This is a genomic window from Ralstonia sp. 22111, from assembly GCF_052045895.1.
GTDB classification, from domain to species: Bacteria; Pseudomonadota; Gammaproteobacteria; order Burkholderiales; family Burkholderiaceae; genus Ralstonia; species Ralstonia wenshanensis.
This window is the reverse complement of the sequence record NZ_JBQEPR010000002.1, coordinates 395,148-450,996: the sequence shown is the minus strand read 5'-3', so window position 1 is coordinate 450,996 and position 55,849 is coordinate 395,148. Positions and strand designations below refer to the sequence as shown.

Annotated in this window: 53 protein-coding genes (1 of these 53 running past the window's edge); 19 read left to right on the top strand and 34 right to left on the bottom strand. The window is 64.1% G+C overall.

Features of this window, described 5'->3' with window-relative positions; translation table 11 throughout:
* Positions 1-71: 71 nt before the first annotated feature.
* Positions 72-1,181 carry an endo alpha-1,4 polygalactosaminidase gene (locus ACTJK4_RS08380; protein ID WP_440817434.1) on the top strand — a complete coding sequence of 370 codons (1,110 nt, stop codon included), beginning with the start codon at positions 72-74 and terminating at the stop codon, positions 1,179-1,181.
* Here the strand turns inward: ACTJK4_RS08380 and pobA are convergent.
* Complete coding sequence (pobA, locus tag ACTJK4_RS08375; protein ID WP_440817431.1) at positions 1,159-2,385, bottom strand: 4-hydroxybenzoate 3-monooxygenase; 1,227 nt, start codon at positions 2,383-2,385, stop codon at positions 1,159-1,161. The genes ACTJK4_RS08380 and pobA overlap by 23 nt on opposite strands.
* A gap of 119 nt (positions 2,386-2,504) precedes the next feature.
* Between pobA and ACTJK4_RS08370 the strand changes: the two genes are divergently transcribed.
* Complete coding sequence (locus tag ACTJK4_RS08370) at positions 2,505-3,482, top strand: LysR family transcriptional regulator (protein ID WP_440817428.1); 978 nt, start codon at positions 2,505-2,507, stop codon at positions 3,480-3,482.
* A 99-nt stretch (positions 3,483-3,581) separates the two neighbouring features.
* Here the strand turns inward: ACTJK4_RS08370 and pcaC are convergent, their stop codons facing one another.
* The 6 genes from pcaC to ACTJK4_RS08340 are packed head-to-tail and all read right to left on the bottom strand — an operon-like array spanning position 3,582 to position 8,762.
* The gene (gene pcaC / locus ACTJK4_RS08365; RefSeq protein ID WP_440817425.1) at positions 3,582-3,980 is read right to left on the bottom strand and encodes a 4-carboxymuconolactone decarboxylase; all 399 of its coding nucleotides are present in this window, start codon (positions 3,978-3,980) and stop codon (positions 3,582-3,584) included.
* Positions 3,973-4,785, bottom strand: coding sequence for a 3-oxoadipate enol-lactonase (pcaD, locus tag ACTJK4_RS08360; RefSeq protein ID WP_440817422.1), 813 nt, complete (start codon positions 4,783-4,785; stop codon positions 3,973-3,975). Before pcaD ends, pcaC begins: the two co-directional genes overlap by 8 nt.
* A 22-nt stretch (positions 4,786-4,807) precedes the next feature.
* A complete protein-coding gene (locus ACTJK4_RS08355; protein WP_440817420.1) occupies positions 4,808-6,169 on the bottom strand; it encodes a 3-carboxy-cis,cis-muconate cycloisomerase in 1,362 nt (453 codons plus the stop codon).
* 13 nt (positions 6,170-6,182) lie between these two features.
* Positions 6,183-7,385 carry a 3-oxoadipyl-CoA thiolase gene (gene pcaF, locus ACTJK4_RS08350; RefSeq protein ID WP_232040654.1) on the bottom strand — a complete coding sequence of 401 codons (1,203 nt, stop codon included), beginning with the start codon at positions 7,383-7,385 and terminating at the stop codon, positions 6,183-6,185.
* 22 nt (positions 7,386-7,407) lie between these two features.
* A complete protein-coding gene (locus ACTJK4_RS08345; protein WP_232040655.1) occupies positions 7,408-8,070 on the bottom strand; it encodes a CoA transferase subunit B in 663 nt (220 codons plus the stop codon).
* On the bottom strand, positions 8,067-8,762 hold the full coding sequence (locus ACTJK4_RS08340) for a 3-oxoacid CoA-transferase subunit A (RefSeq protein ID WP_394372394.1): 696 nt from the start codon (positions 8,760-8,762) through the stop codon (positions 8,067-8,069). The genes ACTJK4_RS08345 and ACTJK4_RS08340 overlap by 4 nt, the downstream gene beginning before the upstream one ends.
* A 320-nt stretch (positions 8,763-9,082) precedes the next feature.
* On the opposite strand from ACTJK4_RS08340, the gene ACTJK4_RS08335 reads away from it, so the two are divergent.
* From ACTJK4_RS08335 to ACTJK4_RS08310, 6 genes are all read left to right on the top strand, one after another.
* Positions 9,083-9,874 (top strand): IclR family transcriptional regulator, encoded by a 792-nt coding sequence (locus tag ACTJK4_RS08335; RefSeq protein ID WP_260801931.1) that lies wholly within the window; start codon positions 9,083-9,085, stop codon positions 9,872-9,874.
* Between the two features lie 90 nt (positions 9,875-9,964).
* Complete coding sequence (locus ACTJK4_RS08330; protein WP_232040658.1) at positions 9,965-10,543, top strand: hypothetical protein; 579 nt, start codon at positions 9,965-9,967, stop codon at positions 10,541-10,543.
* Positions 10,544-10,910: 367 nt separating this feature from the next.
* Positions 10,911-11,756: an ABC transporter substrate-binding protein gene (locus ACTJK4_RS08325; protein ID WP_343660877.1), complete on the top strand. Its 846-nt coding sequence runs from the start codon at positions 10,911-10,913 to the stop codon at positions 11,754-11,756.
* 48 nt (positions 11,757-11,804) lie between these two features.
* Positions 11,805-12,500 (top strand): amino acid ABC transporter permease, encoded by a 696-nt coding sequence (locus ACTJK4_RS08320; RefSeq protein WP_232040660.1) that lies wholly within the window; start codon positions 11,805-11,807, stop codon positions 12,498-12,500.
* Positions 12,501-12,502: 2 nt separating this feature from the next.
* Positions 12,503-13,195 (top strand): amino acid ABC transporter permease, encoded by a 693-nt coding sequence (locus ACTJK4_RS08315; RefSeq protein ID WP_232040661.1) that lies wholly within the window; start codon positions 12,503-12,505, stop codon positions 13,193-13,195.
* A complete protein-coding gene (locus ACTJK4_RS08310; RefSeq protein WP_024975122.1) occupies positions 13,192-13,941 on the top strand; it encodes an amino acid ABC transporter ATP-binding protein in 750 nt (249 codons plus the stop codon). Before ACTJK4_RS08315 ends, ACTJK4_RS08310 begins: the two co-directional genes overlap by 4 nt.
* A gap of 75 nt (positions 13,942-14,016) precedes the next feature.
* Here ACTJK4_RS08310 and ACTJK4_RS08305 read toward each other — a convergent pair whose 3' ends face one another.
* The 10 genes from ACTJK4_RS08305 to ACTJK4_RS08260 all read right to left on the bottom strand — a co-directional run bounded on the left by ACTJK4_RS08305 (position 14,017) and on the right by ACTJK4_RS08260 (position 24,965).
* Positions 14,017-14,940, bottom strand: a complete 924-nt coding sequence (locus tag ACTJK4_RS08305) for a glutamate/aspartate ABC transporter substrate-binding protein (protein WP_433864908.1) — start codon at positions 14,938-14,940, stop codon at positions 14,017-14,019.
* Positions 14,941-15,052: 112 nt separating this feature from the next.
* Entirely contained in the window at positions 15,053-16,321 is a 1,269-nt protein-coding gene (locus tag ACTJK4_RS08300) for a D-amino acid dehydrogenase (RefSeq protein ID WP_440817411.1), read from the bottom strand.
* A 134-nt stretch (positions 16,322-16,455) separates the two neighbouring features.
* Positions 16,456-16,653: a hypothetical protein gene (locus tag ACTJK4_RS08295; RefSeq protein ID WP_414560877.1), complete on the bottom strand. Its 198-nt coding sequence runs from the start codon at positions 16,651-16,653 to the stop codon at positions 16,456-16,458.
* 223 nt (positions 16,654-16,876) lie between these two features.
* On the bottom strand, positions 16,877-17,113 hold the full coding sequence (locus ACTJK4_RS08290) for a hypothetical protein (protein ID WP_322017359.1): 237 nt from the start codon (positions 17,111-17,113) through the stop codon (positions 16,877-16,879).
* Between the two features lie 85 nt (positions 17,114-17,198).
* The gene (locus ACTJK4_RS08285; protein ID WP_440817406.1) at positions 17,199-18,752 is read right to left on the bottom strand and encodes a methyl-accepting chemotaxis protein; all 1,554 of its coding nucleotides are present in this window, start codon (positions 18,750-18,752) and stop codon (positions 17,199-17,201) included.
* Positions 18,753-18,887: 135 nt separating this feature from the next.
* Positions 18,888-20,186, bottom strand: a complete 1,299-nt coding sequence (locus ACTJK4_RS08280) for an MFS transporter (RefSeq protein WP_440817404.1) — start codon at positions 20,184-20,186, stop codon at positions 18,888-18,890.
* On the bottom strand, positions 20,183-20,770 hold the full coding sequence (locus tag ACTJK4_RS08275) for a hypothetical protein (RefSeq protein ID WP_414560880.1): 588 nt from the start codon (positions 20,768-20,770) through the stop codon (positions 20,183-20,185). Before ACTJK4_RS08275 ends, ACTJK4_RS08280 begins: the two co-directional genes overlap by 4 nt.
* Positions 20,771-21,148: 378 nt before the next feature.
* Complete coding sequence (locus ACTJK4_RS08270; protein WP_440817402.1) at positions 21,149-22,522, bottom strand: sigma-54-dependent transcriptional regulator; 1,374 nt, start codon at positions 22,520-22,522, stop codon at positions 21,149-21,151.
* Positions 22,504-24,003 (bottom strand): sensor histidine kinase, encoded by a 1,500-nt coding sequence (locus tag ACTJK4_RS08265; protein WP_440817614.1) that lies wholly within the window; start codon positions 24,001-24,003, stop codon positions 22,504-22,506. The genes ACTJK4_RS08270 and ACTJK4_RS08265 overlap by 19 nt, the downstream gene beginning before the upstream one ends.
* A 497-nt stretch (positions 24,004-24,500) precedes the next feature.
* Positions 24,501-24,965: an Lrp/AsnC family transcriptional regulator gene (locus ACTJK4_RS08260; RefSeq protein ID WP_232040669.1), complete on the bottom strand. Its 465-nt coding sequence runs from the start codon at positions 24,963-24,965 to the stop codon at positions 24,501-24,503.
* A gap of 186 nt (positions 24,966-25,151) precedes the next feature.
* Here ACTJK4_RS08260 and ACTJK4_RS08255 point away from each other — a divergent pair, with 186 nt between their 5' ends.
* A complete protein-coding gene (locus tag ACTJK4_RS08255; RefSeq protein ID WP_316878895.1) occupies positions 25,152-25,781 on the top strand; it encodes a LysE family translocator in 630 nt (209 codons plus the stop codon).
* Positions 25,782-26,191: 410 nt separating this feature from the next.
* Here ACTJK4_RS08255 and pelG read toward each other — a convergent pair whose 3' ends face one another.
* The 7 genes from pelG to ACTJK4_RS08220 form a co-directional block, all read right to left on the bottom strand.
* Positions 26,192-27,562: an exopolysaccharide Pel transporter PelG gene (gene pelG / locus ACTJK4_RS08250; RefSeq protein ID WP_232040671.1), complete on the bottom strand. Its 1,371-nt coding sequence runs from the start codon at positions 27,560-27,562 to the stop codon at positions 26,192-26,194.
* A complete protein-coding gene (gene pelF, locus ACTJK4_RS08245; RefSeq protein WP_440817398.1) occupies positions 27,562-29,196 on the bottom strand; it encodes a GT4 family glycosyltransferase PelF in 1,635 nt (544 codons plus the stop codon). Before pelF ends, pelG begins: the two co-directional genes overlap by 1 nt.
* Entirely contained in the window at positions 29,193-30,179 is a 987-nt protein-coding gene (locus ACTJK4_RS08240; protein ID WP_440817395.1) for a tetratricopeptide repeat protein, read from the bottom strand. Before ACTJK4_RS08240 ends, pelF begins: the two co-directional genes overlap by 4 nt.
* Before the next feature lie 25 nt (positions 30,180-30,204).
* Positions 30,205-31,680 carry a PelD GGDEF domain-containing protein gene (locus ACTJK4_RS08235; RefSeq protein WP_316869954.1) on the bottom strand — a complete coding sequence of 492 codons (1,476 nt, stop codon included), beginning with the start codon at positions 31,678-31,680 and terminating at the stop codon, positions 30,205-30,207.
* Positions 31,680-32,240 carry a DUF4136 domain-containing protein gene (locus tag ACTJK4_RS08230; protein WP_232040675.1) on the bottom strand — a complete coding sequence of 187 codons (561 nt, stop codon included), beginning with the start codon at positions 32,238-32,240 and terminating at the stop codon, positions 31,680-31,682. Before ACTJK4_RS08230 ends, ACTJK4_RS08235 begins: the two co-directional genes overlap by 1 nt.
* A gap of 69 nt (positions 32,241-32,309) precedes the next feature.
* Positions 32,310-36,341, bottom strand: a complete 4,032-nt coding sequence (locus tag ACTJK4_RS08225; RefSeq protein WP_440817391.1) for a tetratricopeptide repeat protein — start codon at positions 36,339-36,341, stop codon at positions 32,310-32,312.
* A complete protein-coding gene (locus ACTJK4_RS08220) occupies positions 36,328-39,165 on the bottom strand; it encodes a bifunctional glycoside hydrolase 114/ polysaccharide deacetylase family protein (protein WP_440817388.1) in 2,838 nt (945 codons plus the stop codon). The genes ACTJK4_RS08225 and ACTJK4_RS08220 overlap by 14 nt, the downstream gene beginning before the upstream one ends.
* Before the next feature lie 485 nt (positions 39,166-39,650).
* On the opposite strand from ACTJK4_RS08220, the gene ACTJK4_RS08215 reads away from it, so the two are divergent.
* Positions 39,651-40,958, top strand: coding sequence for a hemolysin family protein (locus tag ACTJK4_RS08215; RefSeq protein WP_232040678.1), 1,308 nt, complete (start codon positions 39,651-39,653; stop codon positions 40,956-40,958).
* On the opposite strand, the gene ACTJK4_RS08210 is transcribed toward ACTJK4_RS08215, so the two are convergent.
* From ACTJK4_RS08210 to ACTJK4_RS08200, 3 genes are all read right to left on the bottom strand, one after another.
* Positions 40,955-41,383 (bottom strand): carboxymuconolactone decarboxylase family protein, encoded by a 429-nt coding sequence (locus ACTJK4_RS08210; RefSeq protein ID WP_232040679.1) that lies wholly within the window; start codon positions 41,381-41,383, stop codon positions 40,955-40,957. The two genes, ACTJK4_RS08215 and ACTJK4_RS08210, sit on opposite strands and share 4 nt — an antisense overlap.
* Complete coding sequence (locus ACTJK4_RS08205; RefSeq protein WP_440817385.1) at positions 41,286-41,843, bottom strand: MerR family transcriptional regulator; 558 nt, start codon at positions 41,841-41,843, stop codon at positions 41,286-41,288. The genes ACTJK4_RS08210 and ACTJK4_RS08205 overlap by 98 nt, the downstream gene beginning before the upstream one ends.
* A 139-nt stretch (positions 41,844-41,982) precedes the next feature.
* Positions 41,983-42,207, bottom strand: coding sequence for a signal peptidase (locus ACTJK4_RS08200; RefSeq protein WP_232040681.1), 225 nt, complete (start codon positions 42,205-42,207; stop codon positions 41,983-41,985).
* A 403-nt stretch (positions 42,208-42,610) separates the two neighbouring features.
* On the opposite strand from ACTJK4_RS08200, the gene ACTJK4_RS08195 reads away from it, so the two are divergent.
* From ACTJK4_RS08195 to ACTJK4_RS08185, 3 genes are all read left to right on the top strand, one after another.
* Positions 42,611-42,883 carry a hypothetical protein gene (locus tag ACTJK4_RS08195; RefSeq protein ID WP_004631175.1) on the top strand — a complete coding sequence of 91 codons (273 nt, stop codon included), beginning with the start codon at positions 42,611-42,613 and terminating at the stop codon, positions 42,881-42,883.
* Between the two features lie 184 nt (positions 42,884-43,067).
* On the top strand, positions 43,068-43,895 hold the full coding sequence (locus ACTJK4_RS08190; RefSeq protein ID WP_440817382.1) for a MipA/OmpV family protein: 828 nt from the start codon (positions 43,068-43,070) through the stop codon (positions 43,893-43,895).
* Positions 43,896-44,222: 327 nt separating this feature from the next.
* A complete protein-coding gene (locus ACTJK4_RS08185; RefSeq protein WP_232040683.1) occupies positions 44,223-44,663 on the top strand; it encodes a hypothetical protein in 441 nt (146 codons plus the stop codon).
* Between the two features lie 86 nt (positions 44,664-44,749).
* Here ACTJK4_RS08185 and ACTJK4_RS08180 read toward each other — a convergent pair whose 3' ends face one another.
* On the bottom strand, positions 44,750-45,631 hold the full coding sequence (locus tag ACTJK4_RS08180) for a substrate-binding periplasmic protein (RefSeq protein ID WP_232040684.1): 882 nt from the start codon (positions 45,629-45,631) through the stop codon (positions 44,750-44,752).
* A gap of 97 nt (positions 45,632-45,728) precedes the next feature.
* Positions 45,729-46,214 (bottom strand): cytochrome c-550 PedF, encoded by a 486-nt coding sequence (gene pedF / locus ACTJK4_RS08175; RefSeq protein ID WP_232040685.1) that lies wholly within the window; start codon positions 46,212-46,214, stop codon positions 45,729-45,731.
* A 265-nt stretch (positions 46,215-46,479) separates the two neighbouring features.
* Here pedF and ACTJK4_RS08170 point away from each other — a divergent pair, with 265 nt between their 5' ends.
* Positions 46,480-48,498 (top strand): sigma-54-dependent Fis family transcriptional regulator, encoded by a 2,019-nt coding sequence (locus ACTJK4_RS08170; protein WP_440817379.1) that lies wholly within the window; start codon positions 46,480-46,482, stop codon positions 48,496-48,498.
* Here ACTJK4_RS08170 and ACTJK4_RS08165 read toward each other — a convergent pair.
* Positions 48,484-49,428 carry an alpha/beta fold hydrolase gene (locus ACTJK4_RS08165; RefSeq protein WP_440817376.1) on the bottom strand — a complete coding sequence of 315 codons (945 nt, stop codon included), beginning with the start codon at positions 49,426-49,428 and terminating at the stop codon, positions 48,484-48,486. The two genes, ACTJK4_RS08170 and ACTJK4_RS08165, sit on opposite strands and share 15 nt — an antisense overlap.
* A gap of 104 nt (positions 49,429-49,532) precedes the next feature.
* Between ACTJK4_RS08165 and pqqA the strand changes: the two genes are divergently transcribed.
* The 5 genes from pqqA (at position 49,533) to pqqE (ending at position 52,805) form a co-directional block, all read left to right on the top strand.
* A complete protein-coding gene (pqqA, locus tag ACTJK4_RS08160) occupies positions 49,533-49,607 on the top strand; it encodes a pyrroloquinoline quinone precursor peptide PqqA (RefSeq protein ID WP_009277446.1) in 75 nt (24 codons plus the stop codon).
* A 146-nt stretch (positions 49,608-49,753) separates the two neighbouring features.
* Positions 49,754-50,671 (top strand): pyrroloquinoline quinone biosynthesis protein PqqB, encoded by a 918-nt coding sequence (gene pqqB, locus ACTJK4_RS08155; protein ID WP_322017373.1) that lies wholly within the window; start codon positions 49,754-49,756, stop codon positions 50,669-50,671.
* The gene (pqqC, locus tag ACTJK4_RS08150) at positions 50,668-51,378 is read left to right on the top strand and encodes a pyrroloquinoline-quinone synthase PqqC (RefSeq protein WP_232040689.1); all 711 of its coding nucleotides are present in this window, start codon (positions 50,668-50,670) and stop codon (positions 51,376-51,378) included. Before pqqB ends, pqqC begins: the two co-directional genes overlap by 4 nt.
* A complete protein-coding gene (pqqD, locus tag ACTJK4_RS08145) occupies positions 51,359-51,631 on the top strand; it encodes a pyrroloquinoline quinone biosynthesis peptide chaperone PqqD (protein WP_045206002.1) in 273 nt (90 codons plus the stop codon). Before pqqC ends, pqqD begins: the two co-directional genes overlap by 20 nt.
* Positions 51,603-52,805 (top strand): pyrroloquinoline quinone biosynthesis protein PqqE, encoded by a 1,203-nt coding sequence (gene pqqE, locus ACTJK4_RS08140; protein ID WP_440817372.1) that lies wholly within the window; start codon positions 51,603-51,605, stop codon positions 52,803-52,805. Before pqqD ends, pqqE begins: the two co-directional genes overlap by 29 nt.
* Before the next feature lie 78 nt (positions 52,806-52,883).
* Here the strand turns inward: pqqE and ACTJK4_RS08135 are convergent, their stop codons facing one another.
* The 4 genes from ACTJK4_RS08135 to ACTJK4_RS08120 all read right to left on the bottom strand — a co-directional run.
* Complete coding sequence (locus ACTJK4_RS08135; RefSeq protein ID WP_260802249.1) at positions 52,884-53,216, bottom strand: c-type cytochrome; 333 nt, start codon at positions 53,214-53,216, stop codon at positions 52,884-52,886.
* Between the two features lie 71 nt (positions 53,217-53,287).
* Positions 53,288-55,042 carry a PQQ-dependent methanol/ethanol family dehydrogenase gene (locus ACTJK4_RS08130; protein ID WP_260801945.1) on the bottom strand — a complete coding sequence of 585 codons (1,755 nt, stop codon included), beginning with the start codon at positions 55,040-55,042 and terminating at the stop codon, positions 53,288-53,290.
* Between the two features lie 214 nt (positions 55,043-55,256).
* Positions 55,257-55,832, bottom strand: coding sequence for a cytochrome b (locus ACTJK4_RS08125; protein WP_440817368.1), 576 nt, complete (start codon positions 55,830-55,832; stop codon positions 55,257-55,259).
* On the bottom strand, positions 55,819-55,849 hold the end of the coding sequence (locus ACTJK4_RS08120; protein ID WP_440817365.1) for a beta-propeller fold lactonase family protein. Its footprint extends 1,043 nt past the window's final position; the window shows 31 of its 1,074 coding nt (coding positions 1,044-1,074); its start codon lies off the right edge, out of view — the gene reads right to left on this strand; its stop codon occupies positions 55,819-55,821. The genes ACTJK4_RS08125 and ACTJK4_RS08120 overlap by 14 nt, the downstream gene beginning before the upstream one ends.

The following is a 55,849-nucleotide window of genomic DNA, read 5'->3' as shown; positions in this document are numbered from 1 at the left end:
TTGCCGTGGCATCCAAACCGATGCGCACGCTCAGAGCAAGGCACCCGCTCCCAACCCTTTCAAGAATGACAATGCGCCTGATCTGTCCGATTGCCCTGGCATGTGCCGGGCTAATGTTGTCTGCCTGTGGTGGCGGCGACGGTGGTTCGTCATCGAGCCCGCAAGCCAGGGTTGTTTCCAATGCCGCGAAACCGCAGTCGAAAACGGCAACTGCGGCAGCCGCAACCACCACTCCCGCTTGCGGTGTCAACGGCACCTCGCCGCTGGCAGGCGTGCAGACGTGGATGTACCAATTGCAGGGCATGACCACCGGCGCGCAGATCGATGCGCTGGACGCGCAGCCGTACGACATGCTGGTCATCGAGGCCAACAACACGGTCAAAGGGCTGGAGAACTTCAACACCGTCGACATGGTGGCGCGCCTGAGCACCAAGTCCGACGGCTCCGCGCGCAAGGTGCTCGCTTACATCGACATTGGCGAGGCCGAAGACTTCCGTACCTATTGGACGTCGAGCTGGAAGGCACCGACAGCTGACGGCCCCGGCACGCCCGACTTCATCATCCAGGCCGACCCCGATGGCTGGGCCGGCGATTACCCCGTCGCGTTCTGGGATCCGCGCTGGCAAGCGCTCTGGCTCGGGCCGAACGGCGCTGTCGCACAACTGGCGCGCGAAGGGTTCGATGGCGTCTATCTGGATTGGGTCGAAGCATACGCCGAGCCTTCGGTGGCGGACGCAGCCCAGGCGGCTGGCATCGATCCGGCACAGGCCATGGTCGATTTCATTGCCAGGATCCGTGCGGCGGGCCGCGCCATCAATCCGCAGTTCGCGGTGATCCAGCAAAACGCGTCCTCGTTGATTGACGACGGCGGTGGGTCAACGCTGCTGGCAACGATCGACGGCATCTCGCAGGAAGACACGTGGTTCGGCGGCAGTGCCGGCGCCGCGTGGGGCAGCGCCTCCGGCGGCGACAAGGCCGCCAGCACAGAAGACACGCAATGGACGATCGACCAACTGAAAAAATACTGCGCCGGGAACGTGCCTGTCTTCACGATCGACTACGCGTTGAAGACGGCCAACGCGCAGAAGGTCTACACAGCCTCGCGCGGGCAAGGCTTCCACCCGCTGGTCTCCCGCATTGCGCTGTCCAAGCCGACGACTACGCCGCCCTGGAATGACTGACCACACTCAACGACGCACCGGCCGGCGCATCGGCAAACGGCAGGCCGACATAGTTTTCGGCGAGCACGCGGGCCCCGGCCGGTGAGCTGGTGACGTAGTCCAGCTCGGCGCGCTGCAGCTTTTGCATGAACGGCGTGTGGTCGTCAAAGCGATGCAGCATCGACGTCATCCACCACGAGAAATGCTCGGCGCGCCACACGCGTTGCAAGCAACGTTCGGAGTAGCCTGCAAGCTGGGCGGTGTCCTCCTGCTTGTAGCGCGCGGTGAGCGCCTGAGCCAGCACGCGAACGTCAGCCACGGCCAAGTTCATGCCTTTCGCGCCGGTGGGCGGCACGATGTGCGCGGCGTCCCCCGCCAGGAACAGGCGGCCGTACTGCATCGTCTCGCACACAAAGCTGCGCATCGGCGTGACGCTCTTCTGCAGGATCGGGCCTTCCTTCAAATGCCAGCCGTCGTTGTTTTCCAGGCGCGTGTGGAGTTCATCCCAGATGCGCGCATCAGACCATTCGGCAAGATTCTCATCGGGCTTGCATTGCAGGTAGAGCCGCGTGATCTTGGGTGAGCGCATGCTGAACAGCGCAAAACCCCGATCGTGGCTCGCGTAGATCAGCTCTTCCGCCGCAGGCTCCGCTTCCGCCAGGATGCCAAGCCAGGCAAACGGATACACGCGCTCGAACACCGCTTGCCGCTGGGCCGGAATCGCTTGCCGGCAGATGCCGTGAAAGCCATCGCACCCGGCGATGTAATCGCATTGCAATGTCTGCGGCACGCCGTCGTGGACGAACTGCACCGAAGGCGTGGCCGACTCGATGTCATGCACCGACACATCGCTCACATCGAACATCAGCGGTGCGCCCTGCTCCATGCGCGCCGCAATCAGATCCTTGACCACCTCGTGCTGCCCATACACGGTGATCGAGCGGCCGCCTGACATCGCCGTCAGGTCAATGCGGTGGCGCTCGCCGCCAAACAGCAGGTCGATGCCGTGGTGCAGCAGCCCTTCGCGACGCATCCGCTCGCCCACACCCGCTTCGTTTAGCACGTCGACCGTGCCTTGCTCCAGCACGCCGGCGCGGATGCGCTCTTCAACGTACGCGCGGCTCTTGGTTTCGAGAATGACGGCGTCGATGCCGTTGCGGTGCAGAAGCTGCCCGAGCAGAAGGCCTGCCGGGCCCGCGCCAATGATGGCGACCTGGGTGCGCATGTTGGTTGTCTCCGGATGGATTTGGAATCGTTCTGGCAACCATTGTTGGCGCGCGCCTTGATATCGCACAATGCAATATTGGCGATAAACTCTATCGCCAATTCAGATAGTGCATTGCCATGTCTACCCTGCCCGACTTTGACCTGAACCTGTTGCCGATCCTGCTGGCCTTGCATGACGCGCGCAGCGTAAGCATGGCCGCGCAACAGCTCGGCATGAGCCAGCCTGGCGTGAGCACCGCGCTGGGAAAGCTGCGTGCCGCGTTTGACGACCCGTTGTTCGTACGCACCTCGCGCGGCATGGAGCCGACGCCGCGAGCGCTGGCGCTCATTCCGGCAGCGCGCGATGTGGTGGCGCGCGTGCAGCAGGGCATTCTGGAAACCGGCGCGTTCGATCCGGCCACGACCACATATACGTTTTCGATCTCGTTGTCGGACGTGGGTGAGATGGTATTTCTGCCCCGGATTGTCGAAGCGATGGCGCGGCAGGCGCCGCGGGCGTCGGTGCAATCCGTATCACTGCCGCCGGCGCAGATCGAGCGCGCGCTGGAGACTGGTTCGCTCGACCTGGCCGTCGGTTACTTCCCCGACTTGAAGAAGAACAACTTCTTCCAGCAGCGGCTGTTCACGCACTATTTCACATGCATCGTGCGCGCAGATCATCCCGTCACGCGGGGCGGCAACACGAAGCTGTCGATGGCGCAGTTTTTGGAGTACGGGCACGCCGTGGTGCGCGCGGAGGGGCGCAGCCAAGAGCTTTACGAGCGCTTTCTGGAACGCAAGCGCATCCGACGGAAGCCGACGCTGCTCACGCCACACTTCATGAGCATTCCGTTCATCCTGGCGCGCACGGACTTGATTGCGACGGTGCCGCACGCTGTGGGCCTGTCGTTCATGCAATCGCACGGCAACATCTGCGTGATGGAACCGCCCCTGGAGCTGCCGAGCTTCGATCTCAAGCAGCACTGGCATCGCAAATTCCATAACGACACGCGCAGCCAATGGTTCCGCGCGCTAGTGTCGTCGCTGTTCAACGACGAGGCGGATGAATGGCGCGAGCCCGGCCATCGGCCCGCCAAACGCAAAAACACGAAGTAACCGACTTGCCCCGAATGTTCACAATCACGCGCAGGCGACGCCGGCGGCCATCTTTCCGGTGCGTTGCATGGCGCCTACCCGAGACGGTGGATTCTGCGTCTACGTCTTGGAAGCGGCCTCGGCGTCCATCTCTGCAAACACCGTCTGCGCGAGGTGGAAGGCATGGTTGGCTGCCGGCACGCCGCAGTAGATGGCGGTCTGCAGCAGCGTTTCCTGAATCTCGTCGCGGGTGACACCGTTGTTGCCGGCAGCACGCAGGTGAAGACGCAACTCGCCGTCGCGGCCGAGGGCAACCATCATGGCGATCGTCAGCAGACTGCGCGTATGGCGCGGCAAACCGGGGCGCGTCCAGATCTCACCCCAGGCGTAGCGCGTGATGAGATCCTGGAACGGTGCGGTCAACTCAGTCTGCGCGGCGTTGGCACGGTCGACATGGGCGTCGCCCAGCACGGCGCGGCGCACTTCCATGCCCGCGGCGTAGCGTTCGCGATCATCCATGGGCGACCTCGCGTGCCACGCCGGCCGTCAAGAAGCTGACCAGCGCTTCGGTATAGCCGTCCGCCTGCTCCCAGTTGGCGAGGTGGCCGGCGGAAAGCTCGACGTATTGCGCGCCGGGCACACCGTCCGCAATGAGTTTGGTCTGCGCGGCTGGCGTAGAGATATCGTGCGTACCACCAATCACCAGCATCGGCACGCGGATGTTCGGCAGTTGCGCGCGCAAATCCGCATCGCGAATGGCTGCGCAGTTGCCGTTGTAGCCGGCGTCCGGCGTCGACAGCAGCATCGCCTTGACGATGTCGATGCGGCTTGCGTTGGCGTCGCGATAGCCCTGCGTGAACCAGCGCTCCAGCACCGTTTCAGTAATGCTGGCCATACCGCCTTGCTCGACCTGCGCGATGCGCGTGTTCCAGCTCTGCTGCGTGCCGATGAGCGCGGCGGTGTTCGTCACCACCATGCGCGGGAAGCGCTCGCCGTGATACGCGGCCAGCCACAGGCCGGTCAGCCCGCCCATCGACAGGCCGCAGAACAGCGCAAGGTCAATGTTGTAGTGGTCGAGCAACGCAAGCACATCTCCGCCAAGTTGTGCGACGCCGAACGGCGCGTCGGGCACGCTCGACTGGCCGTGCCCACGCTGGTCATAGCGCAGCAAGCGGAAGTGTTGGCGCAGCGCTTCGAGCTGCGGTTCCCACATGCCCAGATTCGTGCCCAGGGAGTTCGACAGCACCAGCACCGGCTTACTCGTGGCGGACCCATCATCGAATTCGTGATACAGACGGACATTGTCGTGTTCAAGCCAGGGCATGGTGTCTCCGTGGAATGTGTGTTCAGGGATGGCGGCGGGCGTGTTCGGCAAGCACGCGGTCGACTGCGGCACCCGCATCGCCAAGGTAATGGTTGGGATCGAGCAGCGCGCTTAGCCGTTGCGGCGTGGCCGCGCCCCAGATACGCAGGACGTCGGCGTCTTGGGCCAGCACGTCATGCAACGTTCTGCTCTCTTGTACGGCTTTGCGGCTGGCAGCTTCGACCACGTGATGCGCTTGCAGGCGACCAAGATCCGCGCCTAGCGCCAGCATCACGGCTTCACCGAGGATCAGGCCGTGCGTGAGGTCGAGATTTGCGCGCATGCGAGCGGCGTCAACATGCAAACCTTCGACAATCTCGCGCATGCGATCGAGCGCGCCGGCCGTGAGGCAGGCCATCTCACGCAACGTCGCCCACTGCGCCTGCCAACCGCCGAGCGCGCGTTCGTGCTCCTGCGGCAGCGCAGCCAGCAGCGTGCTCGCCAAGCCGGGCATGCGCGTGGCCGCAGCAAGCACCGTTGCGCAACCGACCGGGTTGCGCTTATGCGGCATGGTGGAAGATCCGCCCTTGCCCGCACCGGAAGGCTCGGCAACCTCGCCGACCTCCGTCTGCATCATCAGCGAAAGATCGCGCGCGCAGTGGCCCAGCGTACCAGTCAGCAGCGCGAGCGTCGTGCCGATGTCAGCGATTCGATCCTGCTCGCCGTGCCACGACAGCGTCGGCAGCGGCAGATCAAGTTCGTGTGCCAGCGCTTGAGCGACAGCACGTGCCTGTTCACCCAGGCTGGCAAGCGTGCCTGCCGCCCCGCCAAACTGCAGCGCGGGCACGTGCGCGCGCAACGCGGCAAAGCGATCCTGCGCGCGATGCACGGCTTCCAGCCAGCCCGCAACCTTGCGCCCGAACGTTGTCGGCAGCGCCTGCTGCAGCCACGTGCGCGCCACCATCGGCGTATTGCGATGACGCTGCGCCAGCGCGGCGAGCGCGTCGGCCAGTTTCTGCAAATCCGCATCGATCAACGCAGCCGACTGCCGCCACTGCAACATCAAACCGGTATCGATGATGTCCTGACTCGTCGCGCCCCAATGCACGTAGCGCGCGGCGTTTTCATCGTGCTGCGCGACAGCGGCAGTCAGTTGCTTGACCAGTGGAATGGCCAGGTTGCCCGCGCTGGCAGCGGCGTTACCCAGCGCGTCCAAGTCCAGCACTACGCTGGCGCACACCGCGCGAATCGGCGCCACGGCTTGCGCCGAAATCACGCCAACCGCGCCCTCGGCGTGTGCCAGCGCCGCCTCCACATCGAGCATCGCGCGCACCGTGGCCGCATCGGACCACACCGCCAACATGGCCGGTGTGGAGAAGGCGCGATCAAGCAATCCGCTGGTCATGGCCGTATCAAACTCAAACGCGTTCGATCACCAGGGCAATGCCCTGCCCCACGCCGATGCACATCGTGCACAGCGCATAGCGTCCGCCCGTGCGTTGCAGCTGATACATCGCCGTCGTCACCAGGCGCGCGCCGCTCATGCCAAGCGGGTGGCCCAGTGCGATGGCACCGCCGTTCGGGTTGACGCGCGGATCGTCGTCACGCAGGCCCAGTTGACGCGTCACCGCCAAACCCTGCGCGGCAAACGCCTCGTTCAGCTCGATCACGTCCATCTGATCGATCGTCAGTCCCAGTTGCTTGAGCAGCTTCTGCGACGCCGGTGCCGGGCCGATGCCCATCACGCGCGGCGGCACTCCGGCCGTGGCCATGCCGACGATGCGCGCACGCGGGGTCAGGCCAAAACGCTTGGCAGATTCTTCGTTGGCAAGGAGCAGCGCGCAGGCGCCATCGTTCACGCCCGACGCATTGCCGGCCGTCACCGTGCCGTCCGGACGCACCACGCCCTTGAGCTTGGCAAGCGCTTCCATGCTGGTCGCACGCGGATGCTCATCGCGATCCACCACGATGGCATCGCCCTTCTTCTGCGGAATCGTCACAGGCGTGATTTCCTGCGCGAGCGTGCCATCTTCCTGCGCACGTGCGGCGCTCGCCTGGCTGCGCAGCGCGAAGCGGTCTTGGTCTTCGCGGTTGACCTTGTAGTCGGTGGCGACGTTCTCGGCGGTTTCGGGCATCGAGTCGACACCGTATTGCGCCTTCATCAGCGGGTTGATGAAGCGCCAGCCGATGGTGGTGTCGTAGATGGCAGCATCGCGCGAGAAGGCGCTCGCCGCCTTGCCCATCACGAACGGCGCACGGCTCATGCTTTCCACACCGCCCGCGATCATCAGCGCGGTTTCACCCGAGCGGATGGCGCGCGCAGCGGTGCCGGTCGCGTCCATGCCGGAGCCGCACAGGCGGTTGATGGTCGAGCCCGGCACGCTGTCGGGCAACCCGGCCAGCAGCGACGACATGCGCGCCACGTTGCGGTTGTCTTCGCCCGCCTGGTTGGCGCAGCCGAAGATCACGTCGTCGATGGCCGTCCAGTCGACCTGCGGGTTGCGCGCCATCAGCGCCTTGAGCGGCACTGCGCCCAGATCATCCGCGCGCACGGCGGACAGGCTGCCGCCGTATCGGCCGATGGGGGTCCGGATGGCGTCGCAGATAAAGGCTTCGGTCATGATGATTGTGTCTCCAATGGTTCTAGGCACGACGCAACGGCGCCGCCGTCATCGTCTGCAGCGTATCGAAATCGAGGCCGTCCGCCATCTCGCGCACCACCAGCCCCTCGGGCGTGATGTCAATCACGGCAAGGTCGGTGTAGATGGTATCGACACAGCCGATGCCCGTCAGCGGGTACGTGCACGACGGCACGATCTTGCTGTCGCCCTGCTTGGTCTGGTGCTCCATCATGACGAAGACGCGCTTGGCGCCAATAGCGAGGTCCATCGCGCCGCCCACGGCAGGAATGGCATCGGGTGCACCGGTGTGCCAGTTGGCGAGGTCGCCCGTGGCCGACACCTGGAAGGCGCCGAGCACGCAATAGTCGAGATGGCCGCCCCGCATCATGGCAAACGAATCGGCGTGATGGAAGAACGAGGCACCGGGCTTGATGGTGACCGGCTGCTTGCCGGCGTTGATCAGGTCTTCGTCTTCTTGCCCGGGCGCGGGCGCGGGGCCCATGCCCAGCAGGCCGTTCTCGGTGTGCAGGATGATTTCGCGGTCGGCCGGCAGCTGGTTCGCCACCAGCGTCGGCAAGCCGATGCCCAGGTTGACGACGGAGCCATCGGGAATGTCACGCGCCACACGCGTAGCGATTTGATCGCGCGTCCAGCGTTGAATCTTGGCGGTGGTTTCGGCGCTCATGCGGCCTCCTTGGCGAGTTGGGCAGGGGCGACCTGGACGACACGCTTAACAAAAATGCCCGGCGTAACGATGTGCTCCGGGTCCAGCTCGCCAAGCTCCACCGTCTCACTGACCTGCGCGATGGTGCACTTGGCCGCCATCGCCATCACCGGCCCGAAGTTGCGTGCCGTCTTGCGATAAATGAGGTTGCCCCAGCGGTCTGCGCGCAGGGCCTTGATGAGGGCGTAGTCGGCAGTCAGCGGCAACTCGAACACGTACGGCTTGCCGTCGATGATGCGCGTTTCCTTGCCTTCGGCCAATTGCGTGCCATAGGCGGTCGGGCAGAAGAAGCCGCCAATGCCGGCACCTGCGGCGCGGATGCGCTCGGCCAGGTTGCCTTGCGGCACCAGTTCCAGTTCGATTTCGCCGGCGCGATACAGCGCATCGAACACATACGAATCGGCTTGGCGCGGGAACGAGCAGACGATCTTGCGCACGCGGCGCGCCTTGAGCAGCGCGGCCAGGCCCGTCTCGCCATTGCCGGCGTTGTTGTTGATGATGGTCAGCTCACGCGCGCCATGCGCGATGAGCCCGTCGATGAGTTCCGATGGCATGCCTGCGGTACCGAACCCGCCGATCATGATGGTGGCACCGTCCGGGATATCGGCCAGGGCGGCCTCCACAGACGGACAAAGCTTGTTGATCACGTGCATTCTCCGGCAAGGGCGCCCGCACATTCTCGATGGCTGGCGCGGGTCGGAGCATCGCGGGGGCCGGACATGGCCGAACCGCAACCGGGCGGCCTGCGAGTCTCCTGTTTGACGATTGGATCGACACAGGCCTTTGCTGTCCGGCCCACGCTTGCTTTCCCTCTTTTGTTCGCTATGCGAACCTACGTTCGATCCAAGAACTAATCTACGCCTCCCTTCCCGAGCGTGTCAAGGCGTACGCATGCCGATCAGACGTTCGAGTAGCGAAACCGGGGCAATGCCAGTAGTCTTGAGGCCACTGCACCGCTTTTGTCTTTCTTTGCATGTCTGCTGCCGAACTGTCCACCGAAAAACCCAGCGATTCCTATGTCCAGTCCTTTGCGCGGGGGCTGTCCGTCATTCGCGCGTTCAATGCCGAACGCCCGGAGCAGACGCTCTCCGAAGTCGCCGAGGCCACGGGCCTGACCCGCGCCGGCGCCCGCCGCATCCTGCTCACGCTGGTCAGCCTGGGTTATGTCAGCTTTGAAGGCCGCCTCTTCCGCCTCACGCCCAAGATTCTTGATCTCGGATTCGCCTACCTCACCTCGATGCCGTTCTGGAACCTGGCCGAGCCGGTGATGGAAGAGCTCGTGCAGACGGTGCACGAAAGTTGCTCTGCCTCGGTACTGGATGGGACGGAGATCGTCTACGTTCTGCGCGTGCCCACGCAAAAGATCATCGCGCTGAACCTGTCGGTCGGCAGCCGCCTGCCGGCGTTCTGTACGTCGATGGGCCGCGTGCTGCTGTCAGGCCTGCCCGAGGATGAGCTCGACATCGCACTGCGCGAATCGGACCGGCGGGCGCGCACGCAACGCACCATCACGGACGTCGACGCACTGAAGGAGGTCATAGCTGGCGTGCGCCAACAAGGTTGGGCGCTGGTCGACCAGGAACTGGAGGAAGGGCTGATTTCGCTGTCGGCGCCGATCCGCAATCGCGCAGGGGATATCATCGCCGCCATGAATATCAGCGGACAGGCCAACCGGACTTCCGGCAAACAGATGACGAAGCAGTTTCTCGGTCCGCTGCAGCAGGCGGCCGAGCGTATTTCTGCCATGGTGCGGGTACGGACCTGACCTGAGTTAAAGGCCGCAGCGCCCAGTGCGCTGCGCGCCTCGCATCCCGACAGTTTTTTCAATAAAATTGTGGCTCCGTGGGCAAAGAGGATGTCTGTGACTCAACACACCGCCATTCACACCGGTCTGGATGTGAAAGGCCGCCAACGCCGGGCGCATGCTTCGTGCGTCCTGGCGCTTGCCCTGCCGTTGCTGTCCAGCCCTGTGTGGGCCCAATCGACCACGCTGGCGACGGCCATGCAGGAATTGACGCCGCTGGCCCGCATGCTGGTGGGCGCCGCCACAGGTCGCAGCACGGCCGCCGCCGGCGTGCCGGCCCTCACGGGCCCCGCGCGCAACGCAGACCGTGCCCTCGCTCAGGCCTGCGCTGAAATCAACCGCTTCACCCCCGTCCCGCTCGACCGCGAAACCTCGCTGGCGCAATGCTCGCTGGCGCAGAAGAAGAACCTCGTCTTCGTCATCACGCTAACCAACTACGCGGCGCACTCGGCCGCATCGCAAGGCTTTCGGCTGAATTTCGTGCCGATCCTGCAGAAGAACATCTGCAACAACGGCGACGTGCGCATCCTCACGCGCCTGGGCCTGAGCCTGGTCTACCGCTATCGCGGCAACGACCACGAGACCGTCGGCGACGTGCCCATCAACGAATCGATCTGCGGCACCCTCTAAGTCCACGCTCTGCCCCGGGAATCCCCTGATGGAGCGCAGTCAGCTGCCATGTCATTAATGGCAGACAAAGTCTCATTTGATCCAACATCTGCCGGGCCCCCGCCTTGCTCCGCCAGCCTTACCCGGCTGCACGCATGCAACCCGACAACCCGAATATCCCGCCTGTGCACTGCACCCCGCCCTGCCTGCCAACCGCCATCTGCGCCGCATCGGCATGGACTATAGTTGGGCGTTCCGCTCGCCGTCATATGGTTATCCGAAGTCCGCGCATGCAAAACGCGCATACGCCGGTATGCTCGCGGGCGATCCTCGATTCGATCTCGAATCGCACACTGTTCACCACCGAAGTCGTCAAGGAGGAAATCCGATGAAAACAAACCGACGTCTGACGCAATTTGCGGGTGCCGCCGTCCTGGCCGCGGCAACCCTGGTCGCCGCCACTGCGCACGCTGATCAAGTTTCCGACATCAAGAAGAAGGGCGAGCTTGTCTGCGGCGTGCTCGGTACCGACGAGCCGTTCAGCTTCCTGAAGGACCCGATGAGCCGCGAGATCGTCGGCTACGACGTCGACATGTGCGACGCCATCGCCAAGAGTCTGGGCGTGAAGCCCGTGCTCAAGCAGCTGGCCGTGGCCGCCCGCCTGCCCGAACTGCAGCAAGGCCGCGTCGACCTGCTGGCCGCCTCGCTCACGCACAACAAGGAGCGCGAAGCGCAGATCGACTTCTCGGTGTCGACGTTCATCACCGGCCAGAAGGCCATGGTGAAGAAAAGCAGCGGCATCACGTCGCTCGCCCAGCTTGATGGCAAGAAGCTGCTGACCGTCAAGGGTTCCACCATGGAAGCCAACATCGCCAAGACCATCAAGAACGCCGATGTGGTCTCGTTCGACAACAGCCCGCAGGCACTGTTGGCCCTGCAGCAAGGCAAGGGCGTCGCCTACGTGAACGATGAAACCACCCTGATCGGCAACATGGCCAAGATGGGCCCGGCCGCCAAGGATTACGCCCTGCTGCCGCAAAACCTGTCGACCGAACACCTCGCACTGGGTATCCGCAAGGGCGAGCCGGCCTTCAAGAAGCAGGTGGATGACGTGCTGCTCGGCATGGAAAAGAGCGGCGAGGCACAGAAGCTGTTCGACAAGTGGTTCGGCCCGAACACAAAGATGGCCTTCCCGCAGCGCACCTTCAAGATCTCTACCGACAAGATCGATTAATCGTTAAAGGTCGGGCCGCCCAGACGCCGTTCTGGGCGGTGAATCTCCATGCCCCATTTTGATTTGTCGATGCTGCTCTCTGGGCAGTATCACCAGTGGCTTGTCAGCGGTTTCTTCCTGTCGATCAAGCTCTCCGTGCTGGCCTTCGTGCTGGCCCTTCCGCTTGCCATCGTGGTGGCGCTGCTGCGCCTGTCGCCCGCCGCACCGCTGCGCGGCATCGGCCAGACGTTCGTCGAAGCCATCCGCAACGTGCCGCTGCTCGCCCACATGCTGTTCTGGTATTTCGGCGCGCCGCAGATCCTGCCGGAGTTCATCCGGGATTGGCTCTACAGCATGAACTACGAGGCCGCGAGCGCGGTCATTGCGCTCGTGCTCTATACGGCCGCGTACATGGCGGAAGACATCCGCAGCGGCATCCGCTCGATCCCGAAGGAACAGCTTGAAGCCAGCCGCGCGCTCGGGCTCTCGTTCCTGCAGGCCATGCGCTTGGTGGTGCTGCCGCAATCGCTGCGCGTGACGGTACCGCCGCTGGTCAGCCAAACGTTGAACCTGTGGAAGAACTCCAGCATCGCCATGGTCATCGGCGTGGCCGAATTGATGTACCAGGCACAGCAGGTGGAGTCCGCCACCTTCCGCGGCTTTGAGGCGTTTGCGTTTGCCACCGCAGCCTATCTGACCATCTCGATTGCGATCACGGTGTTCTCCGCCTGGTATCAGCATCGCTACCCCGTGCGGACGCTGTAGCCATGCTCGATCTCATTCAAACCTACGGTATCTATTACCTGATCGGCCAATACCCGAACGGGCCGCTGGGCGGGTTGGCGCTGACGTTCCTGCTGGCGTCTGCCGGCCTCGTGCTGGCGCTGCCGATGGGCATCATCCTGGGCCTGTGCCGCGTGAGCCCGATTGCCGCGCTGCGCTGGCCGGCCACCGCGCTCGTCTATATCGTGCGCGGCACACCGCTGCTGATGGTGATCTTCTGGGCGTATTTCCTGCTGCCCTCCGTCACCGGTCAGCGCACGGATCAGTTCAGCACCATGCTGACCGCGCTGGTGATTTTCGACGGTGCCTATCTGGCGGAGATCGTGCGCGCCGGCATCCAGGCGTTGCCGCGCGGGCAGATGGAGAGCGCCCGCTCGCTCGGCCTGTCGTACATGCAGGCCATGCGCCGGGTGATCCTGCCGCAGGCGCTGCGCAACATGCTGCCGTCGCTGGTCAACCAGCTTGTCTCGACCATCAAGGAAACCTCGCTCGGTTACATCATCAGCCTGCCCGAGGTGTCGTTCGTGGCGGGGCAGATCAGCACCGCCGTGATGGTCAAATCTGCCGAGGTGTACGGCCTGCTCGGCATCAGCTACTTCATCATGTGCTTTAGCCTCACGCGCGTGGCGTTCTATCTGGAGCGCCGCCTCGCGGCACGCGCTCCGTCCAAACCATGAACATGATCACGATCGAACACGTCGACAAGTGGTACGGCGATTACCACGCGCTGGTCGACATCAACGAAACCGTTGCCAAGGGTGAAGTGGTGGTGGTGTGCGGGCCGTCGGGCTCGGGCAAGTCGACGCTTATCCGGACGCTGAACCGGCTCGAAGCCATTCAGAAAGGCCGCATCGTCGTGAACGGCCACGAGGTGCATGCGCCGGGCGTGGACGTCAACGTACTGCGCAGCGGCATCGGCTTCGTGTTCCAGCAGTTCAACCTGTTTCCGCACCTGACCGTCATGCAGAACTGCACGCTCGCGCCGGTGCAGCTCAAGCGGATGGCGCCGCAGGAAGCGAAGGACTTTGCGATGCGCCTGCTCGAACGCGTGGGCCTGCCGCACAAGGCCGGCGCCTACCCCGGCGAGCTGTCGGGCGGGCAGCAGCAGCGCGTGGCCATCGCGCGCGCCCTGGCCATGAAGCCGCCCGTCATGCTGTTTGACGAGCCGACCTCCGCGCTGGACCCGGAGATGGTGAACGAAGTGCTGCTGGTCATGAAGGACCTCGCCCGCGACGGCATGACCATGGTGTGCGTCACGCACGAAATGGGCTTTGCGCGCGAGGTGGCCGACCGCGTCCTGTTCATGGACCAGGGTCAGGTGCTGGAACGCGCCACGCCCGAAGATTTCTTCCAGCGACCGCAGCACCCGCGGGCGCAGCGCTTCCTGGCCGACATCCGCTCGCCGTGGAGCGAACCGGCCTGAACCGTCGGACAGCGGCCCAATAAAAAAAACGGGGAACACTGTTCCCCGTTTTCTTTGGATGCGCGGCGACGCGGCTTATTGAATGGCCTTGTCGTTCGGGTGCGCGTACAACTCCTTCATGCCGGCCGTCATCGGGTAGTTCAGGTTCAGGCCCTTCGGCGGAATCGGCGACAGGAACCACTTCTTGTACAGATCGTTCGCCTTGCCCGACTTCATCAGGTCGGCGATCACGTCGTCAGCCACTTTCTTGAACGCCGGATCGTCCTTGCGCATCATGCAAGCGTAGGTTTCGGTCTGCAGCGGCTTGCCCGTGACAACCCAGTCAGCCTGGTTCTTGGCCTTGGTGCGCTCGCCATACAGCAGCGGCTCGTCCATCACAAACGCCACGGCGCGGCCCGATTCCAGCGTCAGGAACGCCTGACCGTGATCCTTCGCGAGGATCAGGTTCATCTTGTCGGCATCCTTGGCCTCACCGTTCATCTTCTGCAGGATGCGGTCTTCCGTCGTGCCTGCGGTGGTCACCACGGTCTTGCCCTTCAGGTCGGGAAAGTCCTTGATGCCCGAGTCCTTCTTCACCAGCATCAGCATGCCGTAGATGAAGATGTTGTTCGAGAACGCCACCTGCTTCTGGCGCTCGAGGTTGTTGGTGGTCGAGCCGCATTCGAAGTCGATCGTGCCGTTCTGCAGCAGCGAGATGCGGTTCTGCGACGTAATCGGCGTGAGCTTGACCTGCAGCTTCTTGCCCACCGTCTTTTCCACACCCGCCACGATCATGTTGGAGATCTCTTGCGAATAGCCGGTGATGGTGTTCGCGTCAGCCTGATACGAGAACGGAATCGACGACTCGCGATAGCCCACCGAGATCACGCCCGACTGCTTGATCTTGGCCAGCGTGTCGGTCGACTGCGCCTGCGCGCCGGTCGACAGCACTGCCAGTACGCCGGCCGCAGCTAGCGTCAGGCCACACAGAATACGTTTGGTCGAATGCAAGGTCTTCATGCTTCCCCTCCTATGGGTGTGTTCGCTCCAGACTACTTGGGTTACCAATGGGCTCGGGCCAGATACGCATCATCGGGCCTGCGCGCTCGGTCTTTTGAATCTCGTTCTTGTGTCACGCGGCAAGCGCGTACGGCACTGGGGAAATCGCGGGCTTGCGGCCCGCAATCAGATCGGCCAACAAGCCTGCACTTCCCAGCGCCAGCGTAAAGCCCAGCGCGCCGTGGCCCACGTTCAACCACAACCCTTGCACCGGCGATGGGCCCACCACCGGCACGCCTGTTGGCGTTGCGGGCCGCATGCCGGCCCAGGGGGCAGCATCGGCACCCGCGTCATTGGCGCGCATGGCACCCGGAAACAGCGCGCGCGTTTCGTCATACAGCGTCTGCGCACGGCGCGTATCCAGCGCCGTTGACCAGCCCACCAAGTCAGCCATGCCCGCCACACGCAGCGTCTGTCCGATGCGGGCATAGACGATTTTGCGCGCAGCATCCGTCACGCTGATCACCGGGGCAACATCGCCCTCCCCTAGCGGCAGGCTGATGCTGTAACCCTTCAGCGGATACAGGCCCGCGTCGATACGCAGCGGGCTGAGCAGCCTGGCGCTGGTCACGCCCGCTGCCATCACCACCGCATCGGCGGCAACCTGTTCGCCATCGGCCAATTTGAGACCACGCACATGGCGGCCTTCTGTCCACAACGCATCCACGCCGGTGTTGAAGCGCAACGTCACGTTCGGCATCGCGCGCAACCTGTTGAACAAGCCAACGCAGAGTTGATGGCAATCCGCCACGTCTTCGTCGGGCGTATAGATGGCGCCGACGATCTGGTCACGTACGCCGGCAAGCGCGGGCTCGTGGGCGACAGCCTCATCGGCGGACAACGCACGCTGCTCGCAACCGAGCGTGGCCTGATAGCCGACCTGCGCGCGGGCAGATTCAAATGCCGCAGCCTCGCGGTGCACCACCAGCTTGCCGCGACGCGCAAAGCTAAACGCCAGATCCGGCAGCGCCTCCCGCAGCGCTTCCATGCGGGCGCGGCTGTAGAACGACAACGCGAGCAGCTCGCGCGTGGTGCGATCGGCACGGTCGCGATTGCAGGCCGCGATAAAGCGCAGCCCCCAGCGCAGCAACGCCGGGTCCAGAGACGGCTTCAGGCGCAGCGGCGAATCACGGCGCAGCAGCCAGCCCGGCACATGCGAAAGCACGCCGGGGCCGGCCAGCGGCGCCACATAGCTGTAGCTCAACTGGCCGCCGTTGGCGTAACTGGTGCCCTCGCCCGGGCCCGGATGGCGCTCGACCAGGGTGACCTGATGGCCTTCCTGGGCCAGCGCATAGGCCGTGCTGATGCCAATGATGCCGGCGCCGACTACTGCTATTTGCATGAAGAAGCTGCACGTTTTGGAATGTCGGGTGCAGCTTAAGGAGGCCGGCGGTGGTTCGGCAAATGCGGAGTTGTTGGGGGGGATGTTGTGGGGCTATGGGTTGGTCTTTGGTTTGGGTGCCCGGCGATCACCCGTTAGCGTGGCTCCTCACGCGGGAAGGCAGGACGCGCCAGCATACTGGCCGTGAAACACGGAGCGTTTTCCTCTCCGCGCAAGGCAAGCAAGCGTGCAGCAATGGCTTTTCCTTGCCCCACCGCCGCCGCAACGGCAGCATCGGCTGAATCGAACTCCGCCGAGGCGTTATGAAAACGCTCCAGGCTCGGATAGATCATTGCCTCATTCTCGCGTGTGCAGACGAAGCCGGTGTATGAATAACCGAGCCGCCCTCTACTGCCCGGCACAACCAGCACGTGTATCGCACAGCCATAGAAGTGTTGAATCCGCCATCCCCGCATCATTTCCTCCTTTCTCTATCTTGTCGACGCCCCAATATCGCTGCCCTGAGCGTACGGGCCGCCCCTCGCACCGTGTACGGTGCCAAATGGCCTGGCGGTGCTAGCACGGCAAGAGCAGGCATCGGCCTGACCACGGCCATTTGTAGCCCGTGACATCCGTGTACCAGGCCGCCAGATAACCGTCCGCATTCATCACATCGAACATCACGGCGGCAAAGACGGCGACGGCAAGAACGCCCATCAGAATCTGGGCCAGCGGGGTACCGTCAGAGCGATCGTCTTCGTGCAACTCTTCTCGACCTTCCTCGTCAGTTCTGTGCGTGTCGCCTGCCACCATGCCGTCAGCTCCATTTCATACGGTCACCATTCAGGCCAGCCCTCAAAGCACGGCGCAACACGAGCGCGCTTCGCGCCTGCGTGTTCTAGGCAACCTGAAAATGCTTCACGGACTCCGCAAGCAGGCTGCCTTGCTCTTCCAGTGCCTGCGATGCGGCTGCCGCCTCTTCCACCAGCGCTGCATTGCGCTGCGTCATCTGGTCCATTTCAGAGACGGCCGTGTGGATCTGGGCAATACCCTGGCTCTGCTCGGCGCTGGCAGATGCAATGTCCTCGATCAGCCGCGTGACGTTAGCCACGGCAGTGGTCACGGATCGCATGGTTTGCCCCGCACGCCCCACGGCAACGTCACCTTCGCGCACATGCTCAAGCGACGATTCGATCAACCCCTTGATGTCCTTGGCCGCAGAAGACGACCGCTGCGCAAGCGTGCGCACTTCGCTGGCAACCACCGCAAAGCCGCGCCCCTGCTCACCGGCACGCGCGGCCTCCACCGCTGCGTTGAGCGCGAGGATGTTCGTCTGGAACGCGATCCCCTCGATAAGCGCGGTGATCTCGTTGATGCGCACCGAGCCCGCGCTGATCTTGCCCATGGTCTGGACCATGTTGTCCACCTCGTCGCTGCCTTGTTCGGCAACGTCAGAGGCATTGACCGCCAGCGTGGCAGCCTCTCGCGCATTGGCGGCGTTCTGCTGCACTGTCGTCGTCAGCTCTTCCACGCTGGAGGCCACCTCTTCCAGTGCAGAGGCCTGTTCTTCCGTGCGGCTCGACAAATCAACGTTGCCACTGGCGATCTGGCTGGAGCCGGCAGAAACCGACTGCGCCACATCGCCCACACGGCCGATGAGCACCCCCAGGCCCTGGCAGATCTGTTTCATTGAAGACAGCACGCTGCCACTGGGCGCGATCCTGAACGCGTCCTGTTCGCGGAAATCGCCGGCGGCAATGCGGGTGGCAATGGCTGCCAGACTTGAGGGCTCCGCCCCGAGTGCGCCCAACACACTGCGTGCAATGGCAATACCCAGCACACCGGCTGCCGCAAACGCAAACAACCCTGCCGCCACGGCTATCCACATGGCTGTGGTCGCATACGCCTGTGCCGACTCCACTGCAGCAGCAGAGCGAGTGGAGACGAATGCGTTGTACGCTTCCACCGCCTTATCCAGCGCGTGCAGCAGCGGGATGCAGTCCCGGTTGATCATCTGGATCGCATCGTCGCGGTGGCCCGTCTGCGCCAACCTTGTGATCTCAAGCGCGACGGGACCGTACTTGTTTTCCACCGCACGGATGGCACCTACCAACGCGCGAGCCTCGTCAGATGAATCCGGTCCGTTCCGGGTTTCGTCTTCAAGGCGTGTGAGATGTGCCTGCACGCCAGCATGGGCCTTGGCAACCGCCTCAGCCGCATCACGCCGGCCCGCTTCGGTGTCTGCCAGCACGAGGTTGCGGGCGGCCACGGCCCGCTGCTCGACATCCACCTGCACCTCGGCCACCAGCTTCGACCGTAGGTAAAGCCCGGTTTCAAAATTCCCGAATTTCGTGCTCAGTGCGTTCAACTGATAGCACGCCATGCCAGCCATGATTGCCACCAGAGCTGCGAGTGCCGCGAACGCGGAAAATAGTTGTGTCTTGACCTTCATGCTGCTCCCCTTTTCCAGATAACAAGTCTTTCTCTGAAGACGTTTTATTCAAATCACGGTACGGCTCGTGCCGTTCAAATTGCATTGCACTGCCTTGCGTTGTGCTGCCGTTTCGCTCCTGGTTTCACTGCAGAATCACGCGCCCGAGTGCGCGACTTGCGCGGCCTCTTCGCCCGATGAACGCTCAGGCATGAAGACCGCAAAGACGAAGATGGCCGCACCGGCCACGATTGAGAGTGCGAGGAACGCCGCGGCAAAGCCAAAGCGGTCGACCAGCAGGCCGCCGGTGAGATTGCTGAGTGCTGCGCCAATGCCCACGACCAGCGAAACGGTGCCTTGCGCAAAGTTGAAGCGCCCTGTGCCGCGCATCATGTCGGACAGCATGACCGTGATCACAACGCCGAAAATGCCGGCACTCACGCCATCCAGAAGCTGGATCGCTATGACGGCGTATGGGCTGCTCGTCAGTGCAAACAGAACGCCCCGCACTGGCAACACCACCAGCGCGATGAGAAACAGCTTCTTCCGTCCGACACCGGCTTTGATTGCGCGTCCGACAGCTGCCGCCACCACGACCATCACGAGCTGTGCCGCAATCACGCATGCGCCGAGCCACTGCACGCCCTTGTGCGGCGCTTCTACGGCGATCATTTGCCCTGCAAGCGGCAGCATGGCTGCATTGCCAAAATGGAACAGTACGACTGTGGCGAGCAGCGCCAGCAGATCGCGCCGTTTGAACACATCCAGGATCGGCTGCGGTTTCCCGGCCCTGCTTTCCGCGTGCAGCATTTCACCGCCGCGTGCGATTTCATAATCAACGTCGGCTGGCCGTATGAGCGCCGCCGCAAACGCGCTTGCCACAGAGAAGGCGCAGACGATGTAGAAGAGCCACAGCGTGCCCGCGTAGTGCGTGACGCTTGCGGCCAGGATCGCGCCGCTGAAATTGCCGGCGTGATTGAAGACCTCGTTGCGGCTCACGCGCGCAGGCAGCCGGCGGTGCCCGACGATCCCCAGGCTCAACGAGGCAAGGCACGGCCCGATGACCGCCGAGACGAGCGCCAGTGCAATCTGCGTGCAAAAGATGACGGCCCACGTGGGCGACCATGCGATCAGCATGCAACCCAGGCCGATTACACCGGCCGAAATGGCAATCACGGCACGCTTGGCCCGAACGGTGTCTACCAGCATGCCCGCTGGTATCTGGGCGATCGCGCCGGCGAGCCCGCTTGCACCGACGACAAGACCGATATCCGCCGAAGACCAGTGCTGCGTCCCCTTCAGGAATACCGCAAGAAAAGGTCCGACGCCGTCCCGGACATCGGCCATCAGGAAGCTGAGCGCGTCAAGGCCCCGAAGGCTGCGTGCGGACGGTGTGCGGCTGGCGTGCGGCTCTGGCTTGGTCTTGGCTCCGGCTGTGAAGGCGTGCATCGTCATCGAGCAGCGTTCTCCCGGCCAGCCCGCGCAGACGGGTGCCCAACGCCATCGCTGGCCAACGCTATGGTGGCCACATCGAGCGTGCTGGCCAACTCGCTCGAGACGAGCTCTCCCCACGCATGCACGCGTGTGCCAGGCGCGAGATACCTCGCCAGTTCCTGCGCGGCGCGCACTGCCATGCGCAGCGAAGTGCCGCCCCCCAACAGCACACCGCATGGCTCGCCCTTGGGGCCATAGAGCGGCAGCACCACCGTGCCGATCAAATCAACCGGCACCTTTTGCACGTCCCGCTCGCTACCGTGACTCCGATTGCGCCCGGGTCCCATATCGACGATGGTCTCGCCGTCTTCGGCTTCAATCGCAAACACCGACATGACGTCGGTCCTGAGTGGCGCGGCGCCTTGCACGCGCACGGTGTCGCCTTGCGTCACATGCGCCGCAACGCTTGCCGACATGCGCGGTGAAAAATACACCTGCCAGATTTTGTCGAGAATGAAGCCGTCCAGGTCGCCGTGTTCGTTCATCAGGAATTGCGTGACAGTGCCTTGTGCTTCTGCCGGGCGTGCTGGGTCAATCGGATGCATCAGTCGTGCTTCTCTCAAAGTGACGTCGGAAAACGGCCATGAACTTGCGCCGTGCTGCAGGCCACACCGGAAGCGATTGGGGATAGAACGGTGTCGTATTGGCTACGCCTGCCTCCACAAGACAGGTGCTATGGGAGGGGCAAGGCCGACGGGCACGGCACAGCAGACGCGTCGCGAAGCACGCTCGGGTGGATGCGCGGTATGTCGTGCTGCAAAGATGGGCTCGGTGCGCGGCATGGTTCACTCCCATCGCAGGGCGTGGAGTGAATTGCAAGCGCTATGCCATCCTGGAAACCTTGATGCGACAAGGCCCCGGTGCGGGCATACCGCCCGGAGATGTCCGCTTGGTGGACACCAGGTGTCTGATTTCTTGACGGCTTAACTCAACCCGAGCGCCGCCATCTTTGTGTAGAGAGACTGCCGGCTGATGCCAAGCCGGCGCGCAGCATCGGCTCGGTTGCCATTCGCCTGCGCGAGCGCACGGGTGATGACGGCGCGCTCGACGCGTTCAACGGCTTCGGCGAGTGGGAGTTCGATAAGCTCGGATGGCACCGTCCGCTCCTGCGCCGCAGTGGGCCTGCGCAAAAACGATAGATCATCGGCGGTGATGGTGGGCCCGGGTGCCAGCGAACAGACGCGCTCCATGGCGTTCTTCAGCTCACGCACGTTACCGTGCCATGCGTGCTCGACCAGCATGCGCTGCACCTCAGCGCAAAGATGCATCGGGCGCCCCGTCGCGCGCACGGCCGAAGCCAGAAAATATTCAGCCAGCGGGACGATATCGGCCACGCGCTCGCGCAGGGGCGGCAAATGCAGCGCCACGACATTGAGCCGATAGTGCAGGTCCTGACGGAACTGTCCCGCCGCCACCATGGCGTCGAGATCACGGTGCGTAGCAGCCACCACCCGCACGTCGATCTGCATGGACCGGTTCGTGCCCAGCGGCGTTACGTGACGCTCCTGCAGCGTGCGCAGGAGCTTGGCCTGCATTGCGGTGGGCATGTCACCCACTTCGTCGAGCAGCAACGTACCGCCGTTGGCCGCAACGACCCTTCCGACGCGGTCGGTGGTGGCACCCGTGAATGCACCCTTGCGATGCCCGAACAGCTCGCTCTCAAGCAGGTCATGCGGTATGGCAGCGCAGTTGACGGCAACGAACGGCCCGGCCCGCCGATTTGACGAGGCGTGCAGCACCCGCGCCGCCACCTCCTTGCCCGTTCCAGTCTCGCCGGTGATGAGCACGGTGGAGTCAGTCATGGCGGCCCGGCCCAGTTGCTTCTGTACCGTGCGCATGGCAGCGCTGATACCCAGCAACTGAGGCCGGTCAGTCTCGGACTCGTCAAAAAACGGCGTGCCGGCATCAGAAGACAAGGTGCGCGGCTGGTTGGCCGAGAAGACACGCTCCAGCAGCACCGCAATGTCGCGACGCCCAACCGGTTTCGTCAGATGCTCGAAGGCACCCAGGCGCATGGCGCCGATGGTGTTGTCGCAACTGGCGTATGCCGTGAGCATGACGACCGGAATGGCTTTCAGCGCCGGTTCTTCGCGCAAGCGCTCAAGCACGTCCAGGCCATTCAGATCGGGCAGACGGAAATCGAGGAACACGCAATCGGCGGGCTGCCCGTCGCCAAGCATCTGCAATGCGGCCTGTCCCGATGCGGCTTCGACCACGCGGTGTCCGAGATCGGTCAGGGTTTCGGCCAAGCCCTCTCGAAACGCATCGTCGTCATCGACTATGAGGATGGTTGCCATGGCACTTCCATTACGAATGAGGTGGTATCCGCGGTTTCGTCCAGCCACGCCCGGCCCCCATGGGCAGCCGCAACCTCGCTGACCACGGCGAGGCCGAGTCCGGAACCCTCGACGCGGCCAGTCACAAAGGGCTCGAAGATGTGCGCGCGCTGTTCAGGCGGCACACCGGGGCCGGTATCCGATACGGTAAGCCTGAGATAAGCGCGGCTGCCAACAAGGGTGCGTGTAGCAAGCGCCGTTACCTCGCCACCATCGCCTGCATGCCGGATGGCATTGATGAGCAGGTTGTCGAGCGCGCGGCGCATTTGTTCCTGATCGAACCGGGCCGGCCGGTTTGGCGCATCGTCGCCGTCCGCCCGAACGTCGCACGTTGAAACCAGGCGCACGCGCCTTTGCTGGGCAAGCTCCTGATGCGACCCGACCACGTTGTCCATCCACTGCACCACATCGGCGTCTTGCACATGAAGGCGGACGGGCTGCGTCAGCGCAAGCAGGCTCGTCAACTGCGCTTCGATCCTGCCGATTTGTTCGAGGATGACCCGAAGCGCTTCCTGCTGGCGCTTGCTGTCACCCGCAAGCGCATTCTCAGCCTTGAGCCGCATGGCCCCGGTCGGGTTGCGTATCTCGTGCGCGACCTGCGCCGCCAGCTTGCCCAGCACGCTGAACCGCTCAGCCTGCGCCAGCCGTTGCCCAAGTCTGGCCGTCTCGTGCTGCAGCGCCTCTGCCCGCGCTACGTACCCATTGAAGGCCTCGACGATGCGATCCAGATCCGGTTCACCCACCAGTGGCAGGCGGGCGGCATCACCGCGGGGCGGCAACGCCCTTTCCAGTTGCCCCAGTTGGCGCTTCCACCGACGCAGGACAACCCCGAAGGCCACCGCAATCACCAGGATCCCGGTCAGTACGATGGCAAGGCCGGTCACCAGATCTCTGCCGTATTGCCCAAGCGCGGGCTGGGCTCGCGTCATGGTCCAGACAAGCACGCCTTGTTGGCCCTGTACCGGGCAGGCGGCAACGACCACGGCATCGTGCCGATTCACAACAGCGTCCGTTGCAGGCTGCTGGCCCTGAAGGCTGGCCTGTAATGCGCGGAGGATCAGCGGGATTTCTGCCTCGGGAACGTCCCGCTTGATACCGCTGCCCTGGTAGGTCGGGAACGAGTAGGCGACAAAGCCATTCGGGCTTGAGCCCGCGTGCGCTGACCAGAAGCCGCCCTCCACGCCCGGCGCGGAGGCAAGCACAACGTCGAGGATGCCGCGCATCAGGTCGGCACTGGCAACGGCGTCGGTCGGCAGTATCGATTGGCGATAGCGCGACGCGACGGCATCACACGCTGTCGCGGCCTGCAGCTTTGCATTTGCCACGTGATGGTCTGCTGCGGAGCGAACCATCACCCAGATGATCACGAGAAGCGTGGCAAGGATGATCGCAACGAGCCCCCAAAGGATGGTGAGCTGGGCAGAGAACGACGGACGTTTCATCAAAATGGTGACGACGGCACAACAGGACGATTCAGCCGATTCTTGGTCGAGAACAGGCGGCAATCAAGAGGCGCGGGGTAAAGGATAGACGCCTTGAAAGACCCTGATCTTAAGGTCAGCCCGCATGCGAACAGAACGGCTGTCTGTGGTGGCCTTCATTGAACCCCCGTTCAAAGGGAAGCTTCTCTCGGCCGGCCTTTCATCCGCCTAGCAGCATGACCCCGTTCCCGCCCAGCCAGAATCGAATGGATGCTGCAAATCCAACGCACCGCATCAGTGCGAAAGTTTGCGCAAAGCAGGCTGAATCGGCCGATCAGGTTTTCATAGCAGCGTTTCCCAGCAAACGGGCCGATTTAAACGCACCATCGTTACTGGTAGCCCATCCGCTCGGCGGGCACGTCGCAATTTGGAGACGGTCGCCGGCCAGCCACCACGCCATCAAAACCATTCCCTAGCAGGGCTATGGGTTCGAGCACAGGAGCGCAGATCCACGGCGTCTAGATCGGCAAGTGCGTCGTCTGCTTGATGCGCTTGAGCGGGATCTCGGTTTCCACGTTGCGCACCCCTTTTATCTTCGTCAGCGTCTCCATCTGGAAGCGCTGATAGTCATCGAGATCCCGGGCGATCACACGCAACAGATAGTCATAGCTGCCGGCCATCAAATGGCATTCGAGCACCTCAGACGCCTTCTCGATCTCGCGCGCGAAATGCTCGACCGTCGCCTTGTCCTGGCGCTCCAGGGTGACTCTGACAAACGCCGTGAACTTCAGATCGACGGCCGCGGGGTTCAGCAGTGCAACGTAGCCATCGATGACACCGTGCTGTTCCAGCAGATGAACCCGGCGCAGGCAGGGCGTTGCAGAGAGCCCGACCTTCTCGGCGAGCTGGGCATTCGTCTGGTTCGAATCGCGTTGCAGGGATCGGAGAATGCGCTTGTCGATCGCATCAAGCTTGGCTTCCATATTTGGCTAGTTATGACCTGTTTTTTAGAGATTTACTCCAATTCTCCCGACAACAATAGCCAAAGATGCAGCCAATCTCTACCGCGATGTCCCCATAATTTTGAGGGCGCGGACGGCCTGCAAGCGGTGCCATGTTGCAGACATGCGCGGCTCAACGTCTGCCCATTTCACTCAGGAGTTCTGCTTATGTCGCATCTGTCATGGCTGCCGTTCGTGGCAACCTCCCTGCTCATCATCCTGACGCCAGGGCAAGATATGGTGCTCGTGATGTCGCGCACGCTCACCCACGGAACACGGTCCGGCCTTGTCACCGCAGCGGGTGTCAGCGTCGGGCTGACGGTGCACACCGTGCTGGCCACGCTTGGCTTGGGCGCCCTGCTCCAGGCATCCGAATGGGTGTTCACCGCACTGAAGCTGGTCGGCGCGCTCTACCTGCTCTATCTGGGCATCGCGCTGTTCCGCTCATCGGGCGAGCTTGCGCTTGCGCACAGCCACGGTGCGCCGCAATCGGCAGTGCGTGCGTTCTCTCAAGGGGCGCTATCCAACATGTCGAATCCCAAGATCGCGCTGTTCTATCTCGCCTTCCTGCCGCAGTTCGTTCCCGCCGATGCGGCACATCCAACGCTTTCCGTCTTCATGCTGGGGCTTGCGTTTGCGTGCCTGACATTTCTCGTCAAAGGTCCGGTGGCGATATTCGCGGGGCTGCTCTCGAACTGGTTTCGGCAAAATCCGCGCTTCCTTGCACGGATGCACCGGACAAGCGGGATCGTCATGATCGGATTGGGGCTGAAACTCGCGTTTGAGCCACGCCACTGAGTGCGGTTGCCGACCGCCGGGTCCAGAGCCCCATCGCCCGAGTAAAGAGCTCGGGCTGCCGAGCTCTGAGCCCCATCCGCCGAGCAAAAAGCTCGGGCTGTCGAGCTCAAAGCTCCATTCGCCGAGTAAAAAGCTCCGACCGCCGAGCTCTGAGCCCCATCTGTCGAGTAAAAAGCTCCGACCGCCGAGCTCGGAGCTCCACCCGCCGAGTAAAAAGCTCGGAACGCCGAGCTCGGAGGTCCATCCGCCGAGCAAAGAGCCCCGAACGCCGGCCTCCGAGCCTCGATGGCGGAGCAAAAAGCCTCGCGGCTGGCGCTTGGAGCGCGGTGCGCGAGGCTTGAAGGGTCATGAGCGGAGGTTGATGCGTCGTCGGCGAGGCTCCGGACGGCAGCGGAGGCTGTCGGCCAGCCTCACTGCAACATGAACGTCTCGTACTCCAGCCGATCCAGCTTCCGGTCCAGGATCACCAGGCTCGCCATCACAACCAAGAGCAGCGACACGGCAAATCCGTATCCGTACCAGGCCGGCCCGAGCTGCAACGTAATCCACGTCAGCACGCCATTGAGCGCCACGAACGCCGCCGTCAGCGCCAGCACCACGCGGCGCCGGTCCAGGTAGAAGAAGATGTTCACCACCCCCAGGAACACCACCTGCAAGCTCGCGGCAATGGTGTCGACATACAGCAGCGGCAGGTACAGCTCGGAAATCTGCAGCGCCCGCAGCACCGCAGCGCCCACGGCAAACAGGACGAGTGCGGCCATCGCCTGGATCTTCACGATCTCGTACAGGCCGGCACGAATGGTCTGCACCATCGTGTTGCGCATGTCTTCGATGTGCTCGAGCGATGCCCCGCCCCGCACGGCGTCATAGAAGGCGTCGTAGTACTCGACAAAGTCGGTCTCGATGCGCACCAGGAACACCGCCATGCCGGGGATGATGCCCAGGTAAGCCAGGAACACCGGAATGTCATAGATGACCGACGCATGCAGCGGCCCGATCACCTGCTGCCCCGTGCCCGGCGCATACCAGAACATGAACTTGTCGAGCCAGATGCCGAGGTTGTAGAGCAGCCCGATGAGCATGAGCGACGGATACGCAAACCGCCTGTCGAACACCTCGAACGACAGGAAGCGCCGCCCGCTGAAGTTGCGGTAGATGAGCGCGGCCATGCCGATCAGCAAGAAAAGCTGCCCCGTCACGAACCCCAGCAGCAACCCTTCCAGCCCGTGCCGGTTGAACAGCAGCGCCAGCAGCACGGTGAGCGTGTAGCCGACCAGGAAGATCCACACGATCGCCTTGTACTGCTTCATGCCCGACAGGAAGATCACGGCAATCCAGATGTTGGCCATGACCACGAAGCCCGCCAGCATCAGCAGCCGGTAAATGGCCGACTGCTGCGGAAACGCAAACACGATGACGAGCAGCCCCAGCCCGCCCGCCACCAGCGTCATCACGAGCGACACGGCGTGGTAGTTGGGCAGGATCAGGTCGTCGCGCTTCTCGAACAGGCGGTCGGACGTAAAGCGCGTGAAGGCAAGCTGCAGCGGCCCGGTCAGGATCAGGCTGACCGCGATCAGGTAGGTGACCGACACCTGGAACTGCGTGATGAGCGAGCCGGGAACCACGAACGGCAGGCTCAGGATACCGATCAGCAGAATCCCGACGATGGAGAGAATCCACGGCCCGGAACTGATGATGCCGGCGTAGGTATAGGCGCGCAGCAGCCCAAGCAGGCTGTCGCGCTTGAGCATCTTTCGCAGCTCAAAACCAATGCCGGCCATCAGCGGGCTCCCTTATCTGGCGTGTTCTGTGGCCTGTTCTGCTGGGCGTGGTGCGGGCAGGCCGCCGCAGCTGCAGACGCCGCCTTGGCCCCGTGCTCGGTACTCAGGTCGGGCAACGTCTGCAGGCGCGTGTACAGCTCGCGGTAGCTGCCGACCATCATCTCTTGCGTGTAGTAGCGCTCGACGCGGGCAATGCCGGCTGCCTGGGCCGCATGCCAGCGCGTTTCATCGCGCAGCAGCGTCAGCACTTCGGCCGCCAGGGCGGCAGGGTCGGCAATGCGCACCACGGCGCCGGCCGCGCCCAGAGCCGCGTCTTCGCCTTCCAGGCCGAACAGCAGTTGCCGGCACGAACCCACATCCGTCGTGACGGACGGCACGCCCGCGGCAAACCCTTCCAGCACCACCAGCGGTAGCGCCTCGCTGATGGAACTCAGCACCAGCACGCCCACCTTCGGCAGGATGTCGTCGATCTTCTGGAAGCCCAGGAACTTGATGCGGTCTCCGAGGCCCAGGCTCTCGGCCAGGCTGTGGCATTCCTGCGCGTATTCCGGATCTTCGTCTTCCGGGCCGGCAATCCAGCCTTCCGCGTCGGGCATCTCGCGCGTGACGGTCAGCATGGCGCGGATGAACGTCTTCACGTCCTTGATGGGCACCACCCGGCCGATCAGGCACATCACGCGCGGCACGCTGGCCTGCCGCTTCTCGCGCAGCGCGGCCAGGCGCGGCAGGTTGATCCCGTTCGGGATGCTGCGCGTCTTCTCGGCCGGCGCACCGTCAATCACCTGCCGCTGCCGGTTGCCTTCGTACAGCGCAACGATGTCTTCGGCCGCGTCATAGCAAACACGGCCCATGGTTTCGAAAAAGCGCACCCACAAGTCGCGGAAGTAGCTGATCTGCGCGATGTCCTTCTCGAAGATGCTGCGGTTGTCACGAATCCACTGGCTCTGGAACAGGTCGATCTTGCGTTCCTTGGTGTAGATGCCGTGCTCGGACACCAGCAGCGGCCGCCCGCGCCTGTAGCGCAGCAGCGCGCCCAGGAAACCGGCATAGCCGGTCGAGACGGTGTGGAACACCTTCACCGGGATGAGGTTTTCAGCAATGCGCACGAGCTGCCACAGCGGCTTGTGCATGATGCGCACGGTCCAGAAGTAGTCCGTGAACGACGGGTCGGTGCAATAGCGCCGGTAGTAGTCCGTCATCATGTCCCACGCACGGTGGCTGTAGAGGAACTGCTCCTCGGCCAGCGGGCCGTCGTCGCGCAGGTCGGCAATCGAGGCGCGGACCAACTCGGCGGTCTCTTCCTTGTTGGCCGGATTGCGCAGCGCGTCGTGCAGCTTGCGCGAGCGCTCGAACGCTGCGGCATCGCCGCCACTGGCCTGCACCAGTGGCGGCGGTGGAAAGTCGTACAGGTAGTGGCACTCCAGGTGCACCACGTTGTCGGGAATGGCGTAGACGGGCTTGCCGTAATCCTCACGGCGGCTGCCGATGAAGACGACGGCAAAGCGGACGTCCGGAAACGCCCGGATCATCTGGTTGACCCAGCTCGACACCCCGCCGCTCACGTAGGGAAAGGTCCCTTCGAGCAGCAGCGCGACGTCGGCGGACTGGGCGCGAGGAAATTGGTCGTTGCTCATGATGTCCAGTAGCGCAACAGCGGGCGCAGCAACGGCAGCGGCGACCGGCTGGAGAACTGCGCCAGCGCCGCGCGCGCGCCGGCATAGTCGCGGCGCAGGTAGCAGGCTTCGGCCAGCGGCGGCAGCAGGCGGTCGCGCGGGAAGCCGAGGGATTCGGCGCGGCGCAGGTGGGACTCGGCCACATCGGGCTCGCGGCGCGACAGGGCAAGCCGGCCGCGCATGTACCACAGGGCGGCGTTGTCGGGCTGGATGTCGAGCGCGGCGCTGGCGTAGCGCTCGACCTGCTCGGCGGTGTAGCGGTACACGTCGCCCTGCACGAGGTTCTGGTAGATCAGCTCCCAGTACAGGTCGGCCAGGCGCTTGTTGATGTCGTAGCGTGCTTCGGGCGTGGCGGCTTCTTCCAGGCGCGGCAGCTCGGCCAGGATCTTTTGCGTGAGCACCTTCTCGGCGTTGTCGAGCATGCCGTAGGCCAGCAGGCGGATATCGTCCACCGGGTCGGCCAGCAGGTCGCGCAGCACGGGGCTGGCGGTGCGCGTGGGCATCGACTGCATGGCCACCAGCGCGGTCATGCGGCTTTGCACCGGCGCGCGCTCGTTGCTGAGCTGTGCGCGCAGCCGCGCCCCGCCGCCGTGCGTCACGCGCGAAATCAAATGCGCCACGAACACCGGCAGCCCAACATCGGCGATGTCCTTGTCGTCTTCGGGCTTGGGAAACAGCTTGGCGAGCAGCAGGCTGCCGAGCACCAGCAGGCCACCCGCCACCGGCACGAAAAAGCACAGCGCCGCCAGGTAGCCATACGTCCACACGAACGGCACGCGATAGCGGCGCGGCAGCAAGCGCCACGCAGCCAGGCCGATCAGCGCGGCGGCGGTGCCCTGCAGCATCAGGCACGACAGCAGCAGTGCAAGGCTGTTGCCGGCATGCAGTGCCATCGCCACTGCCGCAATCTGGGCCGCGATGCCGCCGAGTGTGAGCTTAAACATGGTCACCCCGCATGCCTATGCGCCCCTATGCATCGAGATGGCAGCGCGAGAGGAAGCGCTGCAGCGCTTCGCCCGGATGCTCGCCGGTCACATGCAACGTCTGCACGCTGATGTGCCCGCCCTCGAAATCGACGCCGAACTGCGCGCGCAGGCTGTCTTCAATGCGCACCAGATAGGCCGACACCGCGCCCGCGCCCGACAGCGGCATCAGCGTGATGATGGCGCGGCGGTTCTTGCCGCTTGCCTGCCAGACAACATCCAGCGCACGGCGGCTGCGCACCACGCTCTCGAACAACGCGTCGCTGGCCTCGTCCTGGTGGAAGATGAGCGCCACCACCGACGAATCGATACCGGTGTCGCGATGCAGGCGTGCCAGCCGCCCGAGGTCGAGCGCGAATTCGTACGGCGCATCGGGCACGAGATCGAGAATCTCGGAGCTGACGGTGAGGTGGCGCACGCCGTCGGCGTAGTAGCCAAGCAGCACGAGCAGGAACTGCAGGTTCTCGTACGACAGCGAGAGGAACGGCATCTGATGCACGACCACCAGGCCGATCAGCTCATCCGCACCCGACAGCACGGGCGCGCACGCCACGTAGCGCGAGCTGTCTTCCGGGTTGTTCGCATTCCGCAGCTCAGGCGCCTGCGGGTGGCCCAGCGTGTGCGTGTCGATGCAATGGCGGATCAGCGGGTCATCGGCAACGATGTCGAACGGCGTGCCGACACGGGCCACCGGTTCGGTGTCGATGCGGTTGCCTGTCACGCGCACCATGGCCGCCACTTCCAGCTGGCAGGCCTGTGCCGTCCATTGCAGGAACGGCTCGGCGCCGGGCAGTTGCGCCACGTCAGGCGCGTTCTCGGCCGTGCCATGCTCGCGCGCGGCCAGCGCGATATTGCGCAACTGCGTGAGCGTGTCGCGCAGCGTGGTCGGCTTGGCCAGCAGGTCGTTCTCCAGGCGCTCGTGCGAGAGGCGCAGCAGGAAGTGGTTCTTGGTGAGCGCTGCCAGCCGGTCGTTCAGATAGCCATTGACCGTGCGGGCGCGAGACAACCGCGCGCCCCAGATGTCGCCGTACTGCCCGCCAACCAACACCAGCATCAGACCGCCCAGGAAGTACATGCGCGGGAAGCTGCCGGCAGCGGCCGTCTGTCCGTAAAACACGGCCCAGGCGCCCAGCACCACCAGCGCGGCCAGCGCGCCGAGCAGCGTGCCGTAGCGCAGCGCCAGGATGAGCGGCACCAGCCAGATCCACGGAAAGCCGTAGCCGAGCAGCAGCGGGTTGTCGGGCGAGAACAGCCAGACGACGCCAATGGCCACCACCACCGCGCCCAGCGTTTCGAGCACGGCGCTCGGGCTGGAGACGGCGGGCGCAATCAGGCGCCCATACCAGGTCGACGCGCCAATGCCCTGCGCGTTGCGCCGCCGCTCAGTTCGCCCACCCTGGCCGCGCGCATCGGCGGCGGCGCGGCCGGCTGATTGGGCGGAACCTGCGGACTCGGTCTTCATCAGCCCCGGCCCAGCGGCGACAGCAGCTCGCGCAGCAGCTTCTGCGCCACCGCCGACACGGCATCACGGCTCCAGCCGGTGCGGCTGCCGGCTGCGCTCCAGATCACGTTGCCGGTCTGCACGTCAATCACCTGCAGCGTGATGCCGACAGCGGGCTCGCCATCCACGCCGACCTTGTAGCGCCACTCATCCACGGCGCCGGTCAGGGCATAGCGGGCTTTCTCGCCGCGCGCCCAATCCAGTGCACGCGCCACGGCCTCGCGCTCGGCGGGCTCGAACAGCGATTCGCTGTTCAGGTTGGCCGGATACTGCTTGAGGTTGGAGAAGCCGCGCGCCTTCAGGATGCTGGCCGCGATCGTCTCTGCACGCAGGCCTGCCTGCGGCGTTTCGGTGTAATTGGCGATGGGCAGCACCACCCACGCGTCAGACGCGCTGGTTGCCGGTGCACGGCCGCTGTCGACCACCGCGCAGGCGGACAACACAAGCGCCGCACCAACGCCCGCTGCCATGGCCAGCCAGCGCCGGCGGCCGGCCTTCATCTTGTGGATCAAGGGTGTCATCGCGTTCTCCCTGGAGTCTTCCGTTGTGTGCTTCATGTCGTTCTTTCCCCGTTGCTTTGTTCTTGCTTGTCAGTAGAGCCAGCGGTAGCGCAGGCCGATCTCCGTCAGCGGCGATGTACCCGCGCGCGTAATCGACTGGTGCTCGATGTACAGCGCCAGATGGTCGTTGCCAAACACGCTGCCTGCGACGCCAAGCTGAGCCTGCACGCCCCACCCTTCGCGGTTGTCATGCAGCATGCCCGCATCCATGAAGGGCCGCCATGCGCGCGTGTAGCGGTCCAGATAATCCGTGCCGAAGCCAAACAGCATGCCGAACTGGTTGAACGAGCGCGGCATGATCTGATCAACGTCCGGTGCGGCGCCCGAGGGAAGCAGGCGAGCCATCAACGGGCTGACCGTGCCCGTTGCGTTGTAACGTGCAACGGTACCAACCACGCGGATCGTGTAGTCCGGATATTCCACCCGGAAGCGGTGGCCGATTTCACCATCGAACACCATGCCGCTGCCGAGGAACGAGCGATCCTGTCCGTAGAAGCGGTCGCCTTCCACGCGGGCGCGCACGTATTCGTTTTGCGTCAAGCGCCAGTTGTTGCCGATCGAGAACAGATCCTTCACGCCGCCCACACGCAGTTGCGGCGTTTCATTGGCCGGCTGGTTGCGGCCGATCGACAGTTCGGTGCCCACCGGCCCTACCTGCCCCAGCAGACCATCCAGCCGGAACGCGTAAAGCGAGCCCAGCCCCTGGCGCCAACCCACCGTGCCCTTCCACTGTGTGTTCTGCGTCTGGTATTGCGAGATCCAATCCACCTGTCGATCCTGCGCGGGCACACCGGTCAACTGCGTATCGTCGGTCGAGCGCTGGTTCCGCTGGGTGGCGCGCACCAGCATGCTGTAGTGGTCGGTCAGGCGGATGCCGGCGGCGGCGCTGGTCTCGAAGTACGTCAGGGGTGCCTGCTTGAACCACGTCTCGCGCGGCTCCAGCGCCTGCGCATTGGTCAGCAGCGTCTCCTGCACACGTTCGTGCAGTTGTGCGTCATCGGGGGCGGTGGTCAGCCCTTCAAACGACAAACGCTGCGCCTCGCCCAGGCGGTCCGTCATCACATTGGCATCGATGCGGTTGTAGAGCGGAATGCGGTCAGGCGTGTCGTCAAGCAGCCGGTTGAGCGTCTGCAGATCGCGCTCGGCCAGGGCAATGGAGATCTCGGCATAGGCCGGGCGCGTCATGCGGCGCGTGTACTGCTGCAGCAGCCACGCGCGCGCCAGATCATTCGCCTCCTGCGAGAGCGCCCAGCCCAGTGCGGCTTCCTTCGCCACGGCGGAAACAAGCTGATCGCTCACGCGGGCCTGCTTGCGCTTGTCGGCGGGAGTCTGGGGCGGCTCGGGCGGCAACGTGTCGATATCGCCCAACTCCGATTTCTGCACAGCGGCGCTGCCGCCTTCGCGGGCCTGCCGCGTCGCGCGGCGATCATCGCGCAGCAGTTCGATCAGCAGACGCTGCGACAGGTCGCCAGACCCGAACGTCTGCGCCAGTGAAACGCGCCGGGCACGCAATTCAGCGCGTGCATCGTCTTCCAGCGGCGCCGCGTCGCCATCGCCCACCGTGACGCGCGTGCCTACGCGGCGCCCCGCGGGCGGGTTGGCCTTGCCTTTGCCTGTCGTGTCTTCAGCGCGCCACAGCAACCACCACGCTTCGCGGCGCAGCGCCCAGGCGGCATCGGCCTGACCGGCCATTTCGCGGGCATCGGCATAGGCCAGCAACCAGAGCGGATCGGTCTGCATCGACTTGCCCTGGCGGCCCAGGAAGCGCAACGCCAGGTTGGCGTCAAACAGCTGCAGGCCGGCGGCAGCGTAGGCGCCCCAGTACGCGGAATCGTTTTCGGCCTCGCCACGCCAAAGCGCCAATGCGCGCTTGAGTTCGGCGTTCTGACCGGAATCCAGCAGGCCCCAGAGGAAGGCGGCCTTCACATCGCTGCCCGCATCAGGCAGCGACACAGCGCGCCGCAAATCACGCATGGCGGCATCCCACTGACCGCTCTGGCGGAAATACTCTGCGCGCGCCCCCAGCACGCCGGCGGATTGCTCGGCCGCTTTGCGCTGTTCTGGCGTGAGGGAGGCCAGCAACCCATCGATGCGGCGGAAGGCGCGCGCACGCGTGTAGTAGTAGATGGCCTGCTGCAGGTGAACCATCGTGCCATCCTTGCGGAAGGCAAGTTCTGCCAGACGACCAGCATCGATGGGGCTGGCGTCGTAGAAGTCGATCATCGTTGTCAGATCGTCTGGCTCAGCCTTGCCGCCGATCAGCAACTGTCGATACGCCTCACGCGACAGATCATCACGCTGGTTCAGACGCGCGAGCTGGGCGAAGGTCCGCCAGTAGAGGTCATCGGATGGCGTGGCCACCTTGTCCGCGGCCTGCATGGCGGCAAGCGCCTGCGCGAACTGCCCGCGCACGTACAGGATGTTCGCCAGCTTGAGCGCGTACTGCGCGTTGGGACCGAACTCCTTCTGCAAACGCACGTAGGTGTCGTAGGCCTGATCGTCTTTGCCTGCGCGCTCGGCCAGATTGGCATAGCGCTCCAGCACCGCCTGGCGATGCGGCCCGCGTGCGATGCTGTTCAGGTATGCCAGCCCTTCCACGGGTTCGCCCAGGCGCTCGTACGCCGCGATGATCTGGTCGAGCAACTTCATGTCGCCCGGGTTGCGGCTTGCCTGGTAGCGCAGCCCCGCCAGATAGGCGTGGTCTTCGTTGAGCGCGGGCGCCAGACGCAATACATGGTGCCAGGCCGCGTCATCCCCGGTGGATTGCGCGTACGCCAGCCAATAGTTCAACGCCGCCATCGGTTGGCGGTTCCACTCGGCCACCTGCGCGGCACGTTCGGTCCAGATTTTCAGATCGGGCCGTTGGCGCACGGCGGCCTCGGCCACGCGCATGGCATCGTTCAGATTGCCGCTGCCCATGAACACCTGGAACGCGAGGTCGTAGTCTTCGGCATTGAACGGGGCGATCCCGCGTGCAATAGCCTGTGCGCCCGACGGTTGCGCTGGCGAAGCTGCATCGTCAGCCTTGTTCTGCTTATCCGCGACGGGGCGAATGCGTGCAGCGTGGCGCTGACGACGCGCCAAGCCTTCCGGGCCATCCATGAACACCAGGTCTGCGGGACTGGGCAGCGGTTCAGGCCGGCCTGCGAATGCCCAGTCATGACGGGCGACACCGGAGGCCAAGGCAACACCCTCCCCCGCCTGATGCCACGACAGCCGCAGCAGGCGCCGGGCGTATTGGTCTGCCAGATCCGGCCGGTTGCATGCCACCGCCAGACGCGTGAGAAAGCGCAGCGTTTCGGTATCGTCGATCAGTGGGCCCACGCGGCGTTGCGCTTCCGTCATGGCGTCGTCGAGCAGGTTGCCAGCCTGCAGGGCCTTCAACCCTGCAATGAAGTAGCGGCGCTGCTCGTCGAGCGACTTGGCGGTGGCCTGCGCAGCAAAGTTGGCAGCGGCAGCGGCGCGGTATTCGCCCACGCCCAGCGCAATCTCAGCAGTACGCGCCTGCCATTGCGCGGCGCGCGCCACGTCCTGTTTTGCCAGTCGTTGATAGAACTGGATGGCAATCGCCCCCTGATCCAAGCCACGCGACTTGGCGGCGAGCATCTCCAGCTCGGCCGCAGTCCAGCGATAGTCCAGCGCCTGCTTGAGCAGACCACGCAGGTCGACCAGCATGGCCGCGCGCTGCGGATCGTTCGGTTGCAGCGCGTAGGCGCGTTGCTCGCGGATGGCGATATCCAGCAGCAGCGCTTCACGGTCGAGCGTCTTGTCGTGCTGCGCGCGCATGCGAGCGACCATGGCTTCGGCTTCTGCCAAGCGGCCCGTGCGCACGTACTGGGCAGCCAGCACACTCAAGAACTCGCCGTCGTTCGGGCGCACGCGCAGCCACGCTTCCAGGTAGGCCACCGACAGCGCATCGACCTTGCCGCCCTCCAGCAGGCGCGCCTCCAGACGTTCGCGGGGAAACATCAAGGCGAGCGCCAACCCGATCAGCGCACCCAGGGTACCGATCAGCCAGGCTGGCAGCAGCCGTTCACGCGGGGTCAGGTCAGCAGACCACATCGACACGTTGGTAGGTCACGGTTTGCGCAGCAGCTCCTGTCAGATCGACACGCACGGTGTTGTCTTGCGCACGGGCGGTGCGCGCCGGGTTGCCGTTGACCTTCACACGGCAGGCACCCGCATTGGCCAGACGAACAAACGGCTTGTAATAGCCGCCTGCCTCGAAACTCAACGCATTTCCGTTTCGTGCGAAATCGCGCACAAAGGCAGCGGCTTCAGCAATGTACGCCGGCTTGGCCGACTCCGCCCCAGGTGCGAGCGTAAAGCGTGCGGCACCATCATCAAGATGGATATAGATGCCGCCGGCGGCCTTGTCATACCCAACCACCCCCTGCGCATCCGCCATGCGCGGCGTACCGGGCGCCATCCAGCGCAGCTCGCGCAGATCGCCATCGCCGCGCACCACCCAGGTGTTGTCGTCACCGACTTCTCGGGCGATGGCCATGTTGCGGAAGTCCAGCACCTTGACCACATACTCGGTCGAATAGATCGGGAACACGGGCTGCGACAACGCGTAGTCATAGACCTTCTTCAAGGCCTTGAGCGACGCAAGCTTGGTGCCCGAATACATGTGGTAGTAGATGTTGATCGGCTTGAAGCGATACGGCGTGTCCGTCAACTGCAGCGTTTCAATCAGGCGATCGAAACCATAGAACGGCCCGGTCCAATCGTTTGTATAGACGTTCTCGTTCTGGTTTGGCGCAAACACCTGGTAAGCCCCCGGGCCCTTGTCGATGCCCAGCGGCGCAATCTCCGTCCATGATGGCGAACTGCGCGTGATGGTGGTATCGCCCCCGTTCAGGTTGAGCACGCCTGCGTCCCACGCCATGCGCACGGCAATCCCGGGAGGCTGGCAGTCGCCCGACCACTGCAGGAGCTTCACGCGCTTGCCGGGCGGGGCCAGACGCTCGTTGATGTAGTTGATCGAGCCCGCTATCTCGCGATCCAGGCTGAACTTGTAGCCGGGAATGGACAGCGTGAATGCGGTGTCGCCACCGCCCTTGTCCGCACCCGGGCCTTCCTTGGCCCGATCAGCGGCCGCGCCGGGCACGGTGCGGCTCCAATCAAACGGGTGCGAATAAGTATGGGTGCCCAGCTCGACATACGGCAGCGCGAACATCTGGCGCGCAATTGCTTCCAGGCGCGGCGTCAGCTTGGGGTAAAGCCCGCTTGCGCCCACCTCGCCTTCGATGATCGACAGCGTTGTCGGGATACGGTACTTCTCCCACACGTCCTGCAGCAGCACCTCGCCGGAATATTCGGGGCCAGGAAACTCGGCGCGTGAGGCAAAGCCGTCGCCATCCACGTGCACGAGCATGAGCCGGCGGCCGTTTTCAGAGGTCACATCGGGGATCGGCATGTCCGGCAGCGCCAGCGCGCGGCGCAGGAATTCGATCGGCTGGACAACCCAGCGGGCCTGCTCAACGGTGTCCATGGAGAACACCGCGTACGGATTCAGTACGTAGCCGCCCCAGTCGGTAATGGCAGCGGCATCAAACTCAAAGTTGCCCGACTTCAGCCGCAGCAGCGACTGCCCATTCGCGCTCACCTTGATCGGCTGGGCTTCACGGCGCTCCGGCTGGGGCGCCATCTCAAAACCCATCATCTTGTCTTGCGACACCACCGACAGCGGCCCGCTGGCACGCCCGCGCACGAGTTGCAGCTTGAACATGTCGGCCATGCTGCCGTCCACCGGCAGGCCGAACTGGTTCAGGAAGGCGATGTGCACGCCGTCATGAATACGTTGCCGCACCCACGACGACAGCGCCGCGACCTGCCTGATCGGACTGGTGTTCACCCACACCACCACGCCGGCGTAGCGGTCGGGCGGTACCGAAGCGGGCAGCGGCTTGTTGATGTCGGCGTACTCAACGTCGTAGCCAAGAAAATTGAGCGGCGTGGCCACGAAGCGCACGCCCTCGCTGGTGTCGATGGTGGTACGCGGGTCGCGGTCCTGCAGGATCAACACCTTGCGCGGCAATACCTCGATGCGCCCCACGCCAATGGTCGACAGGTCGGGATCGGTCACGTACGGCACCACGCCCTGCGCCTTGATGCGCTTGGCCGTTTCGCGTGCACAGGCACGGTCGGTCGGCGGGCAGTAGTCGATGGCGATGACGGGCAGGTGATAGTCGTCGCGAATCTGGCGCACATGGCCCATCAGCCATTCGCGGTCGGCGTCGCTCACGTCCTTGTACTGCTTGCTGCCCTGGTCCCAGCCGCGATACAGCGATTCAAACGCCACCGCATACGCCAGGTCGTGCACCTGCGGCAGGATCTCAAACCCGCGGTTGAAGATCAGCTTGGCGTCCGGATAGCGCGCCTTGATCGCGCGAATCACCCGCACCATGCCGGCTTCCTGCGCCGCGCGCGAGGCGTCGTCCTTGGCCACCAACTGATAAGAGTCGAGCGTATCGAGGAAAAAGCCACGGTAGCCCTTGTCCCACAGCGGCTTGATGACGTGTTCGACATAAAACGCCGGCCACTCGGGCTGGGCCTGGTCTACCACGCGTGAGGCCCACGCCGCGTTGCGGCCCGACAACCAGGCCTTGGGTAATTCCTTGTACCAGCTGCGCTCAGGCGTGACCTCGCCCACGCTCACATAGGCGTACCACTGCGTCTTGGGTGTCTTGAACTGCGATGGATCGAACCCGTGGTCGGGTTCCACCACCACAGCATCGAAGGCGCGCAACTGCGCCACGGGCGGTTTGTCGCCGTAGTACCACGCGATGTTCGGCGCGCTGGCCGAGACGGAAGATGTAACCGCAGACGCACCGGATCCGGTGGTGGCAGACGTTTGTTGCGCAAACGTCGTACAAGGCATCGATACGGTGGCTGCAATAAGAAAGCCTGCCAACCGAGCGATCGTCCCTGCCGTATTCCCCCGTTTCCCCCCGGTGCGCCGCTGTAAACGGCTGAGAACCCACATGAACTGATACTCCGCTATGCAACTGAGTGCATGAATTAGGCCGATCTGCGCCGGCGCTGAAGATCGGCCCCTGTGGCGGCGCCGTCCCGGAACTGCTGTTTTTCTTCCCGGTCGCCGCCCGCAAACGCAGGCCCCGCAAGGCATACCGAGATAATGTGTCCGAACGTCAAGTATCGCCGATGCCATGGGTACACCGCAAACCACATTTTTGATGGCCGTATACCCCTCTCGGACATAAACAATTGTTTGAGATCAATCGCGCATGCCGTGGTTTGACAAAGCATTCAGGGCTGCACCATGATCATTCGGAGCCACATTCCACGCGACCGTGCAGTTGTCGCTGCGCAACGACGCGACTTGCCCGGACGGCCCCCCCCATCATGTCCGCCCTCATCCTTGCCCTGCTGATCCTGATCAGCGCCTTTTTTTCTGCTTCCGAAATCGCCCTCACGGCATCGCGGCGCACCCGCCTGCAAACCCTGGCCGACGACGGCGACACCCGCGCCCTGCGCGTGCTGCAACTCAAGGACATGCCCGGCAACTTCTTCACCGTGGTGCAAATCGGGGTGAATGCGGTGGCCATCCTGGCCGGTGTCATCGGCGACAGCCAGATCTCGGGGCCGCTCGCCGCGGGGCTGAGCGAGTGGCTGCCTGCCGCCCGCGCCGAACGGATCGGCAGCATCGCCGGCTTCATCATCGTGACGGCGCTGTTCATTCTCTTTGCCGACCTGCTGCCCAAGCGCCTGGCCGTGCTCTACCCCGAGCGCTGCGCCCTGTCGGTCATCGGCCCGATGCAGTCGTGCCTGCGCGCACTGCGGCCGGTGGTGTGGCTGTTCAATGGGGCGGCCGACATGTTCCTCAAGCTGTTTGGCGTGCCGACACACCGCGTCGACCAGATCACCACCGAAGACATCGCCGCCATGGTGGGCGCAGGCGCGGAAGCCGGCGTGCTGCGCAAGCACGAGCTGGCCATGATCGAAAACGTGTTCGAGCTGGAATCGCGCACCATCACCTCGGTGATGACCGTGCGCGACGAGGTGATCTACTTCACGGTGGACGAGCCGCTGGAGTCGATCAAGATGAAGATCATTGCGCAGCCGCACGCCGAATATCTCGTCTGCCGCGAAGACATCGACTCGGTGCTCGGCTTCATCGCGTCCAAGGACATCCTGCAGCAGATCCTGTCGGACGAGTCGTCCGCCGTGATCCGTAACATCAGCAAGCACTACGACAAGAATCTGCTGGTGCTGCCAGACACGCTCAATCTGTCGCAAGCGCTCACGCGCTTTCGCGAGATGCACGAGCGCTTTGGCGCGGTCGTCAACGAATACGGGCTGGTGGTGGGTGTTGTGACACTCGACGACATTGTCGGCGCGGTGATGGGCGACATCCTGTACCTGGGCGAGGACGAGCAGATCGTGCGCCGCGATGACGGCTCATGCCTGATCGACGGTGTCACGCCGCTGGGCGACGTCAAACGCGCCTTCGACCTCGACGACCTGCCCGGCGAACACCACGTCGAAACGCTCGCCGGGCTGGTCATCTACGCGCTCAAGCGCATTCCCAAGAAAAGCGAGACGGTCGACATCGGGCCGCTGCATATTGAAGTGCTCGACATCGACAATCACCGCGTTGATCAGTTGCTGGTGTCGCGGCGGATCGACCCTCCGGCAGCGACCACGCCCTAGGCCTCGGCGTCGTGAGCAGCAAACACTTCCTTGGCGGCAAACATGCCGTTGAGCGCTGCCGGAAAACCCGCGTATAGCGCCATCTGCAGGATCGTCTCGGTGATCTCCGTGCGCGTGAGCCCGACGTTGAGCCCCGCCGCAATGTGCACCTTCAACTGCGGTGCCGCGTTGCCCAGCGCCGTGAGCGCGGCAATGGTGGCAATCTCGCGCTCGCGCAGCGTCAGACCAGGGCGGCAGTAAACATCGCCAAACCCGAATTCGACGATGTAGCGGCCGAGGTCGGGCGCGATGTCGGCCATGGCCTCGACCACGCGTTCGCCGGCCACATCATCGACTTCCTTCAGCTTTAGCCAGCCCCGTGCGTAACGGTCGTCCTGCAGATTGGCGTGGTTTGCGGATTGGGCGGTGTGCGTGTTCGGTGTCATGCGCGTCCTCGTTCGGTTGGCGTTTTGGCTTGTGCTTCGATTTGAGAGATGAGGAAGCAGAGCCCTTCGCGCCTTCCGCGGCTTCAATCCGTGCCCGGATGCCGTCGTAGACAACGAGTTTGGCGCGCAGCACGGCCAGCGTTTCGGCCCGCGCGCGCAGCTCCGCTTCCAGCGCCGCCGCATGCGATTCCAGCAGGCGTTGGCGCGCCGACACACTCTCCAGACTGTCGCCCTGCCGCCGCAGTGCGGCGTACGCCTGCATCTGCGCGATCGGCATGCCGGTATCGCGCAGGCGCAGCAGGAACTCGAGCCATCTCATGTCTTCGGTGCGGAAGACACGATGGCCGTTATCGCGCCGCTGCACGCTGTCGAGCAGGCCGATGCGCTCGTAATAGCGCAGCGTATGCGTCGACAGGCCGGTGGCTTCTGCAACTTGGGCGATGGTCAGGAATGTGGTCATGAACGGAGCTTAGAAGTTAGAGCGCACTCTAAGTCAAGCGACTTTAACGTGAATCTTTTCGGCTCGCACAAAACAAAGCGCCGGCTCCTTCTAGGAGGCCGGCGCTTCGGTGTGCAGAAAATCGGCGGGCTACGGCAGATCAGCCGCCCACGCCGTACGCGCTCTTGTCCTGATGCTTCGGACGATGGTCGCGTTTCTTTTTCTTCTTATGAAGTTGCGTTGCCTTTTCGCCTGCGGCAGGAGCCGACGCGGCGGGTGCCGGCGCGGCAGCGGCAGGTGCCGGAGCCGCTGCCGGTGCGGACGCCTGCGCAAACGCGCCGGCGCTGAAGACTGTAGCCACGAGGGCGGCCAGAAGCTTGTTCATCGTGTTGTCCTTATAGAAGAGACTGGTTTGTGGCGCTACCGGTATCGGATGGAGCGTGACCCATTGCGCTCCCACGCCCGCGATGCAATGCGCGGCCTGACATCGAAATGACCCACGCATCACCACCCAGTGTGGTGTACGCGTCAGCAGTTGTCCACCCGACGCCTGACGGTACGCCGATGCGCCGGGCCTGGCCTTGATGTGTCTCAACCCATCGCGACAGACATCGGACGCAGCGAAAACGACCTTGTTACGCGCGCTTACACCGTGGGCAGAACGCTTACAAACGGCGGTCAGCGCGCTCTCAATGTGAGACGTTTTTGGAGGCATGGATCGCAAATGGGACGAGATCCATGTATCTGGAGTCCCAATATCCCGCTTGTTTCTGATTAAGGAGTCTCACATGAAAGTCGCTCAATCCCTGGCCGCTCTGATCGTTGCTGGTGCCTTCGCAGCCCCCGTGTTCGCAGCTGGCACCGCCTCCGCACCGGCCGCCGCACCCGCACCGGCGGCGACCGCTGCAGCGACGACCACCGATGCTGCTTCGGCACCGAAGGCTGAAGCCAAGCACGAGAAGAAGCACGCTCACAAGAAGGCCCACAAGGCTGCAGCCAAGTCGGAAGCCAAGACCGACGCTGCTTCGGCACCGAAGGCCGCTGCGCCCGCCAAGCAATAAGGCAGCCGCACCATGAAGAACGCCGGGACATCCCGGCGTTTTTTTTCGCCTGCTTGCCAGCGCGGCACTGCAGATGCGTCAGACGCTCGCTGCCTTCCCTCGTCATCCTGCGTTCCGACGGTTCCACTAGAATGGCGTGCCGCCGTTTCCTTCGCTCACATTCCTTTCGAGTTTCCGCCCTCTCATGCCGCTGTCTTCGCGCGCCCTGCCTCGCCTTGTGTTCTTCCTTCTGATGGCCATCGGCGCATTGAGCGGCATCGCCCGGGCACAGACAAGCCCCGCCGCCAACACGGAGAGCAACGCAAACAACAGCGCCGACGCCAGCGACTGGAGCATTGCTGTGGGCCCGGCGATTTACATGTCGCCCAAGTATCCGGGCGCAAAATCGAGCTTCGTGTTTCCGTGGATCGATCAGGAGATCGAGTACAAGCACCGGTTCTTTTCCAAGGGGATGGACTTTGCGGGTGTGTACCTGGCGAACAACGACACGTGGCAGGTGGGCGGCAACTTCCAGTTCGACCCGACGTGGCGCCATGCGCATGACGACGCGCGCCTGAATGGTCTGGGCAACGTCAATGCCACGGTGCGCGCAAAGGCGTTTGCGCAGTACACGGTGTCGTTCCTCACGCTGTCCACCGATGCGGAGCAGGACATCCTCGGTAACCGCCAGGGGTTGATCGCCAACGCCGATGTCTACGCAAGCGCGCCGCTCGGCCGCTGGCTGTTCAGCCTCGGCACCGGCGTGTCATGGACGAACGGCCAGTACATGCGTACGTTCTTTGGCGTGGACGATGGGCAGAGCGCCCGTTCGGGCCTGCCGGTATTTGCCACGCATGCGGGGCTGCGCGACATCCACTTCAATGCCATCGTCACGTGCAAGCTCGATGATCGGTGGACGGCCAATGGCTCGCTCACGGTTGCGCGGGTGCAAGGAGATGCGGCGGATAGCCCGATCACGCAGCGCCGCCAGCAGACCACGGCCATGGCTTCGCTTACGTACCGATTCCGCTGACAGGGCGCCCCGGATCGGGCGCGGTGATGTGCGCAATCGCTTGCGCAGGCAGGTGACGTTTGCCTCGCAAACCTGTGCAAAGTAGGCAATCCGCTTATGAGACCAGAAGTTGGCCCGTGCGCCTCTCACCCAAACGGACCATGCTTCCTTTTCACAACAGGCATGCGCGTGGACTAGCGCAATCGCGCTGCTTTTTTTGCTAGTCTGTTTGGCAAGCGGCGATCACTTCCGATCAATGCGCGGGCAGTGAACGGTGTCTTCCCACCGGCGGCGGACACCGCAAGACAGGAGGGCTTGACCATGTTGCGGTGGATTGCAAACTGGGCCTTGAGCCACGCACCCTCTCCCGAGAAGCAGGCCGAACGCGCGCTAAGCGAATTGCGCATGGAGCTGTACCAGGCAGAGCAGCGCGTGATGGATGCTCAAATGCACGCGGACTATTACCGCGCCCGTATCACGTTCCTGGAAGATGTCGTCAAGAAAGGCATCGAGCGCGTCTCCGATCAACGCAAGGGCAAGCAGGAAAGCGCCCACGCATTGCGCGCCGGTCTCAAATTCACGGCCGAGTTGTGGCGCGAATCGCAATCGCGCGACTCGCACATGCTCAAGCGCCGCACGGCAATGTCGTTCATCGACCCGCACGACGCACAGGCCGACGAATCGCACGCGCCGAAGATCCACCACTTCTCGAAGATCCCCGTGGATTCGGCGTTCGACGACAACGTGAGTGCGCTACCCTCCAAGCACGCCGCGGCGGAGAAAGCATAGCGCGCGAGCTGGCCGGCGCGGCCAGCCCGCACGGCCAGCACATCAGAGACGTCGACACGTTCGGCTCCGTGGGCGGGCAGTGGCGCCTACGGAGCCACCATCGACACGCCGTACTGCGCAAAGATGCGCTGCAGCTCGCCGCTGGCGCGCAGGGCATTGAGGGCGCTCTCCAGCGCCTGCGCCAGTTCACGTTGGTCCGCCTTGACGGCCATGCCGATCGCCCAGCCGCGGGCGGGCAACAGCGGTGACTGCAGCTCGGTCGCCACAAAGCGTGTGGCAGATGGATTCTGCGTCTTCAGCGCACTTTCATATTGCGCCCGCGTCACCATTGCCGCGGCAATCTGGCCGGAGAACAGCGCACGTAGCGCCTCGTTGGCCTCCGGGTAGATCTTCACCTTGTCGCGCAGGGCGCCGTTGGCGCTGGAAAGCAGCGCGCTTGCGCCGCCTGATCCCTGCTCGGCGCCAGTCGCCTGGCCGGCGAGGTCTTCGAAACTGCTGACCTTGCGGACGCGCTCGCTGTCGTACACCAGCACGTAGCCTTCGCGAAGGTACGGCGCGAAGATCAGCACCTGCCCATTCTGCCGAATGAAGTTCGGATCGACCGGCACATGCAGCATCACGTCGGCCGGGCCGTATCCCAGGTAATGCCCCTTCCAGACCATATTGCGCAGGTCGCCCGACATGCCGTCGTCATCCGCATCAAAGGGCAGCAACGACGCCGACAGGCCCATCTGCTTGCCGAGCGCATTGGCAAGCGCCACATCAATGCCGCTGAATTGCCCCCCGACGTTATCGGAGAACGGTGGCAGGCCCTTGTACAGCGCGACCTTCAGGGCGCCGCTCTGGCGGATCTTCGCCATGTCGGCGTGTGCCGGCACGGCGCCCAACACCATGGCTGACGCGGCAAGCAGGAGGCAGGCAAGGCGGCGAAAAACTCCGGCCGCAGCCAACCGAAAACGGGCGTTCATGAGACATCTCCAGGCGGAAAAAAATGAGCGAGCCGATGCACACGAAGGCAGGGACAGCACCGGCTCGCCAAGCTGCCAACTGAGGCAGGCCGACCTACTAGTCCTGTACGCGGCGCGATTCCAGATACGTCTTGATCGCCCAGACCGCTTCCTGGGTCAGCACGCCTTCAAACGGCGGCATGTAGACACGACCGTCACGGGTGCGGCCGTGGCGGACGGTGGCTGTGAAGTATTGCGACACCTCGCCGTAGCAGGCTTCCTTCTTCTTGGCGTCGGCCAACGACATGCAATCGGTGTCGAGCTTGCGCAGGTCGGGGGCGATCCCGCCCGAGATGGCCTCCAGCCCATGGCAGCGCGCGCAGTTCTGGTTGAACCCGGAGGAGCCGATCCGCAGCGCTTCGTCGTGTGCGGGACCGGTCCGGTATGGATTGTCCTGACGCCAATCGGCGCCGAGTTGCGGTAAGGTGTGCGTGTCTACGGCCTGCGGCGTGACATCGCCGTGAGCGGATGCGGTTGCGGGCAATCCCGCGGCCAGGAATGCGCAGGCAGAAAGCAGCGCGAGCAAGTTGCGAGGCGTTTTCAAGAGTGTCTCCTAGTTGTCGTTGAAACGATTTTTGGAGGCATTTCTGCAAGAGCCATACCAAGTCGAGAATCTGCCGGGAGACACCGCCAAGATCCGCCAAACGCTCCAGATATCGGAGGCATGGGTTGGCACAGGTGCTCAGGAATGCAACACCCTGGCAAGGGTCTTGCTTCATGGCGCAACACTTCCGGTTCGCTCCCTGCTTAAATGAAGCGATCCGGGCGACCCGCACACAGATTGCGGGCGAGGTTTTAGGAGACACACCATGACCCCTCACGCGGCAGCCGGCACGCGCGCTTCCGACAACGCCCCGGCCACGCTCGGTGACGCACCGCACGATCAGCCCGAACTGATCGCGCAATCGCACGAACGATCCAAGTCGTACGGCCTGCGGCCCTATGAATCGCCCGACTTCTGCCCGGTGCTGCATAACGAGCTGAAGACCGAGATCGAGCGCAGCCAGTCGCTGTTCACGCACGCGCTGCCCGTCATGGAGACGCTCTACAGCCAGATCGTCAACACGCAGAGCATGGTGATCCTGACCGATACGTCGGGCCTGATCCTGCATTCGATGGGCGACGACGATTTCCTGGCCCAGGCCAGCAAAGTGGCCCTGCAGCCGGGCGCGCTGTGGTCGGAAGCGAGCCGTGGCACCAACGCCATCGGCACGGCGCTGGCCGACGGCAAACCCACGCTGGTCCACGGCTCGGAGCACTACCTTGAGGCCAATCAGTTCCTCACCTGCTCGTGTGCGCCGATCTTTGATCCGTACGGCGCCACCGTGGGTGCGCTCGATGTGACGGGTGACCATCGTGGCTTCCACAAGCACACCATGGCGCTGGTGCGCATGTCGGCCCAGATGATCGAGAACCAGTTGTTTGCCAACACGTTCCAGGACGTGGTGTGCATCCACTTCCACTCGCGCCCGGAATTCATCGGCACGCTGGTCGAAGGGATCGCGGCCTTCACGCCGGCGGGGCGCTTCCTGTCGGCCAACCGCAGTGGCGAGTTCCAGCTCGGCCTGTCGATCCGCGCGCTTCAAGCACATACCTTTTCGTCGCTGTTCGGGCTGTCGATGTCGCAGTTGATCGACCGGGAACGTACCGCGGCGGCAGGCATCGTGCAATTGCAGTTGCCCAGCGGCGTGAAGGTATTTGCGCGCGTCGAATGGAAGCGGCCGGCCAACCGCATGGTGGGCGGCGCAATGGGCGCAGAACGTTCGACCGACCACGACACCGCGCCGCGCCGCGCCTACATCGAGCCATCCCGGCAACCGGCAAGCCTGGAGGCACTGGATACCGGCGACGCGCAGATCCAGACCGTGATCGGCAAGCTGCGCAAGGTCATCGGCAAGGACATTCCTGTCATGGTCCTGGGCGAAACCGGCACCGGCAAGGAACTGCTCGCGCGCGCCATCCATGCCGACAGCCCGCGCCATGCCGGCCCCTTCATCGCCGTGAACTGCGCGTCGATTCCGGAAGCGCTGATTGAATCCGAACTGTTCGGCTACGAAGAAGGCGCCTTTACCGGCGCGCGCAAGAAAGGCGGCATCGGCAAGATGGTGCTGGCCAACGGCGGCACACTTTTCCTCGACGAGATTGGCGACATGCCGCTGCACCTGCAGGCCCGCCTGCTGCGCGCGCTGCAAGAGCGTGCGGTGTCGCCGCTGGGCAGCAACAAGCTGATCCAGGTGGATGTGACCGTCGTGTGCGCGACCCACCGCAACATGCGCGAGATGGTGGCCAGCGGGCAGTTCCGCGAAGACCTGTACTACCGCCTCAACGGCCTGGTCGTGCGCCTGCCCGCACTGCGCGAGCGCACCGACCTCGACGTGGTGGCCGACAAGCTGCTGAAGCTCGAACAGGCAGACGCGCCCCCTATCAGCGAAGCCGTGATGCAGATGTTCCGCACCTACCACTGGCCCGGCAACATCCGCCAGCTCGGTAATCTGCTGCGCACCGCCCGGCTGATGGCCGAAGGCGCGCCGGAGATCACCGAAGACCATCTGCCCGACGATTTTCTTGAAGACTGGCAGGCGCGCCACGGCGACCAGCCGGCGGCAGACAACGCGGTGGCGCCGACAGCGGCTGTGCCGCCCGTCACTCAAAGCGTGGGCGGCTCCCAGCCCAAGCGGCTTGCCGATGTGGAAAGCATGACCATCATGGCGGCCGTGAAGGCGCACAACGGCAACATCTCCGCCGCTGCCAAGGCGCTCGGCATTTCACGCAACACGATCTACCGCAGGATCGACGAGGCAGGCGGCCTGCCCTCAGACACCGACTGACCACGCCGACGCACGGATGGCAGCGCCCAGCGCGTTCGCCATCTCCCCTACCGCCAGGTGCCCGCCCGGCACCCACACCAACCGCGCATGCGGTATCGCTGCAGACAATCGCAGCGTATTCCGGGGGTGGCAAACGTTGTCTTGCCGCCCATGCAGTAGTGTCACCGGCAATCCCCTCGCGCCGATACGCGCAGCCGCCCGCAGCAACGCAGCTTTCCCGAGCCCCGCCCGCCGATACAGGTAGTGCGCCTGCAGCTGGTACTTGCGCACGAGGGCCATGCGCTGCTGCCATGTTTGGCGACGTGCCTGCGGCCGCAGCCCCAACAACCGATGCTCAGCACGCTGCCACGCACGGGCGATGTTCAATTTCTGAACAGTTGTACCAGGCTGCAACATGTCTGTTGCAACGAGAAGGCGACCATGGGCCGCGGGAAAACCCTCGCCCCGCCCGTCGACGCTCCGCAAGAGATCACGACCGGCACCGCGCGCATTGAACAGCGCCTGCACATCGTCGAAACCGGTCAGGAAAGCGCCGCGCAGCACCAGTGCCGATACGGCATTGGGAAAGCGATCGGCATAGGCCAGCGCCAGCGCCGCACCCCATGACCCGCCGACCACGCCCCAGCGCGCAATGCCAAGTGCGACGCGCAGTTGCTCAAGATCGGCCAGCAATGCCGTCACCGTATTGCGCCGTAGCGTGCCGGCCGGTCGCGAGCGCCCTGCGCCGCGCTGGTCCGGCAGCACGGCGCGATGCCGCAGCGGATCGAACCACGCGGCCATCGATGGCACGCAGCCGCTGCCCGGGCCACCGTGCAGCACCAGCCACGGTTCACCGCTGTCGGGCCCGCATTGGCGCACATGCAGGCAATGGCCGTCGGGCGTGCGCAGGTGCAGGCGGGCGGACGTTGTTGGCCAGTCGGAAGTGGGCATGGATGTTGCCTTGATGACGATGCGGCTGTGTTCGGCAAACGCCTGCGTCAGCCGCTGAACAACGCAGTGCACTCACTAACTATGCCAACCCTCAAGGAGGAGACATGAACTGGACAACGCCCGCCTATACCGAACTGCGACTCGGGTTCGAAATCACCATGTACATCGCCAACCGCTGATGCTGCGCGGCTGAGCACGCAAGGCTCCACGAGCCCGCCGGTTCTTCACGGCGGGCTTCTTTTTTTTCGGCGCGCGGCGCGCATGCCTTAGCGCCATGCCCTGGCCGACTTCTTGCTCAATCCGCCCGACACGTTGGATTTGCATCATGACCATACTCAGGGTTCTCGGCTCGGCCGCCGGCGGCGGTTTCCCACAGTGGAACTGCAACTGTCGCAACTGCGACGGCGTGCGGCGCGGCACCGTGCGTGCCACCCCGCGCACGCAGTCTTCCATCGCACTCGGCGACGGCCAGCACAACTGGATCGTGGTGAATGCCTCGCCGGACATCCTCGCGCAACTGCGCAGTTCACCGGCGCTGCAACCGGCACGTGCGCCGCGTGATACGGGCATCGTGGGCGTGGTGCTGATGGATGCGCAGATCGACCACGTGACAGGCTTGCTGATGCTGCGCGAGCATCGGCAAGCGCTGCCGGTCTATGCCAGCGCGGCCGTCATCAGCGATCTGTCCACCGCTTTCCCGCTCACACGCATGTTGTCGCACTACTGCGGGCTCGACACGCGCGCGCTGGCGCTGGACGGCACGGCGTTCTCGGTGCCGCCGCTCGACGACGTGGCGTTGACGGCCATCCCGCTGGAGAGCAAGGCGCCGCCCTATTCGCCCAGCCGCAACGCGCGCCGCGTGGGCGACAACATCGGCTTGCGCATCGTCGACAAAAAGAGCGGTCGGCGGGCGTTCTACGCCCCCGGCCTTGCCCGCGTCGAACCCCATGTGTTCGACGAACTGGGCGCGGCCGATGTGGTGCTGGTGGACGGCACCTGCTGGCAAGACGACGAAATGCTCGCCCTGGGTTTTTCCACCAAGACGGCAGCCGACATGGGCCACCTCGCGCAATCCGGCCCCGGAGGCATGATCGAAGTCCTCGACCAGCTGCCGGCCACGCGCAAGGTGCTGATCCACATCAACAACACCAACCCGATCCTCGATGAAGACTCGCCGCAGCGACGCGAGTTGGAGGCGCACGGAATCGAGGTGGCTTACGACGGCATGGAAATCTCGCTATGACACATCCTGTTGCCTGGACTGCCGAAGACTTCGAAGCGCGACTGCGCGCGAAGCAGGCGGGTTATCACATCCATCATCCCTTCAACCTGCGCATGCGCGCCGGCGAATGCACACCGGAGGAAATCCGCACCTGGGTCGCGAACCGCTTCTATTACCAGGTCAACATCCCACTCAAGGATGCGGCCATCCTGTCCAACTGCCCGGACCGGGCAACACGCCGTGAGTGGATCGTCCGCATTCATGACCACGATGGCGACGACGTGCAGCCGGGCGGCATCGAAAGCTGGGTGCGGCTGGGCGAAGCCGTGGGCCTCACGCGCGACGCACTGTGGTCTCACCGGCATCTGCTGCCGGGCGTGCGCTTTGCGGTGGATGCGTATGTGAACTTTGCGCGCCGCGCGCCGTGGCAGGAAGCGGTGTGCTCCTCCCTCACGGAGATGTTTGCGCCGGACATCCACAAGGAACGGCTGGCCGGCTGGCCCGATCACTATCCGTGGGTGCAGCCGGAAGGGCTGGCGTACTTCCGCTCACGCATTCCGCTGGCCTCGCGCGACGTCGAGCACGGCCTGCGCGTGACACTCGACTACTTCCGCACGCCCGAGCAGCAACAGCGTGCGCTGGACATCCTGCAGTTCAAGCTCGACATCCTCTGGTCGATGCTCGATGCCATCCAACAGGCCCACGCACATGAGCCCTCCCTTGCCTGATCCAGCCCACCCCATGCTGCACCGGACCTTCCGGCTGCAATGGGAAGACATGCAGCAAAGCTGGGTGCTGCTGTACCCCGAGGGCATGGTCACCCTCAATGACAGCGCCGCCGCGATCCTGCAGCGCTGCGACGGTGCCCATACCCTCGACATGCTGATCGACGACCTGCAGTCCGCCTTTGGCGTGCAGGGCATCGCTCCGGAGGTCCACGCCTTTGTCAAACATGCACTTGAACGCGGCTGGCTCGTTTGAGGCCGATTCGCTGCTGGCGCCGGCCGCTACGCCGATGCCCGGTCCGCCGCTCTGGCTGCTGGCCGAGCTGACCTATCGCTGCCCGCTGCATTGCGCCTTCTGCTCCAACCCGGTCGACTACACGCGGCACGACCAGGAACTCACTACCGAGCAGTGGTGCGATGTATTTACCCAAGCCCGGGCGCTAGGTGCTGTGCAGCTTGGCCTCTCGGGCGGCGAGCCGCTGTTGCGCAAGGATCTCGAAACACTGGTCGCGCATGCGCATGGGCTCGGGTTCTACGTGAACCTCGTGACGTCCGGGGTAGGCCTGACCGATGCGCGGCTTGGGGCGTTGCGCGCAGCGGGGCTCGACCATATCCAGTTGTCGTTCCAGGACTCCACGCGTGAGCTGAACGACTTTCTGTCGAGCACGCGCACCTTCGATCTGAAGCGCCGCGTGGCCGATCTGATCAAGGCCCACGGTTATCCGATGGTGATGAACTGCGTGATGCACCGGCACAACCTGCCGCACGTGGGGGCCATCATCGACATGGCGCTGGAGATCGGCGCCGAATACCTCGAACTCGCCAACACGCAGTACTACGGCTGGGCATGGGAGAACCGCCTGGCGCTGATGCCCACCCTGGAGCAACTGCGCGACGCCGAGGCTGTCGTGAACGACTACCGGACGCGCATCGGCAGCCGATGCCAATTGCTTTACGTCGTGCCGGACTACTTCGAGCAGCGCCCGAAAAAGTGCATGAACGGCTGGGGCACGACATTCCTCGGCATCGCGCCGGATGGCGTTGCGCTGCCCTGCCACTCGGCGCGCATGCTGCCGGGGCTGGAGCTGCCCAACGTGCTCAGCCAGCCGCTGCGCGATATCTGGCGAAGCAGCGATGCCTTTCAACGCTTTCGCGGCACGCATTGGATGCCGGAGCCATGCCAGTCATGCGAATCGCGCGAGGAAGATGCCGGCGGCTGCCGCTGTCAGGCGTACCTGTTGACGGGCGATGCGACACGCACGGACCCGGTGTGTGGAAAGTCGGCAGATCACGGCGCACTGCAGAAGGTGGTGCTGCAAGGCCGGATGGCTGCGATGAACGGGTTCGGGCAGATACGGGACACGCGCACCGGTGAAGTGCCGATCGTGTTCCGAACGGATGCCAACTCGCGACGGCTGACACAGCCATAGAGCGCGGTCATCCATAGAAAGCGAAGAGGGCCGGACAATGCCGGCTCTCTGTTCTTTCCTTGCGAACAACGTCGAAGCCTAGGAGCCTGAACTCAACACCCAGGCCACCAGCTGCTTCGCTTCGTCTTCCTTGAGATTGGGATGCGGGGGCATTGGGATACGGCCCCACGTGCCCTTGCCGCCGTCGCGCACTTTCTGCGCCAGCCTGGTCGGCGCATCGGCATCGCCCTTGTATTTTGCGGCCACGTCGGCAAAGGCTGGGCCGACGATCTTGGCGTGCATGCTGTGGCACGAGAAGCAGCCGCTCTTGTCGGCCAGGGCCTGCATGTCGGGGGCGGCGTGGGCAGATGCCGCGCCAATTGCTGCGCACGCTACGGCCAGCAACGAAAACACTCCATTACGCATGATCACGATCTGAAACTCCATGAAGCTGTGCGAGAGGCTGCGCGCCGCACAGGGCGCACAGCGCTCAACTCAGCACGTCAGTTCTTGTGCAACTTGAACACCCAAACCGAACCGCCCTGCTCCAGGAAGTTCACGCGCTTGGCCACTTCACCGCCCCACAGCGGCACTGCACCACCCCAGCCCGACACCACGGCCACGAACTGCTCGCCGTTGTCTTCCCAGGTGACGGGCGGCGCAACGATGCCGCTGCCGGTCTGGAATTCCCACAGCTCCTTGCCGGTCTTGGCATCGGCCGCCTTCAGATAGCCCTCGGGCGTGCCCCAGAACACCAGGCCGCCGGCAGTCGTCATCACACCACCCCACAGCGGGGCGTTGTTCTTGATCTGCCATTCAATCTTGCCGGTCTTCGGGTTGATCGCGCGCAGTGCGCCGATGTAGTCCTCATTGAGAGGCTTGATGGTGAAGCCGGCGCCCAGGTAGGCCGCGCCCTTCTTGTAGCTGACGGGCTCGTTCCAGATCTCCATGCCCCACTCGTTGGCGGGCACGTAAAACAGGCCGGTTTGCGGGCTGTAAGCCATCGGCATCTGGTTCTTTCCGCCCAGGAAGCCCGGCTCGGCAAACACCGCCTTGCCCTTTTTGTCTTCACCCGTGGCTTGCGCCGGGTCGCCCGGCCGGTGGTCCGGTGCGTAGTTCGGGCGGCCGGTCTTGAGGTCGATGCTGGTGGCCCAGTTGACCTTCACGAACGGGAACGCGTTGAGCAGCTTGCCACTCTTCGCGTCGTTCACGTAGAAGAAACCATTGCGGTCAGCCTTCCCGCCGACGCGCTTGCCGTCCATGTCGAACGTGACGAACTCGTTCACGCCATCGAAATCCCAGCCGTCGTTCGGGGTGTTCTGGTAGTGCCAGACGATCTTTCCGGTGTCCGGGTTGATGGCCAGCGTCGACGACGAATACAGGTTGTCGCCCTTGCGCAGATGGCTGTTCCACGGGCCCGGGTTGCCGGTGCCGAAGTAGACCAGGTTGGTCTGCGGGTCATACGTGCCGCCCAGCCACGTCGATGCACCACCGGTCTTCCAAGTCTCGCCGGGCCAGCTCGCGTTGAGCGTACCCGTCATGCCGTTCTCGGTCTTGTTGCCGTCCTTGTCGTACTTGTAGCCCATGTGGCCTTCGACGGTCGGACGCGACCAGATCAACTGACCGGTCTTGGCATCGCGCGCTTCCACGCGGCCGACCACGCCAAACTCGCCACCCGACACGCCCGTCAGCACCATGCCTTTCACGATCAGCGGTGCAGCGGTCGTGGAGTAGCCCGCAGCGTAGTCCTCGATCTTGTCTTTCCAGACGATCTTGCCGGTGTCCTGATTGAGCGCGATCAGCTGCGCATCCAGCGTGGAGAAGATGACCAGGTTGTCGTACAGCGCGGCGCCACGGTTGACGACGTCGCAGCAAGGCATGATGCCCTCCGGCAGACGCTGCTCGTACTTCCACAGCTTCTTGCCCGTCTTGAGGTCGATCGCATAGATGCGCGAGTACGACGCCGTGACGAACATCTTGCCGTTGTAGATCAGCGGCTGGGCTTCCTGCCCGCGCTGCTTCTCACCGCCAAACGAGAACGACCATGCCGGCACGAGCTGGCTGACATTCTTCGTGTTGATCTTGGTGAGCGTGGAGAAGCGCTGCCCTTGCGTACCCATGCCCCAGGTCAGCACGTCGTTCGACGATTTCGCGTCGTTCTCGATCATGGCATCGGTAACGGGGGGCGTTGCCGCGTGCACGGCAACACTTGCTGCCGCCATTGCAGCCGCAAGTGCAATCACTCGTAGTGTCCTCATTCTTGTCTCCTCTACCTCTATTTATGGTCCAGGTCCGGCAGTGTGATGTCACACCGGTCGGACTCAGGGCAAATCTCGTGCCATCAAAAAACGCCGTAAAACCGAGGTTTCAGGCAACTTGCAGTGTGGTGTTGCGTGCCATACCGCAACACATCGTGTGTTCTGTTGCGAAATGGAACAACGCCACGAACGCAGCCCCCGCAAAGCCCGTGGCCTACAGCGCGCGCGTGCGCCCGCCCGGCAACATGCGCTGCACGCATCGCTGTGCATCGAGCCATTGGTGCTTGATCACCCCGGCAACGTGGAGCGCGACCAAGCAGAGAAGCAGATCGGCCGTCGTGCTGTGCACCGTGTAGAACATGTGCTGCAGTGCGCTGTCGACCCAACCCCAGCGCGGCAATGGCACGCCCCAGAAGCGCGTTCCGTATTGATTGAACGAAGACCCGAGGTAACCCGACAGCGGCATGACGACCATGCACATGTAGAGCAGGCGGTGGGTGATGCGCGCCAGCTCCGCCTCCCAGCAGTGCAGCCCCGGGATCGCAGGTGGCGCAGCACGGCGCAAGCGCACGGCCACGCGCCACGCAATCACCAGCGCCGCCGTCAGGCCGAGCGATTTATGCAGATTCACCCAGGCGGCCTTTCCGGGCGCGCCCTTGGCCAGACCCGTCATGTAGTAGCCCAGCGCGAACAGCCCGCATAGGAGCAAGGCGCTGACCCAATGCAAAGCGATCGACAGGCCCGCATAGGCCGGCGCCGGGGCGGTGGCGGGTCGATCAGCGGGGCGCATCAAGAGTGCCCACCGAG

What these genes read in the sequence shown, in the direction of transcription:
- ACTJK4_RS08285 (WP_440817406.1), bottom strand. Translation starts at nt 18,752, where the DNA reads ATGAAGGTCAAGACACAACTATTTTCCGCGTTCGCGGCACTCGCAGCT.
- ACTJK4_RS08340 (WP_394372394.1), bottom strand. Translation starts at nt 8,762, where the DNA reads ATGCACGTGATCAACAAGCTTTGTCCGTCTGTGGAGGCCGCCCTGGCC.
- pelG (WP_232040671.1), bottom strand. Translation starts at nt 27,562, where the DNA reads ATGGCCGGCATTGGTTTTGAGCTGCGAAAGATGCTCAAGCGCGACAGC.
- ACTJK4_RS08325 (WP_343660877.1), top strand. Translation starts at nt 10,911, where the DNA reads ATGAAAACAAACCGACGTCTGACGCAATTTGCGGGTGCCGCCGTCCTG.
- ACTJK4_RS08320 (WP_232040660.1), top strand. Translation starts at nt 11,805, where the DNA reads ATGCCCCATTTTGATTTGTCGATGCTGCTCTCTGGGCAGTATCACCAG.
- ACTJK4_RS08225 (WP_440817391.1), bottom strand. Translation starts at nt 36,341, where the DNA reads ATGTGGTCTGCTGACCTGACCCCGCGTGAACGGCTGCTGCCAGCCTGG.
- pqqC (WP_232040689.1), top strand. Translation starts at nt 50,668, where the DNA reads ATGACACATCCTGTTGCCTGGACTGCCGAAGACTTCGAAGCGCGACTG.
- ACTJK4_RS08345 (WP_232040655.1), bottom strand. Translation starts at nt 8,070, where the DNA reads ATGAGCGCCGAAACCACCGCCAAGATTCAACGCTGGACGCGCGATCAA.
- ACTJK4_RS08370 (WP_440817428.1), top strand. Translation starts at nt 2,505, where the DNA reads ATGTCTACCCTGCCCGACTTTGACCTGAACCTGTTGCCGATCCTGCTG.
- ACTJK4_RS08265 (WP_440817614.1), bottom strand. Translation starts at nt 24,003, where the DNA reads ATGAAACGTCCGTCGTTCTCTGCCCAGCTCACCATCCTTTGGGGGCTC.
- ACTJK4_RS08355 (WP_440817420.1), bottom strand. Translation starts at nt 6,169, where the DNA reads ATGACCAGCGGATTGCTTGATCGCGCCTTCTCCACACCGGCCATGTTG.
- pcaD (WP_440817422.1), bottom strand. Translation starts at nt 4,785, where the DNA reads ATGCCCTGGCTTGAACACGACAATGTCCGTCTGTATCACGAATTCGAT.
- ACTJK4_RS08240 (WP_440817395.1), bottom strand. Translation starts at nt 30,179, where the DNA reads ATGTTTAAGCTCACACTCGGCGGCATCGCGGCCCAGATTGCGGCAGTG.
- ACTJK4_RS08335 (WP_260801931.1), top strand. Translation starts at nt 9,083, where the DNA reads ATGTCTGCTGCCGAACTGTCCACCGAAAAACCCAGCGATTCCTATGTC.
- ACTJK4_RS08235 (WP_316869954.1), bottom strand. Translation starts at nt 31,680, where the DNA reads ATGAAGACCGAGTCCGCAGGTTCCGCCCAATCAGCCGGCCGCGCCGCC.
- pcaF (WP_232040654.1), bottom strand. Translation starts at nt 7,385, where the DNA reads ATGACCGAAGCCTTTATCTGCGACGCCATCCGGACCCCCATCGGCCGA.
- ACTJK4_RS08200 (WP_232040681.1), bottom strand. Translation starts at nt 42,207, where the DNA reads ATGAACAAGCTTCTGGCCGCCCTCGTGGCTACAGTCTTCAGCGCCGGC.
- pelF (WP_440817398.1), bottom strand. Translation starts at nt 29,196, where the DNA reads ATGAGCAACGACCAATTTCCTCGCGCCCAGTCCGCCGACGTCGCGCTG.
- ACTJK4_RS08180 (WP_232040684.1), bottom strand. Translation starts at nt 45,631, where the DNA reads ATGAACGCCCGTTTTCGGTTGGCTGCGGCCGGAGTTTTTCGCCGCCTT.
- ACTJK4_RS08220 (WP_440817388.1), bottom strand. Translation starts at nt 39,165, where the DNA reads ATGCCTTGTACGACGTTTGCGCAACAAACGTCTGCCACCACCGGATCC.
- ACTJK4_RS08130 (WP_260801945.1), bottom strand. Translation starts at nt 55,042, where the DNA reads ATGAGGACACTACGAGTGATTGCACTTGCGGCTGCAATGGCGGCAGCA.
- ACTJK4_RS08165 (WP_440817376.1), bottom strand. Translation starts at nt 49,428, where the DNA reads ATGCCCACTTCCGACTGGCCAACAACGTCCGCCCGCCTGCACCTGCGC.
- pobA (WP_440817431.1), bottom strand. Translation starts at nt 2,385, where the DNA reads ATGCGCACCCAGGTCGCCATCATTGGCGCGGGCCCGGCAGGCCTTCTG.
- ACTJK4_RS08195 (WP_004631175.1), top strand. Translation starts at nt 42,611, where the DNA reads ATGAAAGTCGCTCAATCCCTGGCCGCTCTGATCGTTGCTGGTGCCTTC.
- ACTJK4_RS08270 (WP_440817402.1), bottom strand. Translation starts at nt 22,522, where the DNA reads ATGGCAACCATCCTCATAGTCGATGACGACGATGCGTTTCGAGAGGGC.
- ACTJK4_RS08315 (WP_232040661.1), top strand. Translation starts at nt 12,503, where the DNA reads ATGCTCGATCTCATTCAAACCTACGGTATCTATTACCTGATCGGCCAA.
- ACTJK4_RS08215 (WP_232040678.1), top strand. Translation starts at nt 39,651, where the DNA reads ATGTCCGCCCTCATCCTTGCCCTGCTGATCCTGATCAGCGCCTTTTTT.
- ACTJK4_RS08330 (WP_232040658.1), top strand. Translation starts at nt 9,965, where the DNA reads ATGTCTGTGACTCAACACACCGCCATTCACACCGGTCTGGATGTGAAA.
- ACTJK4_RS08260 (WP_232040669.1), bottom strand. Translation starts at nt 24,965, where the DNA reads ATGGAAGCCAAGCTTGATGCGATCGACAAGCGCATTCTCCGATCCCTG.
- ACTJK4_RS08310 (WP_024975122.1), top strand. Translation starts at nt 13,192, where the DNA reads ATGAACATGATCACGATCGAACACGTCGACAAGTGGTACGGCGATTAC.
- ACTJK4_RS08380 (WP_440817434.1), top strand. Translation starts at nt 72, where the DNA reads ATGCGCCTGATCTGTCCGATTGCCCTGGCATGTGCCGGGCTAATGTTG.
- ACTJK4_RS08190 (WP_440817382.1), top strand. Translation starts at nt 43,068, where the DNA reads ATGCCGCTGTCTTCGCGCGCCCTGCCTCGCCTTGTGTTCTTCCTTCTG.
- ACTJK4_RS08170 (WP_440817379.1), top strand. Translation starts at nt 46,480, where the DNA reads ATGACCCCTCACGCGGCAGCCGGCACGCGCGCTTCCGACAACGCCCCG.
- ACTJK4_RS08125 (WP_440817368.1), bottom strand. Translation starts at nt 55,832, where the DNA reads ATGCGCCCCGCTGATCGACCCGCCACCGCCCCGGCGCCGGCCTATGCG.
- ACTJK4_RS08300 (WP_440817411.1), bottom strand. Translation starts at nt 16,321, where the DNA reads ATGCAAATAGCAGTAGTCGGCGCCGGCATCATTGGCATCAGCACGGCC.
- pcaC (WP_440817425.1), bottom strand. Translation starts at nt 3,980, where the DNA reads ATGGATGATCGCGAACGCTACGCCGCGGGCATGGAAGTGCGCCGCGCC.
- ACTJK4_RS08290 (WP_322017359.1), bottom strand. Translation starts at nt 17,113, where the DNA reads ATGGTGGCAGGCGACACGCACAGAACTGACGAGGAAGGTCGAGAAGAG.
- ACTJK4_RS08255 (WP_316878895.1), top strand. Translation starts at nt 25,152, where the DNA reads ATGTCGCATCTGTCATGGCTGCCGTTCGTGGCAACCTCCCTGCTCATC.
- ACTJK4_RS08230 (WP_232040675.1), bottom strand. Translation starts at nt 32,240, where the DNA reads ATGACACCCTTGATCCACAAGATGAAGGCCGGCCGCCGGCGCTGGCTG.
- ACTJK4_RS08280 (WP_440817404.1), bottom strand. Translation starts at nt 20,186, where the DNA reads ATGACGATGCACGCCTTCACAGCCGGAGCCAAGACCAAGCCAGAGCCG.
- pqqD (WP_045206002.1), top strand. Translation starts at nt 51,359, where the DNA reads ATGAGCCCTCCCTTGCCTGATCCAGCCCACCCCATGCTGCACCGGACC.
- ACTJK4_RS08205 (WP_440817385.1), bottom strand. Translation starts at nt 41,843, where the DNA reads ATGACCACATTCCTGACCATCGCCCAAGTTGCAGAAGCCACCGGCCTG.
- pqqB (WP_322017373.1), top strand. Translation starts at nt 49,754, where the DNA reads ATGACCATACTCAGGGTTCTCGGCTCGGCCGCCGGCGGCGGTTTCCCA.
- ACTJK4_RS08275 (WP_414560880.1), bottom strand. Translation starts at nt 20,770, where the DNA reads ATGCATCCGATTGACCCAGCACGCCCGGCAGAAGCACAAGGCACTGTC.
- ACTJK4_RS08305 (WP_433864908.1), bottom strand. Translation starts at nt 14,940, where the DNA reads ATGAAGACCTTGCATTCGACCAAACGTATTCTGTGTGGCCTGACGCTA.
- pqqE (WP_440817372.1), top strand. Translation starts at nt 51,603, where the DNA reads ATGCACTTGAACGCGGCTGGCTCGTTTGAGGCCGATTCGCTGCTGGCG.
- ACTJK4_RS08210 (WP_232040679.1), bottom strand. Translation starts at nt 41,383, where the DNA reads ATGACACCGAACACGCACACCGCCCAATCCGCAAACCACGCCAATCTG.
- ACTJK4_RS08295 (WP_414560877.1), bottom strand. Translation starts at nt 16,653, where the DNA reads ATGATCTATCCGAGCCTGGAGCGTTTTCATAACGCCTCGGCGGAGTTC.